The sequence below is a fragment of the Pseudomonas sp. E315 genome (assembly GCF_055406205.1).
In genome coordinates this window covers 225,676-281,408 of sequence record NZ_JBUZPJ010000005.1, presented here as the reverse complement: position 1 = coordinate 281,408, position 55,733 = coordinate 225,676, and the positions used below count along the sequence as shown (strand labels likewise).

The following is a 55,733-nucleotide window of genomic DNA, read 5'->3' as shown; positions in this document are numbered from 1 at the left end:
TGATCGACCATTTGCTGCGCCAAGGCGATCAGAGCCCGGCCCAAGGGCAGGTAATATTGATGGCGCCGTTGGTTCGCCCAAAGGATTGGCACTGGTCGAAGTTCAGCTACTACCTGCTTCGTCCCTTTGTTAAAGGCATTGAACGGCGCTTCAGCGAGAACTCGACCGACCCGGACTTTTTACCCTTTTTACAGGCCGATCCTTTACAGCCACGGCGTTTGCCGACGGCTTGGGTTGGCGCCTTGGCGCGCTGGATCCCGCGCATTGAAGCCGCATCGCCCAGCACCCGTTGCCCCTTGGTGATCCAAGGGCAGGCAGATAAAACCGTCGATTGGAAACACAATCTTGAGGTGGTGAAAGCCAAGTTCAACCAGCCGAAGATGCTGTTAATGCCCGAGGCGCGACACCATCTGGCGAATGAGTCTGCGCAGATACGCGATCACTATTTCGCGTTTTTGGATGAGCATTTCTGATGTGCCTGCCACCCGCTTTAGTCGCTAATGAAGGCGGCGACAAGGGCCGCAGCTACTGCGTCAGGCTTGAAGTGCTTTGGCCCACGGCCAAACCCGCGCGTACCGCCACCAGCGCAGCTTGATAGTAGGTTTGCCCGTCCGTTGACTCGGCGAAGGTCACGAACTCTTCCAGCTCCGGGTCGGACAAGTCGCGGTACACGTAGAGCAACGTGTTATCCAGCTCGCTGCCAATCTGCTCCATCAACCGCTGGCGCTGGCCGTTCAACATGCTTTGCGCCTGACCCCCGCCCAGCAACCCCGGGATCATTGAACTCAAGCTGTCGGCCGCCACGCCTGCAATCGCCAGGCTAACCTCGGCCCCGGCTTCACGGGCTGGCAATGCGCGGGACAAATGGTTGATCAGCAGTTGGCGGGTGGCACTGGCCTCAATGCGCGGCAAGCCTTGTGCGTGCTGCGCCAGTTGATCGCGGCGGGTGGCGAGCAGTTCAGCGGCAACGATTTTGTGGCCCAGTTGCGATTGAAAAAACACCAATGCAGGGTTTGGGTCCGGCAAATGTTTACGCATTTGGTCTTTGGCCCGTTGATCCATCGCCTGTGCGGCGAAGCGCTGGCTGCTGTTGTCCACCAACGCTTGATACACCGCAGGCGGCAAGCTGTTGCGATAACGCTGTTGCGCGGCGCTCAAGGCATCATTGAAATGCGCTCGTTGTTCTGGCCAGCCCGCCGTTGTAAACAAGTCGTCGAGGCTGTCTGCCCATGCGGGTAAGGTGAAAAAAATGGTTAACAATAAAAACAAGCGGCGCATGAAGGACTCCTGTCAGCAGGGCGCTATTGTCCGGGTGTGGCCTAGGACTTGTCGAGAAGTCGTCTCGCTCTTGGGGCTTTAAATATACGGGCGGTAATTTTTGTGTTGACGCTGCTATACGGCACTGTCGAATTTCGAGGCGTATCGATAATATGCGCGGCATGCAAATACCCTCTGATCATCCGCTGTTGCTACGCATTGTCGACGACCTGTACGCACAGGGATGGTCACAGCAAAACATCTTCTTGCCCGAGGCTCTGACCCTTGAACTAGCGGCTGAGTGCCATAAACGTTCCGTTGAAGGTGAACTGGCCCCGGCGGCTGTGGGCCGTGGCCCGGCGCAGGAGGTCCGCGAGGGAATCCGCGGCGACCACATTCAATGGCTGGAGCCTGGAGAGGCACTGGCCTGCGACAGTTATTTAGGCTTGATGGAAAGCCTGCGAATCGCCATGAATCGCAGGCTTTTTTTGGGCCTGGAGGACTTTGAAAGCCACTTTGCGTTGTATCCGCCAGGCGCGTTTTACCTCAAGCATCTGGACCGTTTTCGCGACGATGATCGGCGCATGGTGTCGGCCGTGGTTTACCTCAATCAAGCGTGGTTGCCCGAACATGGTGGCCATTTGCGCATGTATCTTGAAAACGGTGTGGATTACGACGTACTGCCGACGGGTGGCTGTTTGGTAGTGTTCTTGTCGGGTGAAATCCCGCACGAAGTGATGCCTGCCACTCGAGACCGCTTGTCGCTGACCGGCTGGTTTCGCCGCCGTGCGACCGAGGTGCTGTTGTGATGCACCGCGTATTGGTCAGCCGCTGCTTGTTGGGTCATCGGGTGCGTTACGACGGCGGGGCCAGTGGGCCTTATGCGCAACTGGCCCTTTGGCAGGCCGAAGGCCGGGTGATTGCACTGTGCCCAGAAGTCGCGGGCGGCTTGCCCACGCCCCGCGCTGCTGCTGAGATACCCGGCGGCCAAGGTGTTGAGGTGCTCAATGGCAAGGCGCCCGTGATGACCACCGAAGGCGAGGATGTGACGCAAGCATTTGTGTCTGGCGCTCACCAAGCGTTGGCGCTGGTGCAGGCGCACAACATCCGCATCGCTGTGCTCAAGGCCAATAGCCCGTCGTGCGGCAATGTGCTGACCTATGACGGCAGCTTTAGCGGCGTAAAAGTGCAGGGTCAGGGAGTCACGGCAGCTCTGCTGACGCGTGCGGGAGTGCGGGTTTTTAACGAGTTTGAGCTCGAAGAAGCAGCCCACGCGTTGGCTGAGCTGCAAGCCCATTGTTGAACCAGGCGCGACTCATGAAGTGGTCAGGTTTGCACCCGCTTATGCGCCCTATCGCTGCCTGTGTACCTTGTCAGTTGCTACGCAGAACGGGCTGACTGGAAGACTCATCGCGGTAGCTACAGCTTGTGTGTTTTCACCACGAATTGAGTTCAGGTAACATCCGGTGCCACTTTGCCCAGGGGATTCACATGAGCGACAAGCAAAAACCGCAGCCTGCTGCATCGAACTCCGAGCCATCTGCCGCCCAAAGTGCTGATGCAGCGTTGCATCACATCGTTGATGGCTTTTTGCATTTCCATCACGAAATATTCCCCGAGCAAGAAGCCTTCTTCAAAAAACTCGCCACCGCGCAAACGCCGCGCGCTATGTTTATTGCCTGCGCCGATTCGCGCATCGTGCCCGAGCTCATCACCCAGAGCGCACCCGGCGACCTGTTTGTCACCCGCAACGTGGGCAACGTAGTGCCACCTTACGGACAGATGAACGGCGGTGTTTCGACCGCCATTGAGTACGCGGTGCTGGCGCTGGGAGTGCAGCACATCATCATTTGTGGGCATTCGGATTGTGGCGCCATGCGCGCTGTACTCAACCCCGCCAGCCTGAAAAAAATGCCAACGGTCAGGGCCTGGCTACATCACGTTGAAGTGGCCAAAACTATGGTGCAGGACAACTGCAACTGCGCTACAGAGTCCGAAAGCATGCATGTGCTGACCGAAGAAAACGTGATCGCCCAGCTGCAACACTTGCGTACACACCCGTCCGTGGCTTCGCGCATGGCCAGCGGGCATCTGTTTATTCATGGTTGGGTTTACGACATCGAAACCAGCGAAATCAAAGCCTACGACGCCGACAAAGGCAGTTTTTTGCCACTTGACGGCACAAACCCGATCCCGAGTGCGACCCCTAAAGCGCGCTTTTAACGTGCTGCGCTGAACAGCGCAGGGGTTTGAGCGAGCTTGCTCGCGATGGCAGCGCAGAGACTTATCAGTAAGCCGAGTCGTTTGCATCGCGAGCAAGTGAGCAGTGCGGCGTGTTACACCGCCAGGCTAACGCCCAACTGCTTGGACAGGCACGGCCAGCGCTTCCACGCGGCGCCTGTCTCGGGGCTGGTCAGACGATCGCGGTAGGCTTCTACCGACTCCAGCGCAAAGCTGTCGTCATCGAGCATTTCATCCACAGCATGGTGCACGGCCTCGTCCAGCTGATTGGCGAAGGTTTCACCGATCAATTGGTGGGCAATCAGGTTGGCCACGGTGGTGTCCAGCGGGATCAGCGGCTGCTGGAAGTGCTTGATGTAGAGATCGTTGACCTCTTCCACCAATCGATGTGCCAGATAGGCTTCATCCAGCAGACCTTCGAGCCCGATGTGCCCGTTAATCAGGGCCGGCGGCTGAGCGAAAAACTGCTCGGCGATTTTCAGTACCGGTTTGATTTGCGACTCAATTCCCGCTTCGCGAGCAACATCATTGGCGGCATCGAGCAAATCGGGCACCTGCTCGATGTAGGCACTGACAAAGCGTGTCATCACGCTGTTGCGGTCTTCATCGGCGAGTTCAATGGTGGCGTGAAGGTGAGGCAGTTGAACGGCCAGATGGCGGGCGAGCAAGCCCGTCTCAGCCTCATGTTGTTGGGCACGCAGGATCTGCTCGCGTAAGGCGGCGGTGTTCATGGGAACTCCAGGGGGAAGCTAAACAAGAAGGAAGAGCTTACAAAGTAGCCTTCATCGAGGCCGAAGGTGTTTTTCCGGGGCGGTATTGTCATTCATTTTGTAACGAAGCTGTGAGTGCCATTTGTCGATGAGGGCCGATTTGGCTGTTTTAGGCAATTGCATTGCGGGCTTTGAGTGGCTGTCTATACTCGTTTTTGTAAACGTTTTCTGATGACGCCCGACTGCCTGAGCAGACGAGGCTCGGCGGTCAAGGTTCACTGGTTTGAAAACCGCCCCCTTGTAACGCAGGTGTAAACCGGCGCAATAACAAGAAAAATAAAGGGGAACCCGCAATGAAGCGACATCCACACCTATGGATGGGCCTGCTGTTGTGGTCTGTATTCAGTCAGGCTCAAGCGGCTTGGACCGTGAACATGACGCCGGGCGCGACTGAAGTCAGTCATGCAGTGTTTGACCTGCACATGACCATCTTCTGGATCTGCGTGGTCATCGGCATCATCGTCTTCGGTGCCATGTTCTGGTCGATGATCGTTCACCGGCGCTCCACGGGCCAACAAGCTGCCAAGTTCCATGAAAGCACCACGGTCGAGATCCTCTGGACGGTGGTGCCCTTGCTTATCCTCATTGCGATGGCCGTTCCTGCCACCAAAACCCTGATCAATATCTACGACAGCAGTGAGTCGGATGTTGATATTCAGGTCACCGGCTATCAATGGAAGTGGCACTACAAGTACTTGGGGCAGGATGTTGAATTTTTCAGCAACTTGGCCACGCCCACCGACCAAATACGAAATCAGGCGCCCAAAGGTGAACATTACCTGCTTGAGGTCGATGAACCGCTGGTGTTGCCAATTGGCGCAAAAGTCCGGTTTTTGGTGACCTCGGCTGACGTTATCCACTCGTGGTGGGTGCCTGCCTTTGCCGTCAAACGCGATGCAATCCCAGGTTTTATCAACGAAGCCTGGACCCGCGTTGAGAAGCCCGGCATCTATCGCGGCCAATGCGCTGAGCTGTGCGGCAAAGACCATGGGTTTATGCCCATTGTGGTTGACGTTAAAACCAAGCCCGATTACGAAGCCTGGCTCACCGAGCGCAAGGCCCAGGCCGCGCAGCTCAAGGAGCTGACCAGCAAAGACTGGACGCTGGACGAACTCGTGGCCCGTGGCGACAAGGTGTATCACACCGCCTGTGTGGCTTGTCACCAGCCCGAAGGCCAAGGCTTGCCGCCGATGTTCCCGGCCCTCAAAGGTTCACCCATTGCCACTGGCCCGATTGCCGACCACTTGGATCGGGTGTACTTCGGCAAACCGGGCACGGCGATGGCGGCTTTTGGCAAACAGCTGTCGGAAGTTGATATCGCCGCTGTAGTGACTTACGAGCGCAATGCGTGGGGCAATAACAAAGGCGACATGGTGACCCCTAAAGACGTGCTGGCGCTCAAACAGGCGCAAGGCAAATGAGCCGCTTGGTTAGGAGCAATCACCGGGGGCCGTGTGTGACCGGCCTGTGGGTCCATCCGTTTGCAGGAGTCAGAACATGAGTGCTGTTATTGATGACCACGGGCATGCGGATGATCACGCGCACGGCCCGGCCAAAGGCCTGATGCGTTGGGTACTGACCACCAACCACAAAGACATTGGCACGATGTATCTGTGGTTCAGCTTCTGCATGTTCTTGCTGGGCGGCTCGTTCGCGATGGTGATTCGCGCCGAACTGTTTCAGCCCGGCTTGCAGATTGTGGAACCTGCGTTCTTCAACCAAATGACCACCATGCACGGGTTAATCATGGTGTTTGGGGCGGTGATGCCGGCCTTTGTCGGGCTGGCCAACTGGATGATTCCACTGATGATTGGCGCGCCAGACATGGCCCTGCCGCGTATGAACAACTTCAGTTTCTGGCTACTGCCAGCCGCCTTTTTGTTGCTGGTGTCGACACTGTTTATGGCCGGGGGCGGGCCGAATTTCGGCTGGACGTTTTATGCGCCGCTGTCGACGACGTATGCGCCCGAAAGCGTGACCTATTTTATTTTTGCTATTCATTTGATGGGCATAAGTTCGATCATGGGCGCGATCAACGTGATTGCGACCATCCTCAACTTGCGTGCGCCGGGCATGACGCTGATGAAAATGCCGCTGTTCGTGTGGACGTGGCTGATCACCGCCTTTTTGCTGATTGCAGTGATGCCGGTGCTGGCGGGTGTGGTAACCATGATGCTGATGGATATTCACTTCGGCACCAGCTTCTTCAGTGCGGCAGGCGGCGGTGACCCGGTGCTGTTCCAGCATGTGTTCTGGTTCTTCGGTCACCCCGAGGTGTACATCATGATCCTGCCGGCCTTCGGGGCTATCAGCGCGATCATTCCTACTTTTTCGCGCAAGCCGCTGTTTGGCTACACCTCGATGGTCTACGCCACGGCGAGTATCGCGTTCTTGTCGTTTATCGTTTGGGCGCACCACATGTTTGTGGTGGGGATTCCCTTGGTCGGCGAGCTGTTTTTCATGTACGCCACGCTGCTGATCGCAGTGCCGACCGGGGTCAAGGTGTTCAACTGGGCCAGCACCATGTGGCAAGGCTCGTTGACGTTTGAAACTCCCATGCTGTTTGCCGTGGCCTTCGTGATTTTGTTTACCATCGGCGGGTTTTCCGGGTTGATGCTGGCCATTGCCCCGGCGGACTTCCAATACCACGACACTTACTTTGTGGTGGCGCACTTCCACTACGTGCTGGTGCCGGGTGCGATCTTCGGGATCTTCGCTTCGACCTATTACTGGCTGCCGAAATGGACGGGCCACATGTACGACGAAACCCTCGGCAAGCTGCATTTTTGGCTGTCGTTCGTGGGCATGAACCTCACTTTTTTCCCGATGCACTTTGTGGGTCTGGCAGGCATGCCCCGTCGGATTCCGGACTACAACCTGCAATTTGCTGACTTCAACATGGTGTCCTCGATTGGCGGGTTCATGTTCGGCACTACGCAGCTTTTGTTCCTGTTTATCGTCATCAAGTGCATTCGCGGCGGCCCGAAAGCGCCCGCCAAACCGTGGGACGGTGCAGAAGGTCTGGAATGGAGCGTGCCCTCGCCCGCGCCTTATCACACCTTCACCACACCGCCGCAGATCAAATGAACACCTCGTTCTTTTTAGTCGCTGCCGCAGGCTGCAATCGCCCGCGAAGCGGACGCGTGTTCAGGGATCGTCCTGCTGTCGTTATCGCAGCCTGCGGCAGCGGCTACAGGGTTGGAGGCGCGCATGGCTGAGTCGAGATCAATAAAACGCCTCGTCATGCGCTTGCTGCTGCTGGTGGTGGTGATGTTCGCCTTTGGTTTTGCGTTGGTGCCGATTTATGACGTGATGTGCAAAGCCTTCGGCATTAACGGCAAGACCGCGGGGCAATACGAAGGCGAGCAAGTGGTCGACCAAAACCGCAAGGTGCGGGTGCAGTTTTTAGCCACCAATGCCATCGATATGGTGTGGGAATTTAGGCCCAAGGGGGATCAGTTAGAGGTTAATCCGGGGGCCGTTAACGAGATGGTCTTTGTGGCATTTAACCCTTCGGATCACCCTATGACGGCGCAGGCAGTGCCCAGTATTTCGCCCGCCCAAGCGGCTCAGTATTTCCACAAGACCGAATGTTTTTGCTTCACCCAGCAAATGTTGCAGCCGGGCGAGCGTATCGAAATGCCGATGCGTTTTATCGTTGACCGCGACATGCCCAAGGATGTGAAACACCTGACGCTGGCCTACACGCTGTTCGATATCACTGCTCGCCAACCGCCCGTCGTCGCCAACGCTGGCAAGGACGCTAACCGGCTTGCCCGATAAGGAGAACGCTCCATGGCAACTCACGATCACTACTACGTCCCGGCGCAAAGCAAGTGGCCGATCATTGCCACAGTGGGGCTGTTGGTCACGGTGTACGGCTTGGGCATGTGGTTTAACGACTTAAAAGCAGCGCGGCCTGAGTCCCATGGCCCGTTGATCTTTTTTGCTGGCAGCCTGGTGTTGGCGTACATGTTGTTTGGTTGGTTCGGCGCGGTGATCAAAGAGAGCCGGGCCGGGCTGTACAGTCCGCAGCTTGATCGCTCGTTTCGCTGGGGCATGACGTGGTTCATTTTTTCGGAGGTGATGTTCTTTATCGCGTTTTTCGGCGCTCTTTTTTATGTCAGAAACCTGTCTGGCCCGTGGCTTGGAGGCGAAGGCAGCAAGGCAGTGGCGCACATGCTGTGGCCTAACTTTGAGTTCACGTGGCCGTTGCTGCACACGCCCGACCCCGCACTGTACCCGCCGCCCAAAGGCATCATTAGCCCGTGGGGTTTGCCGCTGCTCAATACCGTGTTGCTGGTCAGTTCCAGCGTGACCGTCACCATTGCTCACCACGCACTGAATAAGGGCCATCGCGGTGCGCTGAAGGTTTGGCTAGGGCTGACCGTGTTGCTGGGCATGGCGTTTTTGGGGTTTCAGGCAGAGGAATACATTCACGCCTACCAAGAACTGGGGCTCACGCTGGGCTCTGGCGTATATGGCGCGACCTTCTTCATGCTGACCGGTTTTCACGGGGCGCACGTAACCATTGGCACATTGATTTTGCTGGTGATGTTCGTTCGGGTGATGCGCGGGCACTTCAATGCCGAACACCAGTTTGGCTTTGAAGCTGCCACTTGGTACTGGCACTTTGTGGATGTGGTGTGGGTCGGTTTGTTTGTCTTCGTTTACGTGCTGTAGCGCGGTTTACCACGGCACTGAAGACACCAGTTGGCCGCTGTAAAAGCCCCAACTGATTAACGCGAGGGTGATGACGGCAAATGTGACGCGCACGCTCAAGGCGATGACCAGGCGGTTGGAGTGCCCTTGGTCTTTGAGCAAAAAGAACAGGCCACTGAACAAGCTGATCACGGTGGCGATCAGCATCAAGACAATGGCTGCTTTCAACATGAGGTAACTCCGGGGCAGGCGCGATGAAAATAAGTATAGCGACTGAATTCCCGGCACCAGGTCTGCGCGTATGACGCGCTTTAACCCAGGCCTTGTGCCCACGCTGGTGGTGTTTGCGTTGCTACCGTTGTTGGTCTTTTTGGGCTTTTGGCAGCTCAGCCGCAGCGAACACAAGCGCGTGTTGCTCGACAGCTATGCCGAGCGCCGCATTGCCGCGCCACTGACTGCCGAGCAACTGCGCACTGCCCGCGCCCCCGCGTTTCGACGGGTGCAGTTACGTGGCCATCTTGATGCGCAACACAGCGTGCTGCTGGACAACCGCCTGCGTGACGGCAAGGTCGGTGTTGAGTTGCTGCAACCTTTTCAGGATCAAGCCAGCGGTCAATGGCTGTTACTCAATCGCGGCTGGCTGCCTTGGCCGGATCGGCGCACTGCACCGGTGTTCAGCACGCCAGCGCAAATGCTTGAGGTTCAGGGGTGGGTGTATGAGTCGCCGGGTGCCGCTTTTCAACTGCATGCAGACCCCGTGACGAGCGATTGGCCACGTCTGTTGACCGCTGTGGTGCCAGCCACGTTATGGGCTGAACTGGGGCGCGAAGGCTTTGCTGATGAGGTGCGCATCCAGCCAGGCCCGGCAGCTTACGAGGCTGATTGGCCAGTGATCGCCGCAGGCATGGGGCCTGAAAAACACACTGCCTATGCCGTGCAATGGTTTGCGATGGCGCTGGCGTTGTTCGGTTTGTATTTATATTTCGGTTGGCACCACGCCAAGGAGAAACGCCATGGGCACGGCCATCAATCCGCATGACACCGCGCGTCGTATCGACCCGTCCACACGACGGCGCGGGCGCCTGCAACTGGTGCTTATCTTGCTGCTGACCATCGGCCCGATGGTGCTGGCCACGGGCATGTACAAGCTCAAATTTTGGGTGCCCGAGAGCCGCAGTTATCACGGTGTGATGATTGGCAATGGCCTGAGTCGTGCGGCGCTTGGCGTGCAGGCCGAAGAACAGCGCTGGCAATTGCTGGTGACAGCCCCGCAAGCCTGCCCGGCGGACTGCCAGCAGTTGGTGTATTTGGCGCGGCAAATTCAAATCGGCCTGGGCCGAGATGCTTCGCGGGCCACCCACGCATTGGCCAGCGCACAGCCGCTGCAAGCGGAGTACGCCGCCAAGCTGCAACGCGAATACCCGCAGTTACAGCGTTATTCGCTGGACGTGCCCGCCTACACCCAAACCATTCAGGGGAATGACGGCGTGCACCTGTGGATCATCGACCCGCACGGCAATTTGGTGCTGCGCTACGACCCTGGGGTCAAGGGCAAGGATGTGCTCAACGACCTGCGTCACCTGCTCAAACTGTCCAACATCGGATAAGGGCACAGTCATGGCCAAAGCTGGATTTCGCCTCGCGTTGCTTGCCACTTTGTTGGCGCTGGTGGTGGTGTTGCTCGGTGCTTACACCCGGCTGACCCATGCCGGGTTGGGTTGCCCCGATTGGCCGGGTTGTTACGGCTTTATCAGTGTGCCGCAGAGTGAGGCGCAGTTGGCCCATGCTGAGCGGCACTTTCCCGACGCGCCTGTAGAGGCGGCCAAAGGCTGGAGTGAAATGGTGCACCGTTACTTCGCGGGCACCTTGGGGCTGTTGATTCTGGTGCTGGCAGCGCGGGCCTGGCGGCAGCGCCGGTTGGCGGATCAGCCATTCAAGTTGCCCATGTTTATCTTGCTGGTGGTGGTGGCCCAAGCTGCTTTTGGCATGTGGACCGTGACGCTTAAATTGTGGCCGCAGGTGGTCACCGGCCACTTGCTGGGCGGATTTGCCACCTTGAGCCTGTTGTTTCTGCTGACCTTGCGCTTGTCGGGTGTGTTGCCCGCCCTCGCGGTGCCGCGGCGCTTGCAGCGCTGGGCCACGGCGGGGCTGGTGTTGGCGATTGTGCAAATTGCGCTGGGCGGCTGGGTCAGTTCTAACTACGCAGCCGTGGCCTGCGTCGATTTACCCACCTGTCACGGCCAATGGTGGCCACAAGCCGACTTCGCCAATGGTTTTCACCTGTCGCAGCACATTGGCCCTAATTACTTGGGTGGCCAATTGGACAGTGAGGCGCGCACCGCGATTCACCTCACGCACCGCTTGGGGGCTGTGCTGCTGACGCTGGTCTTGCTGGGGTTAGCTTGGCAGTTGCGCAAAGTGGGCATGACGCGCCTGGCGGGTTTACTGCTGCTGGCATTGGCCGCTCAAATCAGTTTGGGGATCAGTAATGTGCTGTTCGGCTTACCGCTGGCTGTTGCGGTGGCGCATAACGCAGGCGGCGCCGTGTTGTTGCTGACGCTGGTGCTGGTCAATTATCACGCCCGCACTGCGTTAGTGCGGGTTAAAGCCCCCCGCTTGTCCCGTTGGCGATTGAGCCCGCGAGGCTACACGCCCAGCCCCGTCACCTTAAAAGGAGAACTGCCATGGCGACCTTGATCGGCGAGCGTCCTCGTCAGGCGTTATGGCGTGACTATCTGGAACTGACCAAACCTAAAGTCGTGGTCTTGATGCTGATTACTTCGCTGGTGGGCATGTTCTTGGCCACCCGCGCCGGGGTGCCTTGGACAGTACTGATCTTCGGCAACCTTGGGATTGGCCTGTGTGCCGGGGGCGCGGCGGCGGTCAATCATGTGGTAGACCGCCGCATTGATACGCTAATGGCACGTACTCACAAGCGCCCGCTGGCGCAGGGGCGCGTGACACCTGTGGCTGCGCTGTCATTCGCCATGTTGCTGGCGGTGGCAGGGTTGGCGTTATTGTTGGTGTTCACCAACCCGCTGGCTGCGTGGCTGACGCTGGCGTCTTTGTTGGGTTATGCGGTGATTTACACCGGTTTTTTGAAGCGGGCAACGCCGCAAAATATTGTCATTGGGGGGCTGGCGGGTGCTGCGCCGCCTTTATTGGGCTGGGTGGCGGTGACCGGGCATGTCAGTGCCGAGCCCTTATTGTTGGTGCTGATTATCTTCGCGTGGACCCCGCCGCACTTTTGGGCGCTGGCCATTCATCGCAAAGAGGAATACGCCAAGGCGGATATCCCGATGCTGCCGGTGACCCACGGCGAGCACTACACCAAAATCCATATCTTGCTGTACACCTTTGCCTTGCTGGCGGTGAGTTTGCTGCCGTTTGTGATCCGCATGAGCGGCTTGCTCTATCTGGCCTGTGCGCTAGGGTTGGGCGCACGCTTTCTGCATTGGGCGTGGGTGCTGTACCGTGGCACTGCGCCGCACGCTGCGATCAACACCTTCAAGTACTCTATTTATTACTTGTTCCTGCTGTTTATCGCGTTGCTTCTTGATCACTACTTAGCGTTGAACCTATGACTAAAACTCAAAAAACCGTCTATATCCTTGTCGCGCTGGTGGCGTTGGTCATGGGCCTGACGTTTAACAAAATCATGTCGAGCAAAAGCCAGGGCGACAATACGGCGCTGATTGACGCGGGGATTATTCTGCTGCCACAAAGCCGCCAGTTACCTGATGTGACCATGGCCAATCAGGACGGTCAGCCGGTGGTGATGAATGAGCTTAAAGACAAATGGAGCCTGCTGTTTTTCGGCTACACCTTCTGCCCCGACATCTGCCCGACCACCCTCGCCCAACTGCGTCAGATCAAAAGCGAGCTGCCCAAGGATGTGCAGGACAAACTGCAAATTGTGTTGATCAGCGTTGACCCAAATCGCGATACGCCACAGCAGCTCAAGCAGTACTTGGGGTACTTTGACCCGCAGTTTGTAGGCCTGACGCCTGGCTCGATTGATGAGCTGCAAACCTTGGCCAATGCGGTGAGCATTCCGTTTATCCCGGCAGACACCAGCAAACCGAATTACACCGTTGATCACAGCGGTAACTTGGCCTTGATCGGCCCGGACGGCACACAGCGAGGTTTCATCCGCGCACCGTTCAACAACCAAAAGATGGTTGCCCAGTTGCCGGGGTTGGTAGAGAGGAAGTAACAACAAGCCCCGTAGGAGGCTGTCAGCTTTGCGACTGCTGCGCACTCGATCGCAGCCTTCGTGCCTTGGCAGCTCCTACGAAAAGCACAGTCTGTGTGACAGTTGACGCGTCCGGGGGCGCAGCCGACGTTAAATCAGGCAGCCCCCGTGTAGCGTTATTAGCGCAATCAGAACGCCGGGATGATGGCGCCTTTGTATTTCTCGTTAATGAATGCTTTCACTTCAGGTGTGTGCAGTGCAGCAATCAGTTTTTTCATGTCGTCCGAATCTTTGTCGTCCGGGCGAGCCACCAGAATGTTCACGTAAGGCGAGTCGCTGCCTTCAATAACCAGCGCGTCTTTTTCCGGGTTCAGTTTGGCTTCCAGCGCGTAGTTGGTGTTGATCAGCGCCAGATCAACCTGAGTCAGCACGCGTGGAATTGTTGCCGCTTCCAGTTCGCGGAATTTCAGGCCTTTGGTGTTTTCAACGATGTCTTTTGGCGTCGACAGAATGTTGGTCGAGTCCTTGAGCTTGATCAGCCCCGCTTTGTCCAGCAGTAACAGCGCACGACCGCCGTTGGTGGCATCGTTGGGGATCACGACAGTGGCGCCCGTTGGCAGCTCATCCAGTTTTTTGTATTTGCTGGCGTAAGCACCCAGCGGCTCAAGGTGAACGCTGGCAACGCTGATCAGGTGGGTGCCCTTGGCCTTGTTGAACTCATCGAGATACGGCTGATGCTGGAAGAAGTTCGCGTCCAGACGCTTTTCTGCGACCTGTACGTTCGGCTGAATGTAGTCGGTAAACACTTTGACCTTGAGGTTAACGCCCTCTTTGGCCAGCGCCGGTTTCACGAATTCCAGGATTTCAGCGTGTGGTACCGGAGTGGCCGCCACCGACAGATCGCCCGCGTGGGCCGAAAACGCCGCAACAGCGGCCACAGCAGCAAATAACTTCTTCATTCAGCAACTCCTGATGCCAGCCTTGGGCTGGCGGTTACGTTTATTAATCAGTGTTTGCACTTAGTTGTGCGAGAAGTGCGCTACCAGTCGGTCGCCGAAGGTTTGCAGAATTTGCACCATAATCAGCAGGACTACCACTGTCACAACCATTACGTCAGGCTGGAAGCGCTGATAACCGAAGCGAATGGCCAAGTCGCCCAAGCCGCCAGCTCCGACCACACCGGCCATGGCGGTATAGCCCACCAACGCAATGGCGGTGACTGTAATGGCCGCAAGAATGCCGGGGCGTGCTTCGGGCAACAACGCATTGGTAATAATTTGACGCGTGGAGGCGCCCATTGCCTGAGTCGCTTCGATAATGCCGCGATCCACTTCACGCAAAGCGGTTTCTACCAGCCGCGCAAAGAATGGAGTTGCACCCACCACCAAGGGCGGAATAGCCCCGGCAACACCGAGCGAGGTGCCTGCGATGATCACCGTGACGGGCATCATTACGACTAACAGGATGATGAACGGCACTGAGCGCAAGATGTTTACCACCAGCGCCAGCACGGTATAGAGGCTTTTATGTTCAAGCAGCTGACGTGGGCTGCACAGAAACAGCAAAACCCCCAGCGGCAAACCCAGCAAGACGGTGAACAACAGCGAGCCACCGAGCATCATGAGTGTGTCGCCCGTGGCTAGCCAGATTTCTGGCCAGTCGATGTTGGAGAAGAAGCTCAAGAAGAGTTCCATTAGCGCAGCACCTCCATATGTACGTCAGCCGCGATGAAGCGCGCGAAAGCTGCTTCCATATCGCCACCGGTGATGGCGAGGGTTAATTGCCCATAAGGGGTGTCTTTGATGCGGTCGATGCGACCGGCCAGAATGCTGTAGTCCACACCCGTTTCACGGGCGATAGTCCCCAGTAATGGCGCGTAGGTTGATTCGCCCTGGAATGTCAGGCGTACGATGCGGCCTGGCACATGAGCAAAGTCGTCGCGTTGCTCGCTCTCATCAACTTGCTCGTCTTCTTGCACAAAGCGCTTGGTGGTCGGGTGCTTGGGGTGCAAGAACACTTCGGCCACAGGGCCTTGCTCGACGATCTGGCCCGCGTCCATCACGGCCACTTCGTCGCACACGCGGCGGATTACATCCATCTCGTGGGTGATAAGCACGATGGTGAGTTTTAACTCGCGGTTGATCTCAGCCAGCAGTTGCAATACCGAGGCAGTGGTTTGGGGGTCGAGCGCGCTGGTGGCTTCGTCGCACAGCAGTACTTTGGGCTTGGTGGCCAAGGCGCGGGCAATGCCCACACGCTGTTTTTGGCCGCCAGAGAGCTGAGCCGGATACTTTTTGGCGTGATCAGACAAACCCACCCGCGCGAGCAACTCGGCAACACGCAGATTGATTTCACTGCGGGACAGTTCACCGGCCAGTGTCAGCGGCAGCGCAACGTTATCGGCGACCGTCTTGGAGGCCAGCAGGTTGAAGTGCTGGAAGATCATGCCGACTTGCTGACGCAAACGTCGCAAGCCGTTGGCATCCATCGCGGTCACGTCTTCGTTGTCGACGATAATTTTGCCGCCGCTCGGGGTTTCGAGGCGGTTGATCAGACGCAGCAATGTACTTTTGCCCGCGCCGGAGTGGCCGATCAGGCCGAATACCTGGCCGCTCTCAACACGCAAACTGGTGGAGTGCAACGCGGGGATGTCCTTACCGGCAACCCGGTAAGTTTTATGAACGTTATGAAACTCAATCACGTAGCGGACCTTGTGAGGCGCGTAAAAAAAAGATCAGCGGATAGCCGGGCGCGCATTTTAGCCTGTCCGTATAGAGGTTCTTAGTATTTATTTGCGACTGAACCTTTGATTTGGCGATAAGACGACTAGAGGTCATAAAAAAGGAACGCCTGCAAACGCTCCAAGTCAGTACTAAAGCTGCTCAAGTCCCGCTGGGGACATTTGTCCAAGACGCCCGCATGACGGGCTTTTGCCAACAAGGAGTTTAGTCTGATGAGTACTAAAAAACCGTCTTCGAACAAGAGCCAGATGGCCGGCACCGACACCTTGGATCGTGGTAACCGAAACGTCAAATTAGACAGCCTGGAAATCTTTCGTGATGACGCTACTGAGCAGGCGTTGCGCACCAATCAGGGCGTGAAGATTGCTGACAATCAAAACACGCTCAAAGCGGGTGCTAGAGGCCCTTCGTTGCTTGAAGACTTCATCATGCGCGAGAAAATCACGCACTTTGACCATGAACGCATTCCTGAACGCATCGTTCACGCGCGCGGGACGGGCGCTCACGGTTACTTTCAGACTTACGAGCGGCACAGCGCGCTGACCAAGGCGGGGTTTTTACAGGATCCGAGTAAGAAAACCCCAGTGTTCGTTCGTTTTTCAACCGTGCAGGGGCCGCGAGGTTCAGGGGACACGGTGCGAGACGTGCGCGGTTTTGCTGTGAAGTTTTTTACCGATGAAGGCAACTTCGATTTGGTTGGCAATAATATGCCGGTCTTTTTCATTCAGGACGCGATCAAATTTCCTGACTTCGTGCATGCGGTAAAACCTGAACCCCATAACGAAATACCCACCGGCGGTTCGGCCCACGACACCTTCTGGGACTTTGTATCCCTGGTGCCGGAATCTGCGCACATGGTCATTTGGGCAATGTCTGACCGGGCTATCCCCAAAAGTCTTCGCAGCATGCAGGGCTTTGGCGTGCATACGTTTCGGCTGGTCGATGCCGAGGGCAAATCCAGGTTCGTAAAATTCCATTGGCGTCCAAGCGCAGGCACCTGTTCGCTGGTTTGGGATGAGGCGCAAAAGCTGGCAGGCAAAGACACGGATTTCCACCGTCGTGATCTGTGGGAGGCTATTGAAACGGGCGATTACCCGGAGTGGGAACTGGGCGTACAGATCATTGCTGAAGAAGATGAGCATAATTTCGACTTCGACATTCTTGACCCAACCAAACTCATTCCCGAAGAGCTGGTACCGATTACACCTCTGGGCAAGATGGTGCTCAATCGCAACCCGGACAACTTCTTTGCTGAAACCGAACAAGTAGCTTTTTGCCCCGGCCATATCGTGCCGGGCATCGACTTTTCCAATGACCCGCTGCTGCAAGGGCGCCTGTTCTCGTACACCGATACACAGATCAGTCGTCTTGGGGGGCCTAATTTCCACGAAATCCCCATCAATCGACCTGTGGCGCCGTTTCACAATAATCAGCGCGACGCTCAACACCGCAGCACCATTCACAAAGGGCGGGCGTCTTACGAGCCCAACTCGATTGATGGAGGCTGGCCGAAAGAAACACCTCCCGCAGCGCAAGATGGCGGCTTTGAGAGCTGCCCGGAGCGCATTGACGCAAATAAAATTCGTCAGCGCAGCGACTCGTTCAGCGACCACTTCTCGCAAGCACGGTTGTTCTTCAACAGCATGAGCAAGCACGAGCAAGAGCACATCATTGCGGCGTACAGCTTTGAGCTGGGCAAGGTCGAGCGCGAACACATTCGTGCGCGCCAAGTGAACGAGATTCTTGCCAACATTGACCTCACGTTGGCCAAGCGCGTGGCTGAAAACTTGGGGCTGCCCACCCCCACCTCGGGAACCGTGGCCGTTCGTGAGATCAGCACTAAGGCGTCTGCTGCTTTGAGTCAGGCCAACCTGCTACCAGGCAATATCAAAACCCGCAAAGTTGCGATTTTGGCTGCTAACGGCGTCGATGGTGCTGCCATTGATGCCTTAAAACAGGCTTTGCGCGCAGAAGGCGCGCACGCCAAGCTTTTGGGGCCGACATCAGCGCCAGTCAAAACTAAAGATGGCAAATTGCTGCCGGTGGACGCTTCGATGGAAGGCATGCCATCAGTCGTTTTTGACGCGGTTTATGTGCCCGGTGGGGCCGCATCGATCCAAGTGTTGAGGGGTGACGGGGTCGCTTTGCATTACGTGCTTGAGGCCTACAAGCACCTGAAGGCGATTGCGCTGCACGGCGAAGCCAAGCAATTGTTGGATGTGCTGCATTTGCAGGCAGATGAAGGTTTGCTGGCAATCAAGGACGCCAAGGATGTGAAAGGGTTCTTTGCCGCGATGGGGCAGCATCGGGTGTGGGCGCGAGAGCCTAAGGCCAAAGCAATACCGGCTTAACCAGGTTAGCGAGTAAGCCCGCAGGAGCTGCGCAAGGCTGCTCCTGCGGGCGCTTCACATCAAGGCTTGCTCGGAATCAGAACCATTTGAGCAGGCACGGTGCGAATGATTTGACGCTCAAGCTTGAGATCAAATTCAGGGTTGAGCTTTTTCACCCGTTTGCTGATCAGCGTGGACAGCCAGGGGTAATCGGCCGTGCGGGGCACTTGCACGCTAACCGCGCACTGATAGTTCACAATGTCCTGCGCGATAAGGTCAAGTTGGCGTCGAAGTTTTGCAATATCGGCGATGTTTAGCGTCACAGTCGTGCTTTGGGCTGTTGGGTCGATCACCTTGGCAGGTGGGCGGGCTTCTGCAGCCTTGAGGGCAGCTTCTGCGGCGTCCAGTTCGGCCTTACGTGCGTGAGCAATGGCGCTGTTGACCCCGCCGGTCAGGGCTGGGGCTTTGGGCATCAACGCCCGAGCACGGCTTAGCGCGTTTGCGGCGGCGTTGACATCACCTTTTTGCAACACGATTTGGCTGCGCTGCAAGTAGGCTTCCGCCAGTTGACGCTGGTATTGCACCAGTTGCGGGTCATCGGGCGTTTGCGCCTGCAAGGCGGCTAATTGATCTTCGGCGGTTGCGAGTTCGCTACTGGCCAGGTTTTGCTCCAGCTGTGCGATGGCCGCTGCACGCTGTTGCTGCGCGAGCTGGTCGGCAGTTGGCGTACTTTGGCAGGCGCCCAGCAGCAAGCAAAATGCGGCGAGGAGCAAATAACGGAAATTAAACAGCTTCATTCCTGCGGCTCTCTAAGTGCGCAAAAAACGAGCAAGTCTACACCCCTCGACGGGGCAGAACAAAACTCAGCAAAAACAGTGCGGCGGCACACACTACAATCGATGGCCCCGCGGGTGTGTCCTTGAACCATGACAGTGCGAGGCCACCACACACGGCCAGCATCCCCAATACACTTGCTCCCAGCGCCATTTGCTCGGGTGAGCGGGCATGGCGTTGGGCTGCGGCTGCGGGGATGATCAGCAGCGAAGTAATTAGCAGCACACCGACGATTTTCATCGCTACGGCAATCACCACGGCAATCAGCAGCATCAGCGTCATGCGCAAGGCCGCGACCGGCAAGCCTTCAACCGTGGCCAACTCTTCATGCACGGTAATCGCCAGTAATGGCCGCCACAGTGCAACCAACAAAGCCAAAACCGCTGCACTGCCGCCGATGATCCACATCAGGTCTGTGGGGCTGATCGCCAACAGGTCGCCAAACAGGTAGGCCATGAGGTCGATTCGTACTTCATGCATGAAGCTTAGTACGACCAGCCCGAGGGACAAGGTGCTGGGCGCGAGAATTCCGAGCAATGTGTCAGATGCCAGTGGTTGGCGTTGTTGCAAGGTGACCAACAACACCGCCAGTAACAGGCAGCCCACGGTCACGGCAATGGCGGGGCTGACATCCAGCAAGAACCCCAGTGCCACGCCCAATAAGGCAGCATGCGACAGCGTGTCGCCGAAATAAGCCATTCGTCGCCAAACCACGAACGAGCCCAGTGGTCCTGCAACCACTGCCAAAGCCAAGCCTGCCAGCAGGGCGTAAAACAGAAAATCAGCCATGCTTGCAGCCTTCTCCATGAACGTGAACGGGTGGCGTTGAGACGTCGTCGCTGACCACCGAGCCATGCAGGTCATGGGCGTGGTCGTGATGGTGGTGATAAATCGCCAGACTTTGCGCGTTTTTGCCGAATAGCTCGACGAATGCCGGGTCGCCGCTGACGTGTTCAGGGTGCCCTGAACAGCACACATGGCGGTTAAGGCAGACCACTTGGTCAGTGGTGCTCATCACCAGGTGTAAGTCGTGCGAAACCATTAGCACTCCACAGCCGTGGCGGTCGCGCAAGCGAGTGATCAGGCTGTACAGCTCAGCTTGCCCGGCCACATCGACGCCTTGGACTGGCTCGTCGAGCACCAGCAGTTCTGGTTTGCGTAAGAGTGCGCGCGCCAGCAATACGCGCTGCATTTCACCGCCAGAAACACTTTGTACGGGGCTGTCGATGACCCTTTCGGCGCCGACTTCTTTGAGCGCTGCAAGGGCTTGAGCGCGGTCGACTCCCGGCACCAAGCGCAAAAAGCGCAATACCGACAGTGGCAGCGTCGGGTCAACGTGTAACTTTTGCGGCATATAACCCACGCGCAGTTTGGGCTTGCGCCACACGCTGCCGCTGGTGGGTTTGAGCAGTCCGAGAACCGCTTTGACCAGCGTGGTTTTGCCCGCGCCATTAGGGCCGATCAGGGTCACGATCTGGCCCGGCTCGACACTTAGCTCAATGTTGTCGAGCACGTTTTGCCCGGCAAAGGTCACGCAGACCTGTTGAAGACGAATTAACGCAGCGCTCATCAAGCCTCCCGGCAACCCGAGCACAAACCGACCACTTCGACGGTCTGGCCCTCGACAGTAAAGCCCACATCGAGCGCGCTGCTGACAATGGCATCGCTGATGGATTTTTGCTCAAGCTCAATGGCCGCGTGGCAGTTGCGGCAAATCAGGAACTGCCCTTGATGGGCGTGTTCCGGGTGGCTACAGCCAATAAAGGCATTGAGTGATGCAATGCGATGCACCAGACCATTTTCGAGCAGAAAATCCAGCGCCCGATAAACGGTAGGTGGCGCGGCGCGACGGCCGTCCTGCTCGCTCAGCACTGCCAGAATGTCGTAAGCACCCAGCGGTTTATGGCTTTGCCACACCAGCTCAAGCACTCGCCGGCGCAGTGCGGTCAGGCGCAGCCCCTTTTGCGCACACAAAACATCCGCCTCAGTCAGCGCGGTGTGGACGCAATGAGAGTGATCGTGAGGACGGCTGGCTAACGGTGTTATAGGCATGGATAGCGACGATTTTTGAGAGAGACGTTATTATGTTACCCGTTTCAGCCACCCTGAGTGCTCATCGTGCCCCGTCTTTTTGCGATTTTTATTGCGTTGTCCGCCAGTTTGTTGGTGATTAGCCCGGTTCGAGCCGAGGTTAATGTGCTGACCAGCATCAAACCCTTGCAGCTGATTGCAGCGGCTGTGCAGGACGGAGTGGGCAAACCCGAGGTGCTTTTACCGCCTGGAGCCTCCCCGCATAACTACGCGCTGCGCCCATCCGACGTACGGCGTGTTCAATCGGCTGACCTGCTGTACTGGATCGGCCCGGACATGGAAGGTTTTATGCCTCGGGTGATTAAAACCCGCACCCTGCCTTCGGTTGTGGTGCAAACCCTGCCGGGCTTGCAGTTGCGCCATTTCGGCGAAGACAGCCATTCCCATGAGCATGAAGAGGACGCAGCCGAACATGATCACGATCATCGCCCCGGTACGCTAGATGCGCACTTGTGGCTGGCGCCTGCCAATGCGCGGGTGATCGCGGCCAAAATGGCGACTGATTTAAGTGAAAAAGACCCGGCCAATGCAGCAAAGTACCAAGCCAACCTGAAGGCCTTTAATGAGCGACTGGACGCACTGGACGCACGCCTGAAGGCGCGCTTGGCGGGGATTGCCGACAAGCCGTTTTTTGTCTTCCACGAAGGTTATGACTACTTCGAGAGCGCTTATGGGCTCAAACATGCAGGCGTGTTCAGCGTGGCCACTGAAGTGCAGCCGGGGGCTCAACACGTGGCGGCCATGCGCAAGCGTTTGCAGGAGGTCGGCAAGACGTGTGTGTTCAGCGACCCGCCACTGCGTCCACGCCTGGCTGAAACCTTGACTGCTGGCATGCCGGTTAAATTGGCAGAGCTGGATGCCCTTGGCGGTTACACCCCGGCAACAGCACAAGGTTATGAGCAACTGCTGGAGAAGCTGGGCAATGACTTGGCGGGTTGTCTGGAAAGCTTGTAGTCACATGTCTGTAGTCGCTGTCAGAGGCTGCGATCCGGCCCGGTGCCGCTGTGCCGCCTATCGCAGCCTTCGGCAGCGACTACAGTGTTGGTAGTGTCTAAAGCGCGAACGGCAGTTGGATGCTGACCACCTGATGTGCCGCTAGACGCGTTTCAAACTCACGCGGATCATGAATCAGCACGTCTTGCCCAGCAAACGATTTGGCTGCAATCAGACGCGACAGCCAGAACCGTACACAGGCCACGCGCAGCAAGGTTGGCCACAATTCGGCCTCGCTGGCTGTGAACGGGCGCAGCGCGGCATAAGCGCCTAACAGCGCGCGGGCGCGCGGCGCGTCAATCAGGCCATCATCGTCGGCACACCAGTCATTGAGCGCAATGGCCACGTCGTACAGCATTGGCCCGGAGCAGGCGTTGTAAAAGTCGATCAGCCCGGTCAGGTGCGTGCCTTCAAACATCGCGTTATCACGGAATAAATCGCCGTGCAGGTTGGCTCGTGGCAACGCCAGAATCTGTGCTTTGCGCTCAGTGATTTCATTCAGCGCCTTTTGCAGCAACTCAGCAGCAGCGGGCTGCAGGTCGGCCATTAACCCTGGGCCTTCAGCCAGCATCCAGTCCAGGCCGCGATCCGTTTTGCGTTCCAATACCTTGTCACGCGTAGCGGTGTGCAAATGGCCCAGCAGCTCACCCACCTGCGCGCAGTGTTGAGCATTGGCGACACGAATGTGTTTGCCCGCCAGGCGAGGTTGCAGCAGCGCTGGCTTGCCTTTGAGTTCACGCAGGGCTTGGCCGTCCTGGGTGCGCAATGCAAATGGCACGGGTAAGTCGGCGTCGTGCAGCACATCCAGCAGCTCAATAAAGAACGGCATTTCCTTGATCGGGCCGCGCTCTACCAGCGTGAGCACACATTCACCTTGCTCCAGGCTGATGAAGTAGTTGGTATTTTCGCTGCCAGCGGCAATCCCCTGAAAATCGAGCAGGCGGCCGAGCCCGTAAGGCGCAAGAAAAGTTTCCAGCTCATGACGAGCCAGGGGCGTGAATACAGACATGGTTTAAAACTGCCAGTACGGGCGCCGCACTGAGTCGGCGCCGATTAAAGTTAAGACGCTATTTCCACTCGAAGATTTTCCACGAAGGAATCAGCATATCCGGCTGGTCGGAACGGATGTAATTACCATCTGAACCATCAGCGCGTACCAGAAAGTACGGTTTGCCCCCTTTTGGGGTGACCTTGATGGCATACAGGAACCCGTTTTGACGGTATTCCTGAATTGTTTTATCGCCTTCCGTGCGAATGGTGACTTCTGGATCAGCGGAAGGTGCTTCATCTGCCGCGAAGGTTACCAGCGGAGTGAATGCAAACAAGCTGGTCAGCAACAAGCGATTGAGTGTGCGCATGATAACCTTGTCCCTTTGTCGTCATTGGTCCGGACATTCTAGCGCCGGACTCGCCGAAAAGGTTGATCCTGCTCATGAGCCAAGCTCCCCTCGTCCTGGTGGACGGTTCTTCATATCTGTACCGCGCCTTCCACGCGCTGCCACCGCTGACTACTTCCAAGGGCCTGCCAACAGGCGCTGTGAAGGGCGTGTTGAACATGCTCAAAAGTCTGCGAAAACAGTATCCGGACAGCCCCTTTGCCGTGGTTTTCGATGCCAAGGGTGGGACATTTCGCGATGACATGTACGCCGAATACAAGGCCAATCGCCCCAGCATGCCCGACGATATGCGGGTTCAAATCGAGCCTTTGCATGCCAGCGTCATCGCTTTGGGCTTCCCGTTGCTGTGCGTTGACGGCGTTGAGGCCGATGACGTGATTGGCACTTTGGCCCGCAGCAGCGCCGCAGCAGACCGCCCGGTGGTGATCTCGACCGGTGACAAGGACATGGCGCAACTGGTTGACGGCCACATCACGCTGGTTAACACCATGACCGGCAGCGTAATGGACGTCGAAGGCGTTAAAGAGAAATTTGGCGTCTCGCCCGAGCAGATCATTGATTACCTTGCGCTGATGGGTGACACCTCTGACAACATTCCGGGCGTTCCGGGCATTGGCCCGAAAACCGCGTCTGGCTTGCTGGTGGGTGTAGGCGGTGGTCTGGTTGATCTGTACGAAAAGCTCGATATCGTGCCGACTCTGCCCATTCGCGGTGCGAAAAACTTGCCCGCCAAGCTCGAAGAACACCGAGAAATGGCGTTTTTGTCATATCAGCTCGCCACGATCAAAGTTGATGTCCCGCTGGACGTTGGTCTGGAGGATTTGCACCTCAAAGCCCCGGATTGTGAAAAGCTGATTGAGCTGTACACCGAGCTGGAGTTCAAAAGCTGGATCGCCGATGTTGAGCGCGAGGCCAAGCGGGCGGGTCAGGTCATTGTTCATGAAGAGCCAGCCGCCCCCGCCGAGTCGCAGTACGAAACCATCCTCGATCAGGCGCGTTTTGATGTGTGGCTCAAAAAGCTCAACGACGCCAAATTAATCGCGTTTGACACTGAAACCACGGGTTTGGACGCGCAGCAGGCACAGCTCGTGGGTCTGTCTTTTGCAGTCAAACCTGGCGAAGCGGCCTACATTCCGCTGACTCACTCTTACATGGGCGTGCCGGAGCAACTGGATCGCGACACGGTATTGCGTGCGCTCAAGCCGCTGCTCGAAGACCCAAGCAAAGCCAAGGTTGGCCAGCACGCCAAATTCGACATGAATATTTTGGCCAACTGCGCCATTGGCGGTGACCCAGCCTGCGGGATCATGGTTCAGGGCATTGCTTTTGACACCATGCTGGAATCCTATGTGCTCGATTCCACCGCCACCCGTCATGACATGGACAGCCTGGCGCTCAAATACCTGGGCCACACCACGACCAGCTTTCAGGACATCGCGGGCAAAGGCGTCAAGCAACTGACTTTCGACCAGATTTCGTTGGAGCAGGCAGGGCCGTACGCCGCAGAAGATGCTGACGTCACATTGCGTTTGCACCATGCACTGCATGAAAAACTGGCTGCTATCCCAAGTTTGAACAGCGTGTTGACGGATATCGAAATGCCGTTGGTGCCGGTACTGGCGCGTATTGAACGCCAGGGTGCGTTGGTAGATGCCAACCTGCTGGGTATTCAAAGCGTTGAGCTGGGGGACAAGCTGGTTGCACTTGAGCGTGAGGCGTTCGCCATTGCGGGTGAGGAATTCAACCTCAGTTCGCCTAAGCAATTGGGCGTCATTTTGTACGAAAAACTGGGTTTGCCGATTATCAGCAAGACAGCCAAGGGCCAGCCTTCGACGGCTGAAGCGGTGTTGGCCGAGCTGGCCGAACAAGACTTTCCGCTGCCTAAAGTGCTGATGCAGTACCGCTCGATGAGCAAGCTCAAGAGCACTTACACCGACCGTCTGCCTGAGCAGATCAATCCGCGTACCGGCCGAATTCACACGTCTTACCATCAAGCCGTTACAGCGACCGGGCGTTTGTCGTCCAGTGATCCAAACTTGCAAAACATTCCCATCCGAACGGCAGAAGGGCGCCGAATTCGTCAGGCCTTTGTCGCCCCCAAAGGTTACAAGCTGCTGGCGGCGGACTACTCGCAAATCGAGCTGCGGATCATGGCGCATCTGGCCAAGGATGAAGGCTTGCTGCACGCTTTCCGCAACAATCTGGACGTGCACAGTGCAACGGCTGCCGAGGTTTTTGGTGTCGAGCTGAGCGACGTTACGACCGATCAGCGGCGCAGCGCCAAGGCGATTAACTTCGGCTTGATCTACGGCATGAGTGCGTTTGGTCTGGCCAAGCAAATCGGCGTTGATCGTAAGCAGTCACAGGCGTACATCGACCGTTATTTCGCTCGTTACCCAGGTGTGTTGGATTACATGGAGCGCACCCGTACACAGGCGGCTGAGCAAGGCTATGTCGAAACCATATTTGGTCGTCGTTTGTACTTGCCGGACATCAACGCGAAAAACCCGGCGCTGCGCAAAGGTGCTGAACGCACTGCAATCAACGCCCCGATGCAGGGCACGGCGGCTGACATCATCAAAAAAGCTATGGTGGCTGTGGATAACTGGTTGACGGCCTCAGGGCTCGATGCACGCGTTATTCTGCAAGTACACGATGAATTGGTGCTGGAAGTGCGCGAAGACTTGGTGGATCAGGTGCGCGAAGAGGTTCGCGCCCATATGAGTGACGCCGCGAAGCTGGATGTGCCGCTGGTGGTTGAAGTGGGAGTGGGTAACAACTGGGACGAAGCGCACTAAAAGAGGCGCAAAGCCTGCGGCTTAAGGTCGCAGGCGATAGGCCGTTAGTTTAAAAAGGTATGGGCATATTCCAAATAATTTTTAGGCTTTTGGAACTAAGTCTGCCTTCACGACTCAGATTTACTGAATGGGTGGTGAAGCCCTTCAGTGCTCCTAATGTTGTGTTAAGTGTTGGCAGAATTCTGGACCCCGCCCTAGCGGTCCAGTACTTGAACCCCGAACTTCCCCCTCCCCATACGAAGTCCGGGGTTTTTTTTGCCTGTCGTTTCTTATTCGCCGACCTCTTCTTCGCCCTTGTTAGGCAACTCCATCCAGTTTGCGAGCACGGTGTAAGCCTCTTCCAGGCCCATGCGTTTAGGGGCTGAGAACATCTGGATGGTGACGGCGTCGCCCCAACCTTTGCGAATTTGCGACTGCACTTTAAGCAGCTCGCCTTTGGCTGCACCGAAAGTGAGCTTGTCAGCTTTGGTCAGCAAAATATGCATCGGCATGCCGCTTTGAACGGCCCAGTCGAGCATCAATTTGTCGAAGTCAGTCATTGGATGACGGATATCCATCATCAAAATCAAACCTTTCAAGCTTTCGCGGCTGCCCAAATAGGCTTCCAGGTGACGCTGCCAATGCAGCTTCAGCGGGATGGGCACCTTTGCGTAGCCGTAACCTGGCAAGTCGACCAAGCGACGCTCTTCATCCAATTGGAAGAAGTTCAGTAGCTGAGTACGACCTGGGGTTTTGGAGGTGCGCGCCAGGCTGGCGTGGGTCAAGGTATTCAGCGCGCTGGATTTACCGGCGTTGGAGCGCCCGGCAAAGGCGACTTCAAAGCCTTGGTCTTCAGGGCATTGATCGACTTTGGCAGCGCTGAGCATGAAGGTGGACTGTTGGCACAGACCGAGAATGGGGTTCTTGAGTTGCATGGGATTTCCGATGTGAGCGGCGTCAGGAATGGACGCGGCGAGCAGTGTCGTTTCCGTTTCAGTGACGCCAGTATATAATGCCGCAGATTTTGTGTGCGCTTTGTCCCAGCGTAGGATGAAGTACACGGGAGCGATAGACCTAGGTTGCGCATTAGAACGCAGCAAGCTCCCAACCCTGAAAAGGTCGTTTTATGACGAAATGGCTGCTAGCTGCCGGTATCTTGATGCCATATACAGCGCTCAGGCTACACAGGATCCGGAAGCCGTGTACAACCGCGTTTGTATTGCCTGCCATGCTGGCCAGTTGCTAACCGACCCGAGACCGGTCGTCGGAAAGCCTGGAGGCCAAGAGTTGAGCAAGGTATGGAAACGCTGGTGCAACACGTCACCCAGGGTTTCAAGGCGATGCCGCCGCGTGGTTTGTGCATGGACTGCAGTGTCGAGGCTTACCGATCAGCCATCCAGTGGATGAGACAGTAACCTCGGCCCATAACTCTTTAACCCTTAGCCGTAGTTGGATTAGCTGATGAACAAATTACTCGTGAGTCTGCTGTTGACCTTGGGCGTCACCGGTGTTGCCCAGGCCGCAGGCACTGCTCTTGTGGGCGATGCTGCTGCCGGTCAGGCAAAAACCGCTGTATGTGGCGCTTGTCACGGTCCAGACGGCAATAGCATGGCACCAAACTTTCCGAAACTGGCTGGCCAGGGTGATCGTTACCTGCTCAAGCAGCTGCACGAAATCAAAGATGGCAAGCGCACGGTGCTGGAAATGACCGGCCTGCTGACCAACCTGAACGATCAGGATCTGGCTGATATCGCTGCTTACTACTCCAGTCAGAAGAGCTCAGTGGGTGCAGCTGACCCGGCATTGGTTGAGCGCGGTCAGGCACTGTTCCGTGGCGGTGACGTTGAAAAAGGTCTGCCTGCTTGCACCGGTTGCCACTCGCCAGACGGCCAAGGCAACGCACCAGCAGGTTTCCCACACCTCGGTGGGCAGCACGCCAGCTATATCGAGAAGCAACTGACAGACTTCCGTGAAGGCGATCGTACTAACGATGGCGACACGATGATCATGCGTGGCATTGCTGCCAAGCTGAGCAACAAGGACATCAAGGCATTGGCCAGCTACATTCAAGGCCTGCACTAGGAGGTGAGCGGTCACAGATACCAAGGGCGAAACCTTTGGCAATCTTAATGATCGTTTAATCCGTGGTCTTGACCATAAAAGGGCAGCTTCGGCTGCCCTTTTTTATGGCATGTGCCGTTACACTACCGAACTCAAGCCCGAACGGACCTGTCTGAATGCAGGTCACGTTAAAGCGACCTTATTTGCCCAGGAGTAAAGCATGCGTAATCTGATTCTCAGCGCCGCTCTCGTCAGTGCCAGCCTGTTTGGTATGTCAGTTCAAGCCGCCGATGTACCGCTTGAAGCGGGTAAAACCTACGTTGAACTGAGCAATCCGGTTGCGGTTGCGGTGCCCGGCAAAGTCGAAGTCGTTGAGTTGTTCTGGTACGGCTGCCCGCATTGCTACTCGTTTGAGCCTGTGATTAATCCTTGGGCTGAAAAACTGCCCTCTGATGTGAACTTCGTACGTATTCCGGCTATGTTCGGCGGCCCTTGGGATGCACACGGCCAAATGTTTCTGACGCTCGAAGCAATGGGCGTGGAAAACAAAGTTCACTCGGCTGTGTTCAACGCTATCCAAAAAGAAGGCAAGCGCTTGACCAAACCAGAAGAAATGGCTGATTTCCTGGCCACTCAGGGCGTCGATAAAGACAAGTTTCTGGCTACTTTCAACTCTTTTGCTGTCCAAGGCCAAGTTCAAAAAGCCAAAGAGCTTGCCAAAAAATACGAAATCTCGGGCGTACCGACCATGGTGGTTAACGGTAAATACCGTTTTGACCTAGGCACAGCCGGCGGCCCTGAGCAGGCATTGAACGTGGCAGATCAACTGATTGCCAAAGAGCGTGCGGCGCCGGCCAAGCACTAAGCGCCGGCCCTCGCATGAGGCGCTGGAAACATGAACGCATCGTTGGCCTGCACGAACCGCAGGTCAATGAAGATCATCTGGCTACGTGTGGCCTGACGGATGATCGGCGTTTGCGTCTGCTCAGTTTCAATATCCAGGTCGGTAACAGCACACAGAGTTACCGTCATTACCTGACCCGCAGTTGGCAGCATGTATTGCCACACAAAGGGCGGGCCGGGAACCTGGAAAAAATCGGCGACTTGCTGAATGACTTTGACTTGGTCGCTCTGCAAGAAGCCGATGGCGGTAGCCACCGATCGGGCTACGTCAATCAGGTTAAATACCTGGCCCAACAGGGCGAATTCCCCTACTGGTATCAACAACTCAATCGCAATCTTGGCCGTTTGGCACAGCACAGCAATGGCTTGCTTAGCCGGTTGCGGCCGACGTCGATTGAGGATCACCCGCTGCCCGGCCCAGCTGGCCGTGGTGCGATTTTGGTGCGCTTTGGTCAGGGCGACAATGCGTTGGTGGTCGTGATCATGCACCTGGCCTTGGGCGCGAAAACCCGCAACCTTCAACTTGCTTATGTTCGTGAGCTGATTAGCGGTTATCAGCACCAAGTGTTGATGGGCGACATGAACACCCACGCCAAAGATCTGTTACAAAGCTCGCCTCTGCGCGACCTTGGCTTGTTGGCACCGCAAATGGAGGCCACGTTCCCGAGTTGGCGGCCGCAGCGTTGTCTTGATCATATTTTGCTCAGCCCCAGCCTGACGCTCGAACGCGTAGCGGTGCTGGACCAGCCTATTTCTGACCATTTGCCGGTCGCGGTTGAAATCCGTTTGCCGGGCTCTGTTGGCGTCGATTCACTGCCAGTGTTGAGTCCATCTGCCAGTGAGCCCTTTGCATGACCGCTGATGACGCCAAGCGTTGGAAAGAGAAGTACCTCAAAAGCATCGAACAGCAAGAAAAGCTCGAACGTCGCTGGAATGCGCGGCTCGATTTGCTGCGTCGTGGCCTAGTGCGCAGTACCTTGGCGGCCGAAGGCACTGACCGCACCGTTGACCAATGCATGAAGGAAATGCGCGAGGTCGTGCGCACTGACGAGATGGACGCCGCTCTGGCCGCTCTGCTACCGCGTCTTGAAAAGGCAGTGCTCGACTCTGAACAACGCCGCGAAACCCGGACTGAGCAGATCAGTACCGCGCTGACATCGCTGGTCAACCAATTACAAGCGCTGCCATTGCCTAGAGACGTCAGTAAGCCGCTGAAAAAATTCGCCAAACAGCTCGACAGTAGAGTAACGCAGGCGCGGGAGATTCCGCTGTTGCTCAGTGAGCTGAGCAACTTGCAAAGTCAGGCACTAGCCCCTCAACTCAATGACGCTGAGCCGCCAAAACCTGGCTTGTTGCAGCGTTTGTTTGGTACCCACGAAGCCGAAAAAACTGCCGCTGAAGCCGCTGAAGCCGCTGAACTGCAAGCCTTGCCCTTGCCAGTCGAGACTGTGGCCGTTCAATCGGCAACGCCAACGCCCGCAATAGCGCATTCATCTGAGTCTGAGCCGGTTGTCGAAATCCGGCAGGCGCTTGCGGTTGAAGCAGTGTCACCTCCTGCGACGACCTTTGTGGACGACGACATCGCTGCACTGCCGCCTTTAGAGCCGCGTCCCAAGCGTGATGATATCCAAGCCCCAGAGGATGCCCTGCCTGCTGACGAACAGGTACCCATCGAGCAAGAATCCATTGGTGCACTGGAGTCGGTCGTCGCGTTGGCCGAGGCCCAAGAGAGTCAGCCGCTTGAGCCTGTGCCCCAAGCTGCTGACAGCTTGGAGTTTGCCGATCTTCCCGAGCCCTCAAGCACGGTTCAGACCCAAGCTTCCCCTGAGTTGGAGGCTGTTGAGCCGGATACGGTCTACGCGCTGCCAGACAGCCCTGAGCCGTCTTACAGCTCAGTAGCGACGCATATTGAGTCAACGCTGCTCGGGCTGCTTAACGACCTGACACTGCCCGAACACCATCGCCCCCAAGCCGAGGCGATGCGCAGCCGTTTAGAAAAAGGCCTTAACTGGTACGAATTACTGCCAATCCTCGATGATCTAGCTGTTTTAATGCTGGCCATCAATGACAGCGGGCAGCATGAATTCGAAGCCTATCTCAAACAGCTCAATGAACGGCTTGAGTCGTTTCAAAGCAACCTTCAAGCCGCCAGCGCCGGGCATGCTGAGGGGCGGTCTGCGGCAGATGATTTGCACAGCCAATTGCGTGAGCACGTCGATGGCTTACAAACCAGCGTTCAAGACGCGGCTGACCTCAATAGCCTCAAACACATCCTTGAAAACCGCCTTGAAGGGTTGTTGGGCACGATGGATCAGCATCAACAGCAACGTGATGCCCGCGAACAAGAAGTCGCGGCGCACTTGCAGGGGTTGGCCGAGCGCGTAGCTCACATGGAGCAAGAGGCCCAGGGTTATCGCGAACACCTTGAAGAACAACGTCAAAAGGCGTTAATCGACCCCCTCACCGGTTTGCCTAATCGGGCCGCATGGGAAGAGCGGCTTGAGCATGAAGTGGCTCAATGGCAAACCCATGGCAATCCTTTGCTGATTGCCATGCTCGACCTTGATCATTTCAAGCGCATCAATGACGGCTACGGCCACTTGGCGGGCGATAAAGTGCTCAAAATCATCGCCACCCAATTGCGCAAACGCCTAAGGCCCACGGACTTTATTGCACGCTTTGGCGGCGAAGAATTCGTGCTGCTTATCCCCAACACCCCTTTAGCCACAGGCCTGCAACTGGCCGAAAAGTTACGAGCAGCGATTGAAGCCTGCCCATTCCACTTCAAGGGCGAGCCGGTGACTATTACCGTGTCTATTGGGCTGTCGGCCTTCAGGGTTGGCGATCGCAGTGATCATGTGCTCAAACGGGCTGATGAGGCGTTGTATCGAGCTAAACATAATGGTCGTAATTGTATTGAACCTCGCGCTAAGGACGATGAGTAGCCGTCTTGCGTCAACGCGGTTTTTAAAAGCAGTTGTATGGAAAAGCTAAAGTTCCATGTAGCTGCTTTCTATCGCCGAGGTAGTATTTCTCGTTTTATTTATATTTTTGGGGTTATGAGCAGTGGGATTCTTGACGCTCTGAATATTCACGACTTATATGGTTTATATGAAGTGGCGCGCGACTGACGTTATTTGAATAAGTTAATAATGTCTGGCCATCTTCTACTTGAGATGTCTTTATTCAGCACTTCCGGCGACTCATGTTTGCCCATGGCTCAGTGGTTCGACTACTCAGCAGGGCCTCCGGTATACCTAAAAGGATTTTTATGAAAATTGTTATCACCCTGTTATCAGCACTTACCTTGATGTTGAGTGCTGTATCCGTTAATGCTGCCCCCAAAGCTCATACTTACTCAGCGGTCATCAGCAGTGACGGAAAAGTTGAGTCTCAATCGGCAAGCTGGATCAAAAATATTGAGTATTCAAATCAAAAAGACTACGCCGCCAGTTATAAAGTAGAACTTGTGTCGGGGGTTTTTCAGAAAGAGCCCGCCTATTGCCAGGTTTCTGCTTTTGGTAACTCAAGTTATGAGCAGACTTTTCATGGCATTGCCAAGTTGTCGAGCAAGCCAACTCGTGATGAAGTAAATGTAATTGGCCTTATGCTAGGCCTTGATAAGCCTTCTGGTGACTCGTCCATGAGTTTCTATCTGGTCTGCGGTAAGTAACCGCGCTATCCCTGCTTGTGGCTGAGCAGGGATTTATCCTGCTCGCGGGCGTCAGAGGCAAGAGCTGTGAGGTATGCTGGCGCACTAATAGTTTCGTGTGCTGGCTTCGTCTATGAAATTTTCTGCTCTGATTCTGTCTCTTGCACTGCTGGCGGGCTGTTCCACAGGCCTGCGCATGGACACTAACCATCCATCGGTTAACCACGACAGTCGCGTGCAGTTCATTGTGCTGCACTACACCTCGACCTCACTGGAGCGCTCTTTGGAGTTGCTCACTCATGGGCCAGTCAGCAGTCATTACCTGATCGGCGATAACCCGCCTACGGTTTACAAACTGGTCGATGAGAACCTGCGTGCCTGGCATGCCGGCGAAAGCGAGTGGAAGGGCCGTACGTGGCTTAACTCCTCGTCCATTGGTATTGAAATCGTCAACAAGGGTTTTCGAGATACACCCAATGGTCGTGTTTGGTATCCGTATACCGAAGGTCAGATCCAGTCTTTGATTGCGCTGCTTAAAGACATCTCAACCCGCTACAAGATTGACCCCCACAACATCATTGGTCACAGCGACATTGCACCGTTGCGTAAGCTGGATCCGGGCCCACTGTTCCCTTGGAAGCGACTTGCCGATGCGGGTTTTGGTGTTTGGCCAAACGCCCAGGCTGTGGTACGTGAGCAGGCCTTGTTTGCTAGCGAACTGCCGAGTGTTAGCTGGTTTCAGCAGCAATTAGCCCAGCTAGGCTATGAAACCCCGCAAACCGGTGAGTTGGATGTTGCAACGCGTCACGTGCTGGCAGCTTTTCAGATGCACTACCGGCCGTCTCGGTTTGATGGCACCCCAGATGCCGAGAGCGCCGCCATTTTGAAGGTGTTGAACACGCAGAAGTGATTCAGGGGCGGCGGGTTACAGTCTCTCGGCTTGCTTGCACTCTTTTCAGTGCATGAAGGGCGGCCGAGTTTTATGCAATGTGCGCGCAAAATAACTCGGTTTTATAACGGCAACGCCATATAAAACTGCGTGCCTTGCCCTGGGCGTGAGTACACGCCAATGCGCCCGCCGTGCAGTTGGATGATTTCTTTGCACAGCGCCAGACCAAGGCCCGCGCCGCCTTTTTTACGGCCCACTTGTACGAAGGGCTCGAAGATTCGCCCTTGCTGGCCGTAGGCAATGCCTTCGCCGTTGTCTTCGACGCTGATAATCACTCGCTCGCCGTGACGTCGTGCCTGTAGGCGGATTTGCCCGCTGTTGGCGGTATGGCGCAAGGCGTTGTCCAACAGGTTATCCAGCACACGCTCCAGTTGGGCTTGATCGGCATGCAAGCGCGGCAGTGGTGCTTGGAAGTCGATCAACAGCTCAATGTTTTTTGCCTTGGCGCGTTCCGCGAAACGCTCGCGAGCCTGCTCAAGCATCTGTTCAACATCAAGCGGAGCCAGTGTCAGTTTTTGCATGCCATTTTGATAACGAGAGAAATTCAATAAGTCGTTGATCAACTGCATCAGGCGCTGCATTTCTTCGTTGACGGTGTCCAGCAAGTCCGTTTCACGCGAGTCTGGTGGAAAATGGGCACGCTCAAGAAACAGCCCGAACGCCATGTGCATGCCTGTCACGGGGGTGCGCAATTCGTGGGAAGCACGCAATACAAACTCGCTGCGTACACGCTCAAATGCGCGCTGTTCCGTGACGTCATGCAGCACCATCACCGCGCCCAGAATCGGCCCTTTGGGCTGGCTCACAGGTGTGAGGCTATAAGTCAGCAGTCGGGTTTCACCTTCGACATCAACGCTCAAATCTTCGGGTGCCCGTTCAAGGCTACCGCCGCGCAGTACCGTGAGCAGTTGCTGGTCCAATTCTGGTCGGCGTAACGCTTCACCCAAGGGCTGCCCGAGATACGCTTCATCCCAGCCCAATTGGCGCTGGGCGACCGGGTTTAAGTGCTCCAGTCGGCCCTGTTGGTCGATCATCAGCAAACCATCGTCGATACTGTCGAGCACCGCTTGTAACCGCTGCTGCCCGGCTAAGAGTTCGTCGATATTGGTGGCCTGATGCTGGCGCAAAGCTTCGGCCATAATGCCGAAGCGCCGCGTCAGCAGGTTCATTTCGGTGGCTGAAGACAGCGGCAAGACCACTTCAAAGTTACCTTTACCAATGTTGTCTGCGGCCTTGGCCAGCGCCTCAATAGGTGCACCAAAGCGGCGAGCAATACCGTGTGCGGTCACAAAGCCAATGATGAGCACGGCCAACCCGACCAATCCCAGCAAAGTGGCAATCACCATTGCACGGTCGCGAGCGTCAGACTGCGCGTTATTGATGTTTTCCAGCGCCTTGCGATGCTCATCAATCAGGCCGTTGCGCAGCACATTGAAACGAGCAGTGAGCTCATTGTCAGCGCTCAGATTAATGTTGTGATTCTGGGACTGCTTGAGGGTTTGCAAAAAGCTGTTGTAATCGGCGCGTGCTTGGGTAAAACCACTGGACAGCTTGTTCTTACGCTCATGCTCGATGCCTTCATCAAGCAGTTTGAGGTAAGTCTGGGTTGAGGCTTTTAGCGCCTCGGAGTCAGGCGTGTTGCGCAGCATCACAATGAGCTGATCACCCAAGGACTGGCGCAGCTTCAAACCCAGATCCAGGGTGATGAAGTTATTACGGATCAGCGCCTCCTGAGTCTTCGCCATTTGCATCACGCTGACGACGCCAAGCAGCAGGCCCATCAATGCCACAGTGATCAGTGCCGAAATACTCAGAAAGAGCCGTGTGCGCAGTTTGATGGCGAGTCTCATGAGAGGTCGCTCACAGGTTGTACTGCTTGCGCTTGCGATAAAGCGTCGAGGCGTCAATGCCCAGTGTTTTGGCCGCTTGATCCAGCGTTTCGCTGGTGGCCAGCACGGCGCCGATGTGTGCTTTTTCCATCTGGTCGAGGCTTAACGCTGCGCCAATACGGGGAGCGTTGGGAGTAGTTTGCTCGGCCATGCCCAAGTGGCTGATTTCAACCACTTCTTGAGGGCAAATAATGCTCGCTCGCTCAACCACGTTACGTAATTCCCGAATATTGCCCGGCCAGCGGTAGTTGAGCAGAGCCAGCCGGGCCTCCTCACTAAAGCCCCGAGCAGGGCGCGCGTACTCTTTAACGAAACGGGCCAGAAAACGATCAGCCAATGTGAGGATGTCTTCACTTCGCTCGCGCAAAGGGGGCAGGTGCAAGGTGATGACGTTGAGTCGATAGAGCAAGTCCTCGCGGAAGCGCCCGTCGCGCACCATGTCTTCAAGGTTGAGGTTGGTTGCGGCCAGAATGCGCACATCGGCCCGGCGGGTGACGGGGTCGCCGACGCGCTCGTATTCTTTGTCTTGAATAAAGCGCAACAGCTTGGGCTGCAATGTCAGTGGGAAATCGCCGATTTCATCAAGGAACAACGTGCCGCCATCGGCTTGGTTGACGCGACCCAGCGTGCTTTCGCTCGCCCCGGTAAACGCGCCGCGAGTGTGGCCAAAGAGTTCGCTTTCCATCAGTTCGGCGGTCAGCGAGGGGCAGTTAATCGTGACGCATGACTTCTTGGACCGTTTGCTCCAACCATGAATAGCCCGTGCCAATTCGCCTTTACCCGTGCCGGATTCGCCCAAAATAAGGATGTTGGCGTCTGTGCCCGCCACCTGACGGGCCGTTTCGAGCACGGCCATCATGGCTGGGCTGTGAGAGTCCAGACCATCTTTGGATTTGCGCACCTCACCTTCGAGTGCTTCCAGCCTAGCCGACAGTTGGCGCACTTCTAACTGCTTGGCAGTGGCCAGTCGGAGTTGATCCGGGCTGCAGGGTTTTACCAGATAGTCCGCCGCTCCGGCCTGAATCGCGTCTACCGCGGTGTCTACGGCTGAGTGAGCGGTGACTATGACCACGCGCATCCAAGGCGCTTGCACGCGCATTTGGGCCAGCACATCCAAGCCGTTGTCTTCGCCCAGGCGCAAGTCCAGAAAGCACACATCGAACACTTGGCGTTGTAATAACGAGTCTGCTTGAGCCGCACTGTTCGCCGTAGCGACGCTGTAACCCTCGTCTTCAAGGCAATAGCGGAATGTACGCAGGATGGCGGACTCATCGTCGACCAGCAGAATGCGGCCTTGGTGCTCTTTGGCTGATTCCATTTCCTACGTTCCTTTATGAATGATCTTGGTTAGTGTCGGAAAAATCGGGCAAGTTGCATGATCATTTCGCAATGATTCAGAGGCTAGCAGGCTATGTGCCTTCACGCATTCAGTAACTGGCTGATTTTGCTGATTTTTGCCCTAGAAGATGTACGACTTCACGCAGACAAATGAATTCACTGTGCAGGCTTCGAGTTCGAAGACGGCCTGTCGCTGAGCTGAGGTTTGTGCCGGTCGTGCAGAACGCACGACCGGCAAAGTAGTCATCGTGCAGGATGCTCGCCCGGGCACTTTTCGATTACCTGCAACATATTGATTTATAAGGGTTTATTTAATAGATAAAAGCTGGCATGGCGCATGCAATAACTCTTGTATCGAAGTCGATCAGGCCCGCAACGGTCGGTGACGCTCTTCCAGCAATGACCACTCAGTGGCAGGAGTTTGAGCATGAATAGCCAAGATTTAGCCCGCATGCGTATTTCTTCATCGCACCTGCAGCAAGGCTTGTTCGCCAGTCTCGCGCTGTTGGTGACGCTGATTGGTGGTCAGCAACTGGTTCGCTGGGAGCAGGCAACTGCACCTACCAACGTTGTGCTGCATCAGCCTGTGACTCAACAACATTTCAGCGCGGCGACTTCAAGCACCTATGCCGCTGGAGGTTACGAACTGATGGCCTCTGACGAAACACGCGTCGCGAATTCGCAGCCCACACCTGAACGTTGGGTGTTTTAAGTGTTCACAACCTTGAGACCCCAGTGGGGCGTCAAGTGGTAGCAACCGCATCACCCCCTTTTAGAACAGCAATAAGGAGAATCACATGTTGAGTTGGGCAATTACCTTCCTGATTATCGCCATCATCGCTGCAGTACTGGGCTTTGGTGGTATCGCGGGCACCGCTACGGGTATCGCCAAGATTCTCTTTGTTGTGTTCTTGGTGATGTTTGTTGTGTCCTTTATTTTTGGCCGTCGTGGTCGAGGGTGAAGATGTTCAACCGATCCGTTAAGACGTTGGCCGCTGCCCTGTTGATGGGCAGCAGCGCCATGACACTGGCCGCTAATGACGGCCAGTCACGTGCCAGCGAACTGCTAAACGACCCGGTTTACCGAAACACCTGGCAAAAGGTCGTCCAAAACGAGGAGCGTCTGCCCGAGTGGGTGATGAATCTGTCGGGCAGTGCCCAGCAGATGAATGGCGTGGTTGAAGACGGGGATCAGTATTTAGTCGGTCCTTTGTGTGAAACCGAGCAGACCTGTTCAAGCAAGCGGCTGATTGTCGCTGTCAGCTTTGACAAGAAGGACGCTTACGCCATGTTGGTGGAAGTCCCTGCCGGTTTACCGTCAGACAAATCCCCAACACGCCATGCCGATTACCGATTTTTGGGTCAGCCTGATGCGGGTATGCAATCCCTGCTCAAAGAGCAGCTAAAAAAAGACCCTAATTGGTACTGAGCATTGAATTGGGCTGTACGAACTTTCTACACAAAAAAGCCAAGGGTTTACCTTGGCTTTTTTGTGGGCGAGGTCCTGAGGTTTGTCGGTAATTCCTTATCTGCACTCATTTTTTTTAAAAAGTATGTGGCTTGGACTAGGCTCTCAAACGTCGACCGTATATCGACTAGTAGCAAAATGATTACTTAGTTATTTCCGATTTGTGTTGTCGGATATTTCCAAAGTGCGTGGGCGTTTTTTCTCTGTGCCCCGACTTGAAAAATACCTTGAAACAGCCGGTATACGGCGGTTATGTCGTCTATTCTCAGCTTGCACTCTTCCGTGAATAAGAGGTCTTGTCGGACAAAACCCATGCCGATTCGGCATAGGGTAGGCGTTTACGGCATTAGACGGCTTCCTCTTGCATGGGAATAGTTGCGCCTTTTTTCGCCTGCCAAAGAGCTTGTCTGGCTCGGTTTGGGCGACCTTCTACGGGGGTAGAGGCTTTTGGTTTTTGCGCTTTCGAGCGCTCTAGTCTCAGCCTCTACCCGAGTCCACTTGAAGTAAGGGTAATGACATGAAGAAGGCAAAACTTAGCCTCGCCTGGCAGATCCTAATCGGTCTGGTCCTCGGGATTGCAATCGGCGCGCTGCTCAACCATTTCAGTGCTGAAAAGGCCTGGTGGATCAGTAACGTTCTGCAACCTGCAGGCGATATCTTTATCCGTCTGATCAAGATGATCGTAATCCCAATCGTGATTTCTTCACTGGTTGTCGGGATTGCAGGCGTGGGGGATGCGAAGAAGCTGGGTCGCATCGGTCTTAAAACCATCATTTACTTCGAGGTGGTAACCACCATCGCGATTCTGGTTGGTTTGGTGCTGGCGAACGTGTTCCAGCCGGGCGCCGGTATCGACATGAGTACCTTGGGTACGGTCGATATCTCTAAATACGCAGCCACGGCCGCCGAAGTGACGCATGAACATGCGTTCATCGAAACCATCCTTAACCTGATCCCATCGAACATCTTCGCGGCTATGGCTCGCGGTGAGATGCTGCCGATCATCTTCTTCTCGGTATTGTTTGGGCTTGGTTTGTCGAGCTTGAATGCTGAACTGCGCGACCCGCTGGTGAAAACCTTCCAGGGCGTGTCTGAGTCGATGTTCAAAGTGACTCACATGATCATGAACTACGCGCCAATCGGTGTGTTTGCGCTGATCGCCGTGACGGTCGCCAACTTCGGTTTTGCCTCGCTGGTGCCATTGGCCAAGTTGGTAGTGCTGGTTTACGTGGCTATTCTGTTCTTCGCCTTTGTGGTGCTGGGGCTGATTGCCAAGCTGTTCGGCTTCTCTGTATTCAAGCTGATTCGCATCTTCAAAGATGAGTTGGTACTGGCTTACTCCACCGCCAGCTCCGAAACCGTGTTGCCACGTGTGATCGAGAAGATGGAAGCCTACGGTTCTCCGAAAGCTATTTGCAGCTTCGTGGTTCCAACCGGTTACTCGTTCAACCTTGACGGTTCGACCCTGTACCAGAGCATCGCGGCCATCTTTATCGCTCAGTTGTACGGCATCGACTTGTCGATCAGCCAACAACTGCTGCTGGTACTGACCCTGATGGTTACCTCCAAAGGTATCGCCGGCGTGCCGGGCGTATCCTTCGTGGTACTGCTGGCCACATTGGGCAGCGTGGGTATTCCCCTCGAAGGTCTGGCCTTCATTGCGGGTGTTGACCGTGTGATGGACATGGCACGTACTGCGCTGAACGTGATTGGTAACGCCTTGGCGGTACTGGTGATCTCGCGTTGGGAAGGCATGTACGACGACGCCAAAGGCGAGCGCTACTGGAACTCGCTGCCGCACTGGCGCACCAAAGAAGCCCTGCCTAAAGGCGAATAATCGTCGCACGGTAGCTGGACTCCCACAGACCCCGGACTTGTCCGGGGTTTGTTGTTTCTGGGGGTTGGCCGCTATCATTCGCAGCATCTTTCAGGAGTTCTCTCGATGCTCAACGGCCTATGGCTCAGCTTCTTCGTCGTCGCCACCGTGTCGGCGCTCGCCCAATGGCTGGTGGGCGGCAATGCCGGGATCTTCGCGGCGATCGTCGAAAGCATCTTCGCCATGGCCAAGTTATCGGTTGAGGTGATGATTCTGTTGTTTGGCACCCTGACCCTATGGCTGGGCTTTTTGCGTATTGCCGAAAAAGCCGGGATCGTCGATTGGCTGGGCAGAGCCTTGGGGCCGTTGTTTAAGCGCCTGATGCCCGAAGTGCCGCCCGGTCACCCCGCATTGGGCTTCATCACCCTGAACTTCGCTGCCAACGGTCTGGGGCTGGACAACGCGGCCACACCTATCGGCCTCAAGGCCATGCGTGCGTTGCAAGAGCTAAATCCCAGCCCTACCAGCGCCAGCAATGCACAAATCTTGTTCTTGGTGCTCAATGCCTCCTCCTTGACGCTGTTGCCGGTGACGATATTTATGTATCGCGCTCAGCAAGGCGCGGCAGACCCGACGCTGGTGTTCTTGCCGATCCTGTTGGCCACTAGCGCCTCGACGCTTGTAGGGTTGCTCTCGGTGGCGTTCATGCAGCGCTTGCGGCTGTGGGACCCGGTAGTGCTGGCGTATTTAGTGCCGGGTGCATTGATCCTGGGTGGGTTTATGGCGTTGTTGGCAGGGCTGTCTGCCACGGCGTTGGCCAGCTTGTCTTCAATCCTTGGCAACCTGACGTTGTTCGGGCTGATCATGCTGTTTTTGGTGATTGGCGCATTACGCAAGGTCAAGGTCTACGAAGCATTCGTCGAGGGAGCCAAAGAAGGCTTCGACGTGGCCAAGAATTTACTGCCGTATCTGGTAGCGATGTTGTGCGCGGTGGGCGTGCTGCGAGCGTCCGGGGCGTTGGATTTCGGGCTGGACGGCATTCGCCATGCGGTTGAATGGTTGGGTTGGGACACACGCTTTGTCGACGCACTGCCCACGGCGATGGTCAAACCGTTTTCGGGTAGTGCGGCGCGGGCCTTGCTGATTGAAACCATGCAGACCCAAGGTGTGGACAGCTTCCCGGCGTTGGTGGCTGCGACGGTTCAGGGCAGTACCGAAACCACGTTTTATGTATTGGCGGTGTACTTCGGTGCTGTCGGCATCCAGCGCGCCCGGCATGCCGTAGGTTGCGCCTTGCTGGCAGAATTTTCCGGCGTAGTGGCCGCGATTGGCGTGTGCTACTGGTTCTTCGGCTAACCCGATCTCTTTAATCACTGTCGAGTAATGAAGGCTGAGATCGGGCGCGTAGCGTCCGCAAGCCCGGCAGCTGTGTGTGACTGCACCACCGCAGGGTCTGATCTACGACTGCTGCGCAGCCGATCGCAGCCTTCGGCAGCTCCTACACGAAGTGTGTGCCACAGATTTTGAGGCTAACCGGGTCTCTGTAGTCGCTGTCGAGTAATGAAGGCTGCGATCGGGCGCGTAGTGTCCGCAAGCCCGGCAGCTGTGCGTGACTGAGCCACCGCAGGGTCTGATCTACGACTGCTGCGCAGCCGATCGCAGCCTTCGGCAGCTCCTACACGAAGTGTGTGCCACAGGTTTTGAGGCTAACCGTACCTCGAATGTTGGTTTCAGCGCTGCGCTTGCCCTTGTTGCAGCACCCATTGCACCACTTGCGGCATGAGGGTGTCGGTGGCTTGGCCGAAACCTGCCACAACGCCAGGCACTAGCGGGTTGCTGAGCGGTTGGCGTGCCTCAAAGCGGCGGGTCGCAAGTACGCGCTGATCGCTGCTACGCACCAGACGGGCGTTGTACTGGATCAGCACTTCGGGGGTTTTGCCGTTGTAGTGGGTCTGAAACGCTAGCAAATCACCCCCTAACTCGTAATCAGCCTGCAAGTTGCTGTCGTCGGTGCTGAGCCCTTTGATTCGGCCATCCTGTAAAAACGCATCGAGCAAGCGATTGCGCACTAAAACAGGGGCCGGGTCGCTCCAGCGTGCGCCTTTGTAGTTGCTGATCAGGTTGCCTTCAGGCACTACGGCAATGTTTTGGCTGTTGAGGGCATTGCTGGCCATTGCCTTGTTCAGCCGCAACGACCAAGTGACTGGCGCACCATGATTGGCCGCTACCGGCGCCTGCGCATACGGCAGCCAATACACATCCACCTGCTCGGGTTTGGGCAGGATCGAACACGCACTGAGCAGGCTCAGGCTGGCGGCCAGAAGAAGTGGTCCCGCGAAGCGATAAGTACGACTCATGGCGTGAATTCCTTGTTCTGTTCGCGGCCCAGCAAGTAACCGCTCGGATTTGCTTCCAGTCGCCGCGAAATCGAACGCAACGTACTGAGGGTTTCGCGCAGCTCATTAACTGCCGGGCCCAGTTGATTGAGCCCTTGCAGCCCGCTGTTTAGCGATTCTTCATTGTTGTTGAGCAAGGTGTTGATCGTCGCGCTGCTGTGTTCCAGCGACTTCATCGCTTGCTCGGCGCTGCTGAACATCTGTTTGCCTTGGGTACTCACCAGACCATTGGCGTTGCGCATCAACGTGGTGGTTTGCTCCAGTGCACTGCTGGCCTGTTTGCCAACCTGCGACAGTTGCTTCAGCGTTTGGCTGATGTCGCCGCGCTGGCTGGAAATGGCGGTGGTGGTTTGCTCAAGATTTTCCAGCGTTTTACTGACACGCTCGACGTTATCGGGCGAAAACAGGGCATTGGCGTTGTGCAGCAGCATGTTGACGTTAGCCATCATGTCGGTGCCGTCCGTCAGCAACCGGGCGATGGGCGACGGTGTAGCGATCAGCACGGGCAGCTTGCCGTCCTTGCCTTTGAGCGGTGGGCTATTTGGATCGCCGCCACTGAGTTGAATGATCGAGGTGCCTGTTACACCGGTCAGTGCGAGTTTGGCCTTGGTGTCGACTTTGACCGGAGTGCCTGCGGCCAGTCGGATGCGAGCCAATACGCGGCGCGGGTCTTTAACGTCCAGACGCAGTTCTATGACGTCACCGACCTTGATCCCGTTGTATTGCACCGAGCTGCCTTTGGACAAACCACTAACGGCCTCGTTGAACACCACTTCGTAATCCTTGAACGTGCTGTCCATGCTCGCTTTGGCCAGCCATAGGCCAAACAGCATGGCGCCGACAATAACCAGCACGCTGAACAAGCCAATCAATACATGATGGGCACGGGTTTCCATGTCATTGCTCCTTACGCTGGGTTGCCGCTTCATACGCGGCGCGGCCACGGGGGCCATGGAAATATTCATGAATCCACGGGTCGTCGTAGTTCTCGACTTGCGCGATGGGCTCTGCCACCAATACCCGTTTTTGCGACAGCACCGCCACTCGGTCAGTGATGGTGTACAGCGTGTCGAGGTCGTGGGTGACAAGAAAAACACTCAGACCCAGCGCATCGCGCAAGGTCAGAATCAGTTGATCGAACGCGGCAGCGCCAATCGGATCAAGCCCGGCAGTGGGTTCGTCGAGAAACAGGATGTCCGGGTCCAGGGCTAGCGCTCGGGCCAATGCGGCGCGCTTGACCATTCCGCCCGACAACGAAGACGGGTACTTATCAGCGGCAGACAAAGGCAGCCCTGCCAGTGCCAGCTTCACGCAGGCCAGGTGCTCGGCGTCGAGGCGGCTAAGGCCTGCATGTTCAATCAAGGGCAGGGCGATGTTTTCCGTCACGGTCAGAGACGAGAACAGCGCACCTTTTTGAAACAACACACCAAACCGACGTTCAATCAGCGAACGCTCAGCTTCGTGCAGGCTCATCAGGTCTTGGCCAAACACGCGCACTTGGCCTTCAGTGGGCCGGCGCAGGCCGACAATGCTGCGCAACAGCACGGATTTACCCGTGCCTGAGCCGCCCACAACACCCAAAATCTCGCCTTTATACACATCCAGGTCGAGATTCTCGTGCACCGTTTGACTGCCAAATCGGTTGCACAGGCCGCGCACTTCAATCACCGCGTCGCGGGTCTTGCTCAGTGACGTACTCACCAGCCCATCTCCATGAAGAACAACGCGGCCACGGCGTCGAGAACAATCACGATAAAGATCGATTGCACCACGCTTGAGGTCGTATGAGCACCCACGGACTCGGCGCTGCCGCTGACTTTGAAGCCTTCAAGGCAACCGACCGCGGCAATCAGAAAAGCAAAGAACGGGGCTTTGACCATCCCGACTAAAAAGTGTTGAACGCCGATGTCAGAGTGCAGCAGCGAAATGAACATATCGGGGGAAATCCCCAGCGACACGATGCACACCACAGCGCCACCGAGAATGCCGGCCATCATGGCCAGAAAGGTCAGCAAGGGCAGGGCGATCAATAAGGCAAGCACCCGCGGCAACACTAGCAAGTCCATTGGGTCGAGACCCAAGGTGCGGATGGCATCAATTTCTTCATTGGCCTTCATCGAGCCAATTTGTGCGGTAAAAGCACTGGCCGTGCGCCCCGCCAGCAAGATGGCGGTGAGTAGGACGCCAAACTCACGCAAGAAGGAAAACGCCACAAGGTCGACAGTAAATATCCCCGCGCCAAAGTTGGCCAGTACGGTGGCACCCAAAAATGCCACGACGGCGCCCACCATAAAGGTCAGCAAGACCACGATGGGGGCGGCGTTGAGCCCAATTTGCTCGATATGCGCAACAACGGGGGTGATGCGCCACTGTTTGGGACGCAATACATTGCGGGCCAGGGTTTGCAGGATCAGGCCGATAAAACCCAGCAGTTGCAGCGTGTCTTGCCACAGCTTGTACACCGCGCTGCCAATGCGGCTCAGCAGTTGGATGCCGATATTGCGCTCGGCCACTTTGGCCGGCACGCAGAAGTCACGCATCGAGGAATAGACCGTTTGCAACAGCGCTTGGTCAGCAGCAGGGAGTTTGGAGGTGGTGCCCGCCAGTTGGCTGAGGCGCTCGGCGCCCAGCAATTCGACTAGCAGCGAGGCGCCCGCCGTGTCGAGTCGGGACACTTCATCAAGGTCGACTTGAGTGTGGTCGTCGTACTGACCCGCAAGCTGATCGGTCAGCTTTTTCAGTTGTGCGTAATGGGCCAGCGTCCATTGGCCACTGATGTGCAGCCGAGCCGGATTGCTTGTGGTGTCTAGTTGGGCATTGCCAGCCATAGCAGTGATGATCGTAAGCTCCCAGCTCAGTTCGCTTAAACGCAGAGCTTATGTAATAGCACAGTCTCGCAATCGTGCATCAGTTTGCCTGAGTTACAGGTGTCGGGGATTGATCTGCGTCGGTTACTCGAAAGCGCAGCACGCCAATCATTTGCCCGTCTTCGGTGAGCACCCGCACTTGCCAGCGCCCAACTGGGTTCGGTGGGAAGTTTAGCTTGTGAGTCCAGGCTCGATAGCCTTCTTTGCGGCCCCCGTGAATATCCAGCGCAATGCGGTCAACCTCTCGGCCATTGAGTTGCCAAACATGATAAATCCGCTCATTCAGGCCCCGTGGTGCATTGATCGAGGTGTAGGCGTACAGACCACGGCTGCGCAGTTCATTGACGCTTATTCGTTTGATACTTTCGCCCGGCGTGCGGTCTTGCAGTTGGGTGGTGACAGCCACTTCTGTCATCCACAGCGTGGCGGGTGGCACCCAGGAGCGCAGTAACCAACCAGTGCCACCCAGCGCCAGCACGATCAGTGGCAATACGAGCCAGCCGCGCAGGGTTTTGAGCGGCAGGCTAACAGCCAAACTCGGGATGGACAGCACCACGGCTGTGCCCAATGCGAGTTTGTAGCTCTGAGCGGTAGTCAGGCTGAAAATGATTGGCAGCGCAGTCAGCAGGGCGGCAAACAGGGTCAGGGTATGCAGCCCTAAAAAAAGCCAGCGTTTGGGGGCCAGCCATCTGTAATACAGCGGGTCGGTGATGGACACCAAGGCCGCAGCGCCGAGCAAGCCGGTAAACACCAACTGCCCGCTGTTCCAAGTAGTGGTGATGAAGAAAAACGGCAGCACAAAGAACAGACTTTCCTGATGGATCATCTGCGTGGCATAGCGCAACAGAGGGGGTGGAATTTCGCGTTTGAACACGCGACGGAAGAGCTGGGTGAAGCTGTTTTCCAGCATCAACCACAGCCAACTCACCAGCAGGATGACTGCAATCCAGCGCGCCATGCCTTGCTGGCGATCAACCAAGATGAAACTGCCCACACCCGAGCAAAAGCCGAACAGTGCAATCAGCCCAGGGTAGCGCCTCATTAACTCAAGGACGCGCTCTAGGTAGTGGTTCCAGTTTGGCATTCGATGGTTCGCATTCTGTGTGGGAAAAATCTTCGACAGAATAGCGTTTTAGTGAAGGGTACGTTTGAGACTTTGAGCCCTGACGCTGACTTGGCTATGTCGCTTAAAAGGCCTCTAGCAAGGGTATTTGGCGCTTAGGTAAGAAAGGCGGCAAATACAGCCCCAAGTACGCATCAAACACCCGTAAACCTTCTTCGGCCATGCGTGGGGTGATGTGCCCATGCAGTTGGATGGAGCGAGCATACACGCGGTCGCCCAGCTCCATCGCCAGAGCAAAAACATCGACGTCTTGCGGCAGGACTGGCAATTCAAAATGACGCATGAATAAGGCGTGCATTAAGTGGCCCAGCTCTAGGTCGTGCTGATGATCGGCCTGGGCCACTTCGCTCAAGCCGTGCTGGGCCAGAATAAGCTGACGGGCGGCAGCATCGTCGCTGTAAATCGTCAGCATACGCAGCTCGACAATGCGCGACAGGTCACGCCAGCTATTCAATTGTTCATGAGCAATGTGGGCCTGCAGACATGCCCGAAATGCTGCGTGAACATCGCCTGTTAGCGCTTCAAGCAAGGCGGGAACACCCGCAAAAAAGTGGTACACCGAGGACGGCGGAATATCGGCGCGCTCGGCAACGCTATAAATCGAGAGGCTGGAGACGCCTTCGGCTGCCAGCAAGGTACGGGCGGCGTCGAGGATTGCATCAATGCGGTCTTGACTGCGTGCGCGGGGCTTTCGAGGGGTAGCGGTACGCGTCATGTGTGTCTCCTGCTGGGCAGCAGGCATTGTACGAGTCGGGTCAGGTGTTAGCCACTGACCTGTATGGTGCGCTTATTGAGAGGCTGTACGGGGCGAGCATTCATTGGGAACAGTAATTGAAAAGTGATCAATTGTTCTTCGGACACAGAGAGAGGTGTTTTCAGTACCTTCCACTCGATACCTTCGGTGCAAGGCGGGGTGGTCAGCGAACCTTCGTAGGCATAGTAATCACGCTCAGCAGGAAACAGGCCGGCAATGTCGAGGTTCCCGAGCGTAAATGCGTCATCTTTGTGCCTTGGCAATACAGCCAACAAAGGCGCCAGCGTATTGTTTTCGGCACCCATTTCAAAAAAAGTAGCGACCACGACCTGTTTGCCCGCTTTATTGCGATACAGCATATGCCCTGCTAATGGATAGGTCTGGCCGTTTATTTGCGTTTCACTGGGGGTGTGCAGGTGCATTTGCTCAAATGTGTAGTCATCAGAAGTAGAGTCGGTCTTTAGTGTGATATGCCCCTCGGCATCCGATTTCACTTCAAGGGTATGGCCATTATTTTTGACGGTTGCAGGCCCGGGCTTGAAATCGATTTCCAGTACGGGCAGTTCAGCGTTGTGCGTCATTTCAATATTGATGGGCGATTGCATTTTTCCGGAACTACACAGTGCGTAATCTGGGTCCAGTTCACCCCACGCCTCTGCTTGTGTTGGGCCTACGTAACTCCAGACGGCAGGCTCTGCAAGTGTTTGAAGGCTCGTTAACAGACAGATAACGCAAAGAAGCGCGGCATTGATACGAAACTTCATAGTGATGTTCTTCGCGACAAGAGGGCGATAGTGACAACCGAGTGCATGGGTGTTGGTTGGTCAATTGGGTTGCGATCTTGAGCGCTGGAACGACATTTTGATGTAAGGCATTTCTTTATATGGGCGAGTTATTTCAGATTATTTCTCTGCTGTGACTCACCCATAAAAAAACGCCGCAGGCATTGGGCCTGCGGCGTTTTTGTACAACGGTTATTGCTTACACAGTATGCAGATACCAGTTGTATTCGAGGTCGGAGATGGAGTGTTCAAACTCTTCCAGCTCGCTCTCTTTACAGGCGACAAAAATATCGATGTATTTCGGGTCGATATATTTGGCCATGACTTCGCTGTCATCCAACTCACGCAGTGCATCACGCAGGTTGTTAGGCAGGCTTTGCTCGTGTTGCTCGTAGGAGTTGCCTTCTACGGGCGGTGGAGGCTCGATCTTGTTGGTCAGGCCGTGGTGAACGCCCGCCAGAACCGAAGCCATCAACAAGTACGGGTTGGCATCAGCGCCAGCAACCCGGTGTTCCAGACGCACGGAGTCAGCTGAGCCGGTCGGTACGCGCAAGGCGACCGTTCGGTTGTCCAGACCCCAGCACGGCGAGTTCGGCACGTAGAACTGTGCGCCGAAACGGCGGTACGAGTTGACGTTAGGGCAAAGGAACGCCATTTGCGCCGGTAGGGTCTCCAGCACACCGCCGATCGCGTGACGCAATGCGGCGTTCTGCTCGGGATCCTCGCTGGCAAAAATGTTTTTGCCTTCTTTGTCCAGAATCGAAATATGTACGTGTAACCCGTTGCCCGCCTGGCCCGGATAAGGCTTGGCCATGAAGGTGGTGTCCATCTCATGGTCGTAGGCGATGTTTTTGATCAGGCGTTTAAGCAGTACCGCGTAGTCGCAGGCCTTAATCGGGTCGGCAACGTGGTGCAGGTTCACTTCGAACTGCGCCGGGGCACTTTCTTTAACGATGGCGTCAGCCGGGATGCCTTGCTCTTTCGCACCTTCCAGAATGTCCTGGAGGCAGTCGACGTATTCGTCGAGATCGTCGATCAGGTAAACCTGAGTCGAATGCGGGCGTTTGCCAGAGATCGGCGAGCGTGGAGGTTGTGGGCGGCCGTTCACGTTCTCCTGGTCGATCAGGTAGAACTCAAGTTCGAAAGCGGCGCAGATGGTCAGGCCCATATCGTCAAACTTGGTAACAACTTGACGCAGCACTTCGCGCGGATCGGCGAAGAAAGGTTCACCTTCGAGTTCGTGCATGGTCATTAGCAGTTGCGCGGTTGGGCGCTTTTGCCAAGGCTCGTTGCACAGGGTGTCAGGGATTGGATAACAGATTCGGTCTGCGTCACCGATATCCAGACCCAGACCGGTGCTTTCCACCGTTGAGCCATTGATGTCCAGAGCAAATAAAGAGGCTGGCAGGTTGATGCCTTTCTCGTAAACCTTGTGGAGGCTGGTGCGTTCAATGCGCTTACCGCGCACTACACCATTCATATCCGCAATTAGAAGGTCAACGTACAGAACCTCAGGATGTTCCTTAAGGAACGCGTTCGCTTCATTCAGCTGAACGGCACGCGGGGGTACCGACATGATGCAACACCTTTGTTGTTAAAAATATCAATCATTGAGCGCTACGGGTTTCAGTCAACCCGAACGGCATACCGAAGTCAAGCAGCCTATTTTTTGCCCTTAAAAAGCGCTTAAAGGCCATTTTTGAGCCTTTTTAGGGCGCCTTTTGTCTTTTGAAAACCTTGCCGCCCGCAGGCTAAAGCGGGCCGTATTGTATTTTTTACGGGGGTGTTGTGTAAAAAAATGAACAAGGCTAAGCTCGATTAAAACCCATAACAGCAATAATACCGGGGTGTTACATGTCACGCCTGCCGTTAATCGGCGTTACCGCCTGCACCAAGCAGATCGGTTTGCATCCTTATCACATCACTGGCGATAAGTACGTGCGAGCAGTCGCGGTGGCAGCCAAAGGCTTGCCTTTGATCCTTCCGTCATTGGCGGAACTGATTGATCCGACCGATATTCTTAACGGTCTGGATGGCCTGCTATTTACCGGGTCTCCTTCCAATATTGAACCTCATCTCTATCACGGCCCTGCCAGCGCGCCCGGCACGCTGCATGATCCTGACCGTGATCGCACTACACTCCCCTTGATTCGTGCGGCATTGGCAGCGGGCGTTCCGGTGCTCGGTATTTGCCGCGGCTTTCAAGAGTTGAATGTAGCCCTCGGTGGCTCACTTCACCAGAAACTGCACGAAGTCGAAGGCTTTATAGAGCATCGCGAAGACCCGAGTGCGCCTGTTGAGGTGCAGTACGCGCCCAGCCATGCCATGCACGTTCAACCTGGCGGTGTATTGGCCGGTTTGGGCTTGCCCGCAGAGTTCGAGGTCAACTCGATTCATACCCAAGGTATTGAACGCGTAGCTCCTTGCCTGCGGGTAGAAGCCACTGCACCAGACGGCTTGGTCGAAGCCGTGTCGGTTGAAGGCGGCAAGGCTTTTGCTTTAGCTGTTCAGTGGCACCCCGAATGGCAGGTAAGCTCTAACCCGATTTACCTCGCTATCTTTCAGGCATTTGGCGATGCCTGTAGAAAGCGTGCAACACAACGCGACGCCGATGCGTCAGTAAACGCCTGACTTATTCAAGTCAGGACACTCAGCCCAGAGGCATTTATGAGTAACAACCTCGACCAGCTCACCGATTGGTTGAAAGACCACAAGATCACAGAAGTCGAATGCATGATCGCCGACCTCACCGGGATTACTCGCGGTAAGATTTCGCCGACCAACAAGTTCATTGCCGAAAAAGGCATGCGCCTGCCCGAGAGCGTATTGCTGCAAACCGTTACGGGCGACTACGTCGAAGACGACATCTATTACGAACTCCTCGATCCGGCTGACATCGACATGGTGTGCCGCCCCGACGAGAACGCAGTATTTCTCGTACCTTGGGCCATTGAGCCCACAGCACAGGTGATTCACGACACCTACGACAAGCAGGGCAACCCCATTGAGTTGTCGCCGCGTAACGTGCTTAAAAAGGTACTCAAACTCTATGCCGACCACGGCTGGCAGCCGATTGTGGCGCCAGAAATGGAGTTTTACCTGACCAAGCGCAGCGACGATCCTGACTACCCGTTGCAGCCGCCTGTTGGGCGCTCCGGGCGTCCAGAAACAGGCCGTCAGTCCTTCTCTATTGAAGCGGCCAACGAATTCGACCCGTTGTTCGAAGACGTTTACGACTGGTGCGAACTGCAAGAACTGGATCTGGACACGTTGATTCACGAAGACGGCACGGCACAGATGGAAATCAACTTCCGTCACGGCGACGCGCTGTCGCTGGCCGACCAGATTCTGGTGTTCAAGCGCACCATGCGTGAAGCCGCACTCAAGCATGACGTCGCTGCGACCTTTATGGCCAAGCCCATGACCGGCGAGCCGGGCAGCGCCATGCACTTGCACCAGAGCATCATCGATATCAACACCGGCAAAAACGTCTTCTCTAATGAAGACGGCACCATGAGCCAGCTGTTCCTCAACCACATCGGTGGCTTGCAGAAGTTCATCCCTGAACTGCTGCCATTGTTTGCGCCGAACGTGAACTCGTTCCGCCGCTTCTTGCCAGACACCTCGGCACCGGTGAACGTGGAGTGGGGCGAAGAAAACCGCACCGTGGGTCTGCGTGTGCCGGATGCCGGCCCGCAAAACCGTCGGGTTGAAAACCGCTTGCCGGGGGCCGACGCCAACCCGTATCTGGCCATTGCTGCCAGCTTGTTGTGTGGCTACATCGGCATGGTCGAAAGCATCAACCCAAGCGCGCCTGTTGTGGGGCGTGGGTATGAGCGTCGTAACTTGCGCTTGCCGTTGACCATTGAAGACGCATTGGAGCGGATGGAAAACAGCAAGACCATCGAGAAGTACCTGGGTACCAAGTTCATTGCCGGTTACGTAGCGGTCAAACGTGCTGAGCATGAAAACTTCAAGCGCGTCATCAGTTCGTGGGAGCGGGAATTCCTGCTGTTCGCCGTCTGACACGCCCGTCTGACATTGGGAACGCTGCGCCGGGAAGGCGCAGCACCCACACTGAAAAAGGAGAGCTGTATGACTAACAAGAACCCGCAAACACTCGCTTGGCAAAATCTGAGTAACGATCACCACCTGGCGCCCTTCAGTGACTTTAAACAACTGAAAGAAGTCGGCCCGCGCATCATCACTACCGCCAAAGGCGTGTACCTGTGGGACAGCGAAGGGAACAAGATTCTCGACGGCATGGCGGGCCTGTGGTGTGTAGCCATTGGTTATGGCCGTGACGAGCTGGCCGATGCTGCCAGCAAGCAAATGCGTGAACTGCCTTATTACAACCTGTTTTTCATGACCGCTCACCCGCCTGTGCTTGAGCTGTCCAAGGTTATTGCCGAGGTTGCTCCTGAAGGCATGAACCATGTGTTCTTCACCGGTTCCGGTTCTGAAGGCAACGACACCATGCTGCGCATGGTTCGCCACTACTGGGCGATCAAGGGCCAACCGAACAAGAAAGTCATCATCAGCCGCAAAAACGGCTACCACGGCTCGACCGTGGCGGGCGCCAGCCTGGGCGGCATGACGTATATGCACGAACAGGGCGACTTGCCGATTCCGGGCATTACGCACATCCCGCAGCCTTACTGGTTCGGTGAAGGCGGCGACATGTCCCCGGAAGAGTTCGGTATCTGGGCGGCCAATCAGTTAGAAGAAAAAATCCTAGAAATCGGCGTTGATAACGTCGGTGCTTTTATTGCTGAGCCGATTCAGGGCGCAGGCGGTGTGATTATCCCGCCAGACACCTACTGGCCGCGCATCAAAGAAATTCTCGCCAAGTACGACATCTTGTTCGTGGCTGACGAAGTTATTTGTGGTTTTGGTCGCACAGGTGAGTGGTTCGGTAGCGATTTCTACGGCCTTAAACCAGACATGATGACCATCGCCAAGGGCCTGACCTCGGGTTACATCCCGATGGGTGGCCTGATCGTGCGCGACGAAGTAGTTGCTGTGCTGAACGAAGGTGGCGATTTCAACCACGGGTTTACCTACTCGGGTCACCCGGTAGCGGCTGCCGTGGCGCTGGAAAACATCCGCATCCTGCGTGAAGAAAAAATTATCGAGAAGGTTCATGCCGAAACGGCACCGTATTTGCAAAAGCGTTTACGCGAACTGAACGATCACCCGTTGGTGGGCGAAGTGCGCGGTGTGGGCCTGTTGGGTGCCATCGAGTTGGTACAAGACAAAGCCACGCGCAAACGTTATGAAGGCAAAGGTGTTGGCATGATCTGCCGCCAGTTCTGCTTTGATAACGGTCTGATCATGCGTGCTGTTGGCGACACCATGATCATTGCGCCGCCGCTGGTGATCAGCAAAAGCGAGATTGATGAGCTGGTGACCAAGGCTCGCAAGTGCCTGGATCTGACCTTGGAAGCACTGCAAGGTTGACTGCTAGGCTCAGAGCGCAAGACAACCAAGCATTTAATGTAGGTAATTGCGCTCCAAGCCTTAAGAATCAAGGCTCTTCCCTTGAAAGCTTGCCCCTGATCTTGCCAGACTAGCCGCCGGCTTTAGTCACCCTGAGTTCAGGTCGCTGAATCGGTGGTTTAAAAGAACAATTGGAGCATTACAGATGAAGGCATCAGGTTTTAAGAAAGCTGGCAAAACTCTTCTCGCCCTGTCCTTGATGGGTGTGATGGCTGGGGCAGCGCAAGCGGCAGATAAAGTGCTGCACATCTATAACTGGTCCGATTACATCGCACCTGAAACCGTCAAAAAATTTGAAGACCAGACCGGTATCAAAGTGGTTTATGACGTGTTCGATAGTAACGAGACCCTTGAGGCCAAGTTGCTAGCGGGCAAGTCCGGTTACGACATTGTCGTGCCGTCCAACAACTTTCTGGCCAAGCAGATCAAAGCCGGGGTTTATCAGGAGCTGGACAAGTCCAAGCTGCCTAACTGGAAAAACCTCGACGAACAGTTGCTCAAGGCCGTGGGCGATGCCAGTGATAAAGGCAACCAATACGCGTTCCCGTACATGTGGGGCACCATCGGCATTGGCTACAACCCTGAAAAAGTCAAAGCAGCACTGGGTGTCGACACCATTGATTCCTGGGACGTGCTGTTCAAGCCAGAGAACGCTGCCAAGCTTAAAAGCTGCGGCATAAGCGTCCTGGACTCGCCGACCGAAATGATTCCGGCGGCACTGCATTACTTGGGCTACCCGACCAACACGCAAGACAAGAAGCAACTGGCAGAAGCTGAAGCTTTGTTCATGAAGGTTCGCCCTTCAATTGGTTACTTCCACTCCTCCAAGTACATTTCGGACCTGGCCAACGGCAACATCTGCGTGGCCGTGGGCTACTCGGGTGACATTGAGCAGTCGATCTCGCGTGCCAAAGAAGCCGGTGGCAAGGTCAAGCTGGACTACGTCATTCCGAAAGAAGGTGCTGGCAGCTTCTATGACATGGTCGCCATCCCTAAAGATGCCGAGAACGTTGATGCCGCTTACGCGTACATGAACTTCTTGATGCAGCCAGAAATCATGGCTGAAATCACTAACAGCGTGCGCTTCCCGAACGGTAACAAGGCTGCCACACCATTGGTGAATAAAGACATCTCTGGCGACCCGTCCATTTACCCGTCGGATGAAGTAAAAGACAAGTTGTACGCCATCAGCGATTTGCCCGCTGGCACGCAGCGTCTGTTGACCCGCAGCTGGACCAAAGTTAAATCGGGTAAATAACCCAAACCGTGTAGGAGCGAGCGCGCTCGCGAAGGTGTTATGGCGGCGACTCCGATAGATCGAGCGTCTGCATCGCGAACACGCTTGCTCCTGCCGAATTTGGTTGAAATAGCGTCAAAACAGGGTGTTACGGCAATAAATCGCAGAAAACTTTGCTGTGTCGGTTTATCGAGGGTAAGTTGCGCGCCGGTTTTGTGTTTGGCGGCTCAGCTGCCGTGTGACGCGGGCCACTCAGGCCCAACTATTTAGAGGACCATCACGTGTCTATATCTTTGTTTCGCAAGACCTTGCTGGTCGGAGCTGGTTTGACGCTTGCCGTCAGCGTACAAGCGGCACCCACCGTGCACATCTATAACTGGTCGGACTACATCGCACCGACCACGCTGGTCGATTTCGAGAAAGCCACTGGCATCAAACCGGTGTATGACGTCTTCGACTCCAATGAAACACTTGAAGGCAAACTGCTGGCCGGACGTACCGGTTATGACGTGGTCGTGCCGTCTAACCACTTCCTGGGCAAGCAGATCAAAGCGGGCGCATTCCAAAAGCTCGACAAGTCGCAGATGCCCAACTATTCCAACCTTGATCCTGCGTTGCTCAAGCGTCTTGAGCAAAACGATCCGGGCAACCTGTATGCCGTTCCGTACCTGTGGGGCACTAACGGCATCGGCTATAACGTCGACAAGGTCA

Annotated in this window: 55 protein-coding genes and 1 pseudogene (2 of these 56 only partly in view); 33 read left to right on the top strand and 23 right to left on the bottom strand. The window is 55.9% G+C overall.

Going from position 1 to position 55,733, the window contains the following annotated elements:
- A protein-coding gene (bipL, locus tag ACZRJQ_RS10245; RefSeq protein ID WP_463978241.1) for a phospholipase BipL crosses the window boundary here: on the top strand, positions 1-473 show its 3' portion. The gene continues 469 nt to the left of window position 1, outside the view; the window shows 473 of its 942 coding nt (coding positions 470-942); the start codon falls outside the window, past its left edge; the stop codon is at positions 471-473.
- A 52-nt stretch (positions 474-525) separates the two neighbouring features.
- Here bipL and ACZRJQ_RS10240 read toward each other — a convergent pair whose 3' ends face one another.
- On the bottom strand, positions 526-1,278 hold the full coding sequence (locus tag ACZRJQ_RS10240; protein WP_463978240.1) for a hypothetical protein: 753 nt from the start codon (positions 1,276-1,278) through the stop codon (positions 526-528).
- A gap of 152 nt (positions 1,279-1,430) precedes the next feature.
- Here ACZRJQ_RS10240 and ACZRJQ_RS10235 point away from each other — a divergent pair, with 152 nt between their 5' ends.
- From ACZRJQ_RS10235 to ACZRJQ_RS10225, 3 genes are all read left to right on the top strand, one after another.
- Positions 1,431-2,066: a 2OG-Fe(II) oxygenase gene (locus tag ACZRJQ_RS10235; RefSeq protein WP_463978239.1), complete on the top strand. Its 636-nt coding sequence runs from the start codon at positions 1,431-1,433 to the stop codon at positions 2,064-2,066.
- Positions 2,066-2,560: a 2-thiouracil desulfurase family protein gene (locus ACZRJQ_RS10230; RefSeq protein ID WP_463978238.1), complete on the top strand. Its 495-nt coding sequence runs from the start codon at positions 2,066-2,068 to the stop codon at positions 2,558-2,560. Before ACZRJQ_RS10235 ends, ACZRJQ_RS10230 begins: the two co-directional genes overlap by 1 nt.
- A gap of 188 nt (positions 2,561-2,748) precedes the next feature.
- Positions 2,749-3,480, top strand: a complete 732-nt coding sequence (locus tag ACZRJQ_RS10225) for a carbonic anhydrase (protein ID WP_463978237.1) — start codon at positions 2,749-2,751, stop codon at positions 3,478-3,480.
- A 113-nt stretch (positions 3,481-3,593) separates the two neighbouring features.
- Here ACZRJQ_RS10225 and ACZRJQ_RS10220 read toward each other — a convergent pair whose 3' ends face one another.
- The gene (locus tag ACZRJQ_RS10220) at positions 3,594-4,229 is read right to left on the bottom strand and encodes a hypothetical protein (protein ID WP_463978236.1); all 636 of its coding nucleotides are present in this window, start codon (positions 4,227-4,229) and stop codon (positions 3,594-3,596) included.
- A gap of 332 nt (positions 4,230-4,561) precedes the next feature.
- On the opposite strand from ACZRJQ_RS10220, the gene coxB reads away from it, so the two are divergent.
- The 4 genes from coxB (at position 4,562) to ACZRJQ_RS10200 (ending at position 8,951) form a co-directional block, all read left to right on the top strand.
- Positions 4,562-5,689, top strand: a complete 1,128-nt coding sequence (gene coxB / locus ACZRJQ_RS10215; RefSeq protein WP_463978235.1) for a cytochrome c oxidase subunit II — start codon at positions 4,562-4,564, stop codon at positions 5,687-5,689.
- 76 nt (positions 5,690-5,765) lie between these two features.
- Positions 5,766-7,355: a cytochrome c oxidase subunit I gene (gene ctaD / locus ACZRJQ_RS10210; protein WP_463978234.1), complete on the top strand. Its 1,590-nt coding sequence runs from the start codon at positions 5,766-5,768 to the stop codon at positions 7,353-7,355.
- A gap of 123 nt (positions 7,356-7,478) precedes the next feature.
- Positions 7,479-8,051: a cytochrome c oxidase assembly protein gene (locus tag ACZRJQ_RS10205; RefSeq protein WP_463978233.1), complete on the top strand. Its 573-nt coding sequence runs from the start codon at positions 7,479-7,481 to the stop codon at positions 8,049-8,051.
- A 12-nt stretch (positions 8,052-8,063) separates the two neighbouring features.
- Positions 8,064-8,951, top strand: a complete 888-nt coding sequence (locus ACZRJQ_RS10200) for a cytochrome c oxidase subunit 3 (protein WP_463978232.1) — start codon at positions 8,064-8,066, stop codon at positions 8,949-8,951.
- 6 nt (positions 8,952-8,957) lie between these two features.
- Here the strand turns inward: ACZRJQ_RS10200 and ACZRJQ_RS10195 are convergent, their stop codons facing one another.
- On the bottom strand, positions 8,958-9,161 hold the full coding sequence (locus ACZRJQ_RS10195; protein ID WP_463978231.1) for a twin transmembrane helix small protein: 204 nt from the start codon (positions 9,159-9,161) through the stop codon (positions 8,958-8,960).
- Between the two features lie 70 nt (positions 9,162-9,231).
- On the opposite strand from ACZRJQ_RS10195, the gene ACZRJQ_RS10190 reads away from it, so the two are divergent.
- Genes ACZRJQ_RS10190 through ACZRJQ_RS10170 form a run of 5 tightly spaced genes read left to right on the top strand, consistent with a single transcriptional unit; the run spans position 9,232 to position 13,146 of the window.
- Positions 9,232-9,969, top strand: coding sequence for an SURF1 family protein (locus tag ACZRJQ_RS10190; protein ID WP_463978230.1), 738 nt, complete (start codon positions 9,232-9,234; stop codon positions 9,967-9,969).
- Positions 9,944-10,537 carry a hypothetical protein gene (locus ACZRJQ_RS10185; protein WP_463978229.1) on the top strand — a complete coding sequence of 198 codons (594 nt, stop codon included), beginning with the start codon at positions 9,944-9,946 and terminating at the stop codon, positions 10,535-10,537. The genes ACZRJQ_RS10190 and ACZRJQ_RS10185 overlap by 26 nt, the downstream gene beginning before the upstream one ends.
- Positions 10,538-10,547: 10 nt before the next feature.
- Positions 10,548-11,627 (top strand): COX15/CtaA family protein, encoded by a 1,080-nt coding sequence (locus tag ACZRJQ_RS10180; protein ID WP_463978228.1) that lies wholly within the window; start codon positions 10,548-10,550, stop codon positions 11,625-11,627.
- Positions 11,615-12,514 (top strand): heme o synthase, encoded by a 900-nt coding sequence (gene cyoE, locus ACZRJQ_RS10175; protein ID WP_463978227.1) that lies wholly within the window; start codon positions 11,615-11,617, stop codon positions 12,512-12,514. The genes ACZRJQ_RS10180 and cyoE overlap by 13 nt, the downstream gene beginning before the upstream one ends.
- On the top strand, positions 12,511-13,146 hold the full coding sequence (locus ACZRJQ_RS10170) for an SCO family protein (protein WP_463978226.1): 636 nt from the start codon (positions 12,511-12,513) through the stop codon (positions 13,144-13,146). The genes cyoE and ACZRJQ_RS10170 overlap by 4 nt, the downstream gene beginning before the upstream one ends.
- Positions 13,147-13,313: 167 nt before the next feature.
- Here ACZRJQ_RS10170 and ACZRJQ_RS10165 read toward each other — a convergent pair whose 3' ends face one another.
- The 3 genes from ACZRJQ_RS10165 to ACZRJQ_RS10155 are packed head-to-tail and all read right to left on the bottom strand — an operon-like array spanning position 13,314 to position 15,826.
- On the bottom strand, positions 13,314-14,084 hold the full coding sequence (locus tag ACZRJQ_RS10165) for a MetQ/NlpA family ABC transporter substrate-binding protein (protein ID WP_463978225.1): 771 nt from the start codon (positions 14,082-14,084) through the stop codon (positions 13,314-13,316).
- 60 nt (positions 14,085-14,144) lie between these two features.
- Positions 14,145-14,819: a methionine ABC transporter permease gene (locus tag ACZRJQ_RS10160; RefSeq protein ID WP_463978224.1), complete on the bottom strand. Its 675-nt coding sequence runs from the start codon at positions 14,817-14,819 to the stop codon at positions 14,145-14,147.
- Positions 14,819-15,826: a methionine ABC transporter ATP-binding protein gene (locus tag ACZRJQ_RS10155; protein ID WP_463978223.1), complete on the bottom strand. Its 1,008-nt coding sequence runs from the start codon at positions 15,824-15,826 to the stop codon at positions 14,819-14,821. The genes ACZRJQ_RS10160 and ACZRJQ_RS10155 overlap by 1 nt, the downstream gene beginning before the upstream one ends.
- A gap of 252 nt (positions 15,827-16,078) precedes the next feature.
- Between ACZRJQ_RS10155 and katE the strand changes: the two genes are divergently transcribed.
- Positions 16,079-18,217, top strand: coding sequence for a catalase HPII (gene katE / locus ACZRJQ_RS10150; protein WP_463978222.1), 2,139 nt, complete (start codon positions 16,079-16,081; stop codon positions 18,215-18,217).
- 59 nt (positions 18,218-18,276) lie between these two features.
- Here katE and ACZRJQ_RS10145 read toward each other — a convergent pair whose 3' ends face one another.
- Genes ACZRJQ_RS10145 through zur form a run of 4 tightly spaced genes read right to left on the bottom strand, consistent with a single transcriptional unit; the run spans position 18,277 to position 21,082 of the window.
- A complete protein-coding gene (locus ACZRJQ_RS10145; protein ID WP_463978221.1) occupies positions 18,277-18,993 on the bottom strand; it encodes a PA5502 family lipoprotein in 717 nt (238 codons plus the stop codon).
- A 37-nt stretch (positions 18,994-19,030) separates the two neighbouring features.
- Positions 19,031-19,819 (bottom strand): zinc ABC transporter permease subunit ZnuB, encoded by a 789-nt coding sequence (gene znuB / locus ACZRJQ_RS10140; RefSeq protein ID WP_463978220.1) that lies wholly within the window; start codon positions 19,817-19,819, stop codon positions 19,031-19,033.
- Positions 19,812-20,600, bottom strand: coding sequence for a zinc ABC transporter ATP-binding protein ZnuC (gene znuC, locus ACZRJQ_RS10135; RefSeq protein ID WP_463978219.1), 789 nt, complete (start codon positions 20,598-20,600; stop codon positions 19,812-19,814). The genes znuB and znuC overlap by 8 nt, the downstream gene beginning before the upstream one ends.
- Complete coding sequence (gene zur, locus ACZRJQ_RS10130) at positions 20,600-21,082, bottom strand: zinc uptake transcriptional repressor Zur (protein ID WP_463978218.1); 483 nt, start codon at positions 21,080-21,082, stop codon at positions 20,600-20,602. Before zur ends, znuC begins: the two co-directional genes overlap by 1 nt.
- A 66-nt stretch (positions 21,083-21,148) precedes the next feature.
- On the opposite strand from zur, the gene znuA reads away from it, so the two are divergent.
- Positions 21,149-22,075 (top strand): zinc ABC transporter substrate-binding protein ZnuA, encoded by a 927-nt coding sequence (gene znuA, locus ACZRJQ_RS10125; RefSeq protein WP_463978217.1) that lies wholly within the window; start codon positions 21,149-21,151, stop codon positions 22,073-22,075.
- Between the two features lie 97 nt (positions 22,076-22,172).
- Here the strand turns inward: znuA and ACZRJQ_RS10120 are convergent, their stop codons facing one another.
- Positions 22,173-23,123, bottom strand: a complete 951-nt coding sequence (locus ACZRJQ_RS10120) for a homoserine kinase (RefSeq protein WP_463978216.1) — start codon at positions 23,121-23,123, stop codon at positions 22,173-22,175.
- A 58-nt stretch (positions 23,124-23,181) separates the two neighbouring features.
- Positions 23,182-23,472 carry a DUF2782 domain-containing protein gene (locus ACZRJQ_RS10115; protein ID WP_463978215.1) on the bottom strand — a complete coding sequence of 97 codons (291 nt, stop codon included), beginning with the start codon at positions 23,470-23,472 and terminating at the stop codon, positions 23,182-23,184.
- A 74-nt stretch (positions 23,473-23,546) separates the two neighbouring features.
- Here ACZRJQ_RS10115 and polA point away from each other — a divergent pair, with 74 nt between their 5' ends.
- On the top strand, positions 23,547-26,309 hold the full coding sequence (gene polA, locus ACZRJQ_RS10110) for a DNA polymerase I (RefSeq protein WP_463978214.1): 2,763 nt from the start codon (positions 23,547-23,549) through the stop codon (positions 26,307-26,309).
- Positions 26,310-26,578: 269 nt separating this feature from the next.
- Here the strand turns inward: polA and yihA are convergent, their stop codons facing one another.
- The gene (gene yihA, locus ACZRJQ_RS10105; protein ID WP_463978213.1) at positions 26,579-27,223 is read right to left on the bottom strand and encodes a ribosome biogenesis GTP-binding protein YihA/YsxC; all 645 of its coding nucleotides are present in this window, start codon (positions 27,221-27,223) and stop codon (positions 26,579-26,581) included.
- 191 nt (positions 27,224-27,414) lie between these two features.
- On the opposite strand from yihA, the pseudogene ACZRJQ_RS10100 reads away from it, so the two are divergent.
- From ACZRJQ_RS10100 to ACZRJQ_RS10070, 7 genes and pseudogenes are all read left to right on the top strand, one after another.
- Positions 27,415-27,703, top strand: a pseudogene (locus tag ACZRJQ_RS10100) (c-type cytochrome).
- Positions 27,704-27,749: 46 nt separating this feature from the next.
- Positions 27,750-28,370 carry a c-type cytochrome gene (locus ACZRJQ_RS10095; protein WP_463978212.1) on the top strand — a complete coding sequence of 207 codons (621 nt, stop codon included), beginning with the start codon at positions 27,750-27,752 and terminating at the stop codon, positions 28,368-28,370.
- Between the two features lie 199 nt (positions 28,371-28,569).
- Complete coding sequence (gene dsbA / locus ACZRJQ_RS10090) at positions 28,570-29,214, top strand: thiol:disulfide interchange protein DsbA (protein ID WP_463978211.1); 645 nt, start codon at positions 28,570-28,572, stop codon at positions 29,212-29,214.
- A 14-nt stretch (positions 29,215-29,228) separates the two neighbouring features.
- Complete coding sequence (locus ACZRJQ_RS10085) at positions 29,229-30,107, top strand: endonuclease/exonuclease/phosphatase family protein (protein WP_463978210.1); 879 nt, start codon at positions 29,229-29,231, stop codon at positions 30,105-30,107.
- The gene (locus tag ACZRJQ_RS10080; protein ID WP_463978209.1) at positions 30,104-32,197 is read left to right on the top strand and encodes a GGDEF domain-containing protein; all 2,094 of its coding nucleotides are present in this window, start codon (positions 30,104-30,106) and stop codon (positions 32,195-32,197) included. Before ACZRJQ_RS10085 ends, ACZRJQ_RS10080 begins: the two co-directional genes overlap by 4 nt.
- Positions 32,198-32,523: 326 nt before the next feature.
- On the top strand, positions 32,524-32,925 hold the full coding sequence (locus ACZRJQ_RS10075) for a hypothetical protein (RefSeq protein WP_463978208.1): 402 nt from the start codon (positions 32,524-32,526) through the stop codon (positions 32,923-32,925).
- Between the two features lie 112 nt (positions 32,926-33,037).
- Entirely contained in the window at positions 33,038-33,814 is a 777-nt protein-coding gene (locus ACZRJQ_RS10070; RefSeq protein ID WP_463978207.1) for an N-acetylmuramoyl-L-alanine amidase, read from the top strand.
- 101 nt (positions 33,815-33,915) lie between these two features.
- Here the strand turns inward: ACZRJQ_RS10070 and ACZRJQ_RS10065 are convergent, their stop codons facing one another.
- Together ACZRJQ_RS10065 and algB are read right to left on the bottom strand one after the other, a co-directional pair.
- Entirely contained in the window at positions 33,916-35,703 is a 1,788-nt protein-coding gene (locus ACZRJQ_RS10065; RefSeq protein WP_463978206.1) for a KinB sensor domain-containing domain, read from the bottom strand.
- Between the two features lie 10 nt (positions 35,704-35,713).
- Positions 35,714-37,060, bottom strand: a complete 1,347-nt coding sequence (gene algB / locus ACZRJQ_RS10060) for a sigma-54-dependent response regulator transcription factor AlgB (RefSeq protein ID WP_463978205.1) — start codon at positions 37,058-37,060, stop codon at positions 35,714-35,716.
- Between the two features lie 447 nt (positions 37,061-37,507).
- Here algB and ACZRJQ_RS10055 point away from each other — a divergent pair, with 447 nt between their 5' ends.
- From ACZRJQ_RS10055 to ACZRJQ_RS10035, 5 genes are all read left to right on the top strand, one after another.
- Positions 37,508-37,792, top strand: coding sequence for a hypothetical protein (locus tag ACZRJQ_RS10055; protein WP_463978204.1), 285 nt, complete (start codon positions 37,508-37,510; stop codon positions 37,790-37,792).
- A gap of 85 nt (positions 37,793-37,877) precedes the next feature.
- On the top strand, positions 37,878-38,042 hold the full coding sequence (locus ACZRJQ_RS10050) for a DUF1328 domain-containing protein (RefSeq protein WP_019828122.1): 165 nt from the start codon (positions 37,878-37,880) through the stop codon (positions 38,040-38,042).
- A gap of 2 nt (positions 38,043-38,044) precedes the next feature.
- On the top strand, positions 38,045-38,509 hold the full coding sequence (locus ACZRJQ_RS10045) for an inhibitor of vertebrate lysozyme family protein (protein WP_463978203.1): 465 nt from the start codon (positions 38,045-38,047) through the stop codon (positions 38,507-38,509).
- Between the two features lie 556 nt (positions 38,510-39,065).
- A complete protein-coding gene (gene gltP, locus ACZRJQ_RS10040; protein ID WP_463978202.1) occupies positions 39,066-40,385 on the top strand; it encodes a glutamate/aspartate:proton symporter GltP in 1,320 nt (439 codons plus the stop codon).
- 105 nt (positions 40,386-40,490) lie between these two features.
- Complete coding sequence (locus ACZRJQ_RS10035; protein ID WP_463978201.1) at positions 40,491-41,720, top strand: nucleoside recognition domain-containing protein; 1,230 nt, start codon at positions 40,491-40,493, stop codon at positions 41,718-41,720.
- A 374-nt stretch (positions 41,721-42,094) separates the two neighbouring features.
- On the opposite strand, the gene ACZRJQ_RS10030 is transcribed toward ACZRJQ_RS10035, so the two are convergent.
- The 8 genes from ACZRJQ_RS10030 to ACZRJQ_RS09995 all read right to left on the bottom strand — a co-directional run bounded on the left by ACZRJQ_RS10030 (position 42,095) and on the right by ACZRJQ_RS09995 (position 49,862).
- Positions 42,095-42,721 carry an ABC-type transport auxiliary lipoprotein family protein gene (locus tag ACZRJQ_RS10030; RefSeq protein ID WP_463978200.1) on the bottom strand — a complete coding sequence of 209 codons (627 nt, stop codon included), beginning with the start codon at positions 42,719-42,721 and terminating at the stop codon, positions 42,095-42,097.
- Positions 42,718-43,656: an MlaD family protein gene (locus tag ACZRJQ_RS10025; RefSeq protein WP_463978199.1), complete on the bottom strand. Its 939-nt coding sequence runs from the start codon at positions 43,654-43,656 to the stop codon at positions 42,718-42,720. Before ACZRJQ_RS10025 ends, ACZRJQ_RS10030 begins: the two co-directional genes overlap by 4 nt.
- Before the next feature lies 1 nt (position 43,657).
- Positions 43,658-44,449 (bottom strand): ABC transporter ATP-binding protein, encoded by a 792-nt coding sequence (locus tag ACZRJQ_RS10020; protein WP_463978300.1) that lies wholly within the window; start codon positions 44,447-44,449, stop codon positions 43,658-43,660.
- 8 nt (positions 44,450-44,457) lie between these two features.
- Positions 44,458-45,588, bottom strand: coding sequence for an MlaE family lipid ABC transporter permease subunit (locus ACZRJQ_RS10015; RefSeq protein ID WP_463978198.1), 1,131 nt, complete (start codon positions 45,586-45,588; stop codon positions 44,458-44,460).
- 79 nt (positions 45,589-45,667) lie between these two features.
- Complete coding sequence (locus ACZRJQ_RS10010; RefSeq protein WP_463978197.1) at positions 45,668-46,711, bottom strand: DUF5924 family protein; 1,044 nt, start codon at positions 46,709-46,711, stop codon at positions 45,668-45,670.
- A 103-nt stretch (positions 46,712-46,814) separates the two neighbouring features.
- The gene (locus ACZRJQ_RS10005) at positions 46,815-47,465 is read right to left on the bottom strand and encodes a TetR/AcrR family transcriptional regulator (protein ID WP_463978196.1); all 651 of its coding nucleotides are present in this window, start codon (positions 47,463-47,465) and stop codon (positions 46,815-46,817) included.
- A 47-nt stretch (positions 47,466-47,512) separates the two neighbouring features.
- On the bottom strand, positions 47,513-48,268 hold the full coding sequence (locus ACZRJQ_RS10000; protein WP_463978195.1) for a carbonic anhydrase: 756 nt from the start codon (positions 48,266-48,268) through the stop codon (positions 47,513-47,515).
- A gap of 217 nt (positions 48,269-48,485) precedes the next feature.
- The gene (locus ACZRJQ_RS09995) at positions 48,486-49,862 is read right to left on the bottom strand and encodes a glutamine synthetase family protein (RefSeq protein WP_463978194.1); all 1,377 of its coding nucleotides are present in this window, start codon (positions 49,860-49,862) and stop codon (positions 48,486-48,488) included.
- 278 nt (positions 49,863-50,140) lie between these two features.
- Between ACZRJQ_RS09995 and ACZRJQ_RS09990 the strand changes: the two genes are divergently transcribed.
- From ACZRJQ_RS09990 to ACZRJQ_RS09970, 5 genes are all read left to right on the top strand, one after another.
- The gene (locus ACZRJQ_RS09990) at positions 50,141-50,917 is read left to right on the top strand and encodes a gamma-glutamyl-gamma-aminobutyrate hydrolase family protein (RefSeq protein ID WP_463978193.1); all 777 of its coding nucleotides are present in this window, start codon (positions 50,141-50,143) and stop codon (positions 50,915-50,917) included.
- Between the two features lie 36 nt (positions 50,918-50,953).
- Positions 50,954-52,312: a glutamine synthetase family protein gene (locus ACZRJQ_RS09985; protein WP_463978192.1), complete on the top strand. Its 1,359-nt coding sequence runs from the start codon at positions 50,954-50,956 to the stop codon at positions 52,310-52,312.
- Between the two features lie 69 nt (positions 52,313-52,381).
- A complete protein-coding gene (locus ACZRJQ_RS09980; protein ID WP_463978191.1) occupies positions 52,382-53,746 on the top strand; it encodes an aspartate aminotransferase family protein in 1,365 nt (454 codons plus the stop codon).
- Positions 53,747-53,930: 184 nt separating this feature from the next.
- Entirely contained in the window at positions 53,931-55,043 is a 1,113-nt protein-coding gene (locus tag ACZRJQ_RS09975) for a polyamine ABC transporter substrate-binding protein (protein ID WP_463978190.1), read from the top strand.
- Positions 55,044-55,303: 260 nt separating this feature from the next.
- Positions 55,304-55,733 carry the 5' portion of a polyamine ABC transporter substrate-binding protein gene (locus ACZRJQ_RS09970; protein ID WP_463978189.1) on the top strand. It continues 665 nt past the right edge of the window, so 430 of the gene's 1,095 nt are visible here — the first part of the coding sequence; the start codon lies at positions 55,304-55,306; the stop codon falls past the right edge of the window.

Coding starts and splice junctions, on each gene's coding strand:
- ACZRJQ_RS10240 (WP_463978240.1), bottom strand. CDS start 1,278: ATGCGCCGCTTGTTTTTATTGTTAACCATTTTTTTCACCTTACCCGCA.
- ACZRJQ_RS10235 (WP_463978239.1), top strand. CDS start 1,431: ATGCGCGGCATGCAAATACCCTCTGATCATCCGCTGTTGCTACGCATT.
- ACZRJQ_RS10230 (WP_463978238.1), top strand. CDS start 2,066: ATGCACCGCGTATTGGTCAGCCGCTGCTTGTTGGGTCATCGGGTGCGT.
- ACZRJQ_RS10225 (WP_463978237.1), top strand. CDS start 2,749: ATGAGCGACAAGCAAAAACCGCAGCCTGCTGCATCGAACTCCGAGCCA.
- ACZRJQ_RS10220 (WP_463978236.1), bottom strand. CDS start 4,229: ATGAACACCGCCGCCTTACGCGAGCAGATCCTGCGTGCCCAACAACAT.
- coxB (WP_463978235.1), top strand. CDS start 4,562: ATGAAGCGACATCCACACCTATGGATGGGCCTGCTGTTGTGGTCTGTA.
- ctaD (WP_463978234.1), top strand. CDS start 5,766: ATGAGTGCTGTTATTGATGACCACGGGCATGCGGATGATCACGCGCAC.
- ACZRJQ_RS10205 (WP_463978233.1), top strand. CDS start 7,479: ATGGCTGAGTCGAGATCAATAAAACGCCTCGTCATGCGCTTGCTGCTG.
- ACZRJQ_RS10200 (WP_463978232.1), top strand. CDS start 8,064: ATGGCAACTCACGATCACTACTACGTCCCGGCGCAAAGCAAGTGGCCG.
- ACZRJQ_RS10195 (WP_463978231.1), bottom strand. CDS start 9,161: ATGTTGAAAGCAGCCATTGTCTTGATGCTGATCGCCACCGTGATCAGC.
- ACZRJQ_RS10190 (WP_463978230.1), top strand. CDS start 9,232: ATGACGCGCTTTAACCCAGGCCTTGTGCCCACGCTGGTGGTGTTTGCG.
- ACZRJQ_RS10185 (WP_463978229.1), top strand. CDS start 9,944: ATGGGCACGGCCATCAATCCGCATGACACCGCGCGTCGTATCGACCCG.
- ACZRJQ_RS10180 (WP_463978228.1), top strand. CDS start 10,548: ATGGCCAAAGCTGGATTTCGCCTCGCGTTGCTTGCCACTTTGTTGGCG.
- cyoE (WP_463978227.1), top strand. CDS start 11,615: ATGGCGACCTTGATCGGCGAGCGTCCTCGTCAGGCGTTATGGCGTGAC.
- ACZRJQ_RS10170 (WP_463978226.1), top strand. CDS start 12,511: ATGACTAAAACTCAAAAAACCGTCTATATCCTTGTCGCGCTGGTGGCG.
- ACZRJQ_RS10165 (WP_463978225.1), bottom strand. CDS start 14,084: ATGAAGAAGTTATTTGCTGCTGTGGCCGCTGTTGCGGCGTTTTCGGCC.
- ACZRJQ_RS10160 (WP_463978224.1), bottom strand. CDS start 14,819: ATGGAACTCTTCTTGAGCTTCTTCTCCAACATCGACTGGCCAGAAATC.
- katE (WP_463978222.1), top strand. CDS start 16,079: ATGAGTACTAAAAAACCGTCTTCGAACAAGAGCCAGATGGCCGGCACC.
- ACZRJQ_RS10145 (WP_463978221.1), bottom strand. CDS start 18,993: ATGAAGCTGTTTAATTTCCGTTATTTGCTCCTCGCCGCATTTTGCTTG.
- znuB (WP_463978220.1), bottom strand. CDS start 19,819: ATGGCTGATTTTCTGTTTTACGCCCTGCTGGCAGGCTTGGCTTTGGCA.
- znuC (WP_463978219.1), bottom strand. CDS start 20,600: ATGAGCGCTGCGTTAATTCGTCTTCAACAGGTCTGCGTGACCTTTGCC.
- zur (WP_463978218.1), bottom strand. CDS start 21,082: ATGCCTATAACACCGTTAGCCAGCCGTCCTCACGATCACTCTCATTGC.
- ACZRJQ_RS10120 (WP_463978216.1), bottom strand. CDS start 23,123: ATGTCTGTATTCACGCCCCTGGCTCGTCATGAGCTGGAAACTTTTCTT.
- ACZRJQ_RS10115 (WP_463978215.1), bottom strand. CDS start 23,472: ATGCGCACACTCAATCGCTTGTTGCTGACCAGCTTGTTTGCATTCACT.
- polA (WP_463978214.1), top strand. CDS start 23,547: ATGAGCCAAGCTCCCCTCGTCCTGGTGGACGGTTCTTCATATCTGTAC.
- yihA (WP_463978213.1), bottom strand. CDS start 27,223: ATGCAACTCAAGAACCCCATTCTCGGTCTGTGCCAACAGTCCACCTTC.
- ACZRJQ_RS10095 (WP_463978212.1), top strand. CDS start 27,750: ATGAACAAATTACTCGTGAGTCTGCTGTTGACCTTGGGCGTCACCGGT.
- dsbA (WP_463978211.1), top strand. CDS start 28,570: ATGCGTAATCTGATTCTCAGCGCCGCTCTCGTCAGTGCCAGCCTGTTT.
- ACZRJQ_RS10085 (WP_463978210.1), top strand. CDS start 29,229: ATGAGGCGCTGGAAACATGAACGCATCGTTGGCCTGCACGAACCGCAG.
- ACZRJQ_RS10080 (WP_463978209.1), top strand. CDS start 30,104: ATGACCGCTGATGACGCCAAGCGTTGGAAAGAGAAGTACCTCAAAAGC.
- ACZRJQ_RS10075 (WP_463978208.1), top strand. CDS start 32,524: ATGAAAATTGTTATCACCCTGTTATCAGCACTTACCTTGATGTTGAGT.
- ACZRJQ_RS10070 (WP_463978207.1), top strand. CDS start 33,038: ATGAAATTTTCTGCTCTGATTCTGTCTCTTGCACTGCTGGCGGGCTGT.
- ACZRJQ_RS10065 (WP_463978206.1), bottom strand. CDS start 35,703: ATGAGACTCGCCATCAAACTGCGCACACGGCTCTTTCTGAGTATTTCG.
- algB (WP_463978205.1), bottom strand. CDS start 37,060: ATGGAATCAGCCAAAGAGCACCAAGGCCGCATTCTGCTGGTCGACGAT.
- ACZRJQ_RS10055 (WP_463978204.1), top strand. CDS start 37,508: ATGAATAGCCAAGATTTAGCCCGCATGCGTATTTCTTCATCGCACCTG.
- ACZRJQ_RS10050 (WP_019828122.1), top strand. CDS start 37,878: ATGTTGAGTTGGGCAATTACCTTCCTGATTATCGCCATCATCGCTGCA.
- ACZRJQ_RS10045 (WP_463978203.1), top strand. CDS start 38,045: ATGTTCAACCGATCCGTTAAGACGTTGGCCGCTGCCCTGTTGATGGGC.
- gltP (WP_463978202.1), top strand. CDS start 39,066: ATGAAGAAGGCAAAACTTAGCCTCGCCTGGCAGATCCTAATCGGTCTG.
- ACZRJQ_RS10035 (WP_463978201.1), top strand. CDS start 40,491: ATGCTCAACGGCCTATGGCTCAGCTTCTTCGTCGTCGCCACCGTGTCG.
- ACZRJQ_RS10030 (WP_463978200.1), bottom strand. CDS start 42,721: ATGAGTCGTACTTATCGCTTCGCGGGACCACTTCTTCTGGCCGCCAGC.
- ACZRJQ_RS10025 (WP_463978199.1), bottom strand. CDS start 43,656: ATGGAAACCCGTGCCCATCATGTATTGATTGGCTTGTTCAGCGTGCTG.
- ACZRJQ_RS10015 (WP_463978198.1), bottom strand. CDS start 45,588: ATGGCTGGCAATGCCCAACTAGACACCACAAGCAATCCGGCTCGGCTG.
- ACZRJQ_RS10010 (WP_463978197.1), bottom strand. CDS start 46,711: ATGCCAAACTGGAACCACTACCTAGAGCGCGTCCTTGAGTTAATGAGG.
- ACZRJQ_RS10005 (WP_463978196.1), bottom strand. CDS start 47,465: ATGACGCGTACCGCTACCCCTCGAAAGCCCCGCGCACGCAGTCAAGAC.
- ACZRJQ_RS10000 (WP_463978195.1), bottom strand. CDS start 48,268: ATGAAGTTTCGTATCAATGCCGCGCTTCTTTGCGTTATCTGTCTGTTA.
- ACZRJQ_RS09995 (WP_463978194.1), bottom strand. CDS start 49,862: ATGTCGGTACCCCCGCGTGCCGTTCAGCTGAATGAAGCGAACGCGTTC.
- ACZRJQ_RS09990 (WP_463978193.1), top strand. CDS start 50,141: ATGTCACGCCTGCCGTTAATCGGCGTTACCGCCTGCACCAAGCAGATC.
- ACZRJQ_RS09985 (WP_463978192.1), top strand. CDS start 50,954: ATGAGTAACAACCTCGACCAGCTCACCGATTGGTTGAAAGACCACAAG.
- ACZRJQ_RS09980 (WP_463978191.1), top strand. CDS start 52,382: ATGACTAACAAGAACCCGCAAACACTCGCTTGGCAAAATCTGAGTAAC.
- ACZRJQ_RS09975 (WP_463978190.1), top strand. CDS start 53,931: ATGAAGGCATCAGGTTTTAAGAAAGCTGGCAAAACTCTTCTCGCCCTG.